The sequence below is a fragment of the Pseudomonas sp. PVC-5-1 genome (assembly GCF_057444345.1).
Map to the genome: position 1 here is coordinate 4,225,433 of NZ_CM172024.1, position 57,671 is coordinate 4,283,103.

Here is a 57,671-nt window from a genome sequence, read left to right on the forward strand (position 1 = left end):
ACCAGGCCTACCTCGACTGGCACCCGACTGCAGTTCCCAACCTGCACCTGATTGGCGGCAAGATGGCGCAGCCATGGGTGAGCATGGGCGACATCATCTGGGACAGCGACATCAACCCGGAAGGCGTGGCAGCCACCTACAAGACCGACCTGGGCGGGGCCGAAGTGTTCGCCAGCGCCGGTCAGTACACCCTCAAGGACAACGTCGATGGCGACGGCGTGCAATACAAGCATGACGCACAGGTCTATCACGGCCAGTTGGGCGCCAAATTCGCCCCGGCAGACGTGCTCAAGCTGACCGTAGGTGCCAGTATCTATGGCTACGACAACGACAAGGAAGCCACCATCCTGCAGTCGTTCGGCAACACCACCAACGAGTTCAACCTCGTGGAAGGCTTCGGCCAGCTGGACTTCACCGGCTTTGCCATCCCGCTCTCTGCTTACGGTCAGTATGTGAAAAACACCGAAAGCACCGATGGCGAAGACCAGGCCTGGTTGGCGGGCCTGAAAACCAAGGTCGGCGCCTGGAGCCTGGACTACAACTACCGCGACGTGCAGCGTAACGCCGTGGTCAGCCTGTTCACCGACTCTGACTTCGGCAACGGCTTTACCGGTTCGCGCGGGCACAAGTTCAAGGTCGGATATGAAATCGACAAGAACTTCTCCCTGGGCGCTGCCTACCTGATGGCCAAGACCGACCTGTCGCAGTTGCCCAACAGCGATGCCGATGTAGATACCCTGCAGGTAGACCTGGAAGCCAAGTTCTAAGCGAAACCCTGCACTGCTTCACCTGAAGCGGGAAATGCCGACCCCATCCGGCGTTTCCCGCTTTTTTTTGCCTGGCAGAAATGCGCCGGCCTCTTCGCGGGCTCGCCCGCTCCCACAGAATCACCACAGCTCTTGAAAACTGTGCAGTACCTGTGGGAGCGGGCAAGCCCGCGAAGAGGCCGTACAGGCGCCAGATACATCAGCGCTTGCGCAGGATCACGCTACCAATCGAATACCCCGCACCAAACGAGCTCAACACGCCCAGCGAGCCCTTGGCCAGGTCGTCCTGGTACAGGTGGAAGGCAATCACCGACCCCGCCGAACTGGTGTTGGCATAGCGATCGAGAATCACCGGTGCATCCTCTTCGGCCACTTCACGCCCCAGCAGCTTCTTGACGATCAGCTGGTTCATGCTGAGGTTGGCCTGGTGCAGCCAGAAGCGTTTCACATCGCTTGGTTGCAGCCCGTTTTCCTGCAGGTGCTCACCGATCAGCTCGGCCACCTTCGGGCACACCTCGCGGAACACCTTGCGGCCTTCCTGGATGAACAGCTTGTCCGCCGCGCCCTCGCCCTCTTCCGCCGCGCGGTTGAGGAAGCCGAAGTTGTTACGGATGTTGTTGGAAAACTCGGTCCACAGCTTGCTGCTGACGATGTCGAACTGGTGCGCCGAGGTGGCCTTGTCGGCACGCTCGAGCAGCACCGCAGTGGCAGCATCACCAAAGATGAAGTGGCTGTCGCGGTCACGGAAGTTCAGGTGGCCGGTGCACACCTCCGGGTTGACCATCAGCACCGCGCGCGCCTGGCCCAGGGCCACGCTGTTGGCGGCGGTCTGGATGCCGAAAGTGGCCGACGAGCAGGCCACGTTCATGTCGAAGGCAAAGCCCTGGATGCCCAGCGCCTGCTGCACTTCGATGGCAATGGCCGGGTACGGGCGCTGCAGGTTGGAGCAGGCGACGATCACCCCGTCGACATCGGCCGCCGTGCGACCGGCGCGCTCCAGGGCCTGGCGGGCGGCGGCCACGGCCATTTCGCAGAGCACCGAAGGTTCGTCGTTGGAGCGCTCGGGCAGACGCGGTTTCATGCGCTGCGGGTCGAGAATGCCGGCCTTGTCCATGACGAAGCGGCTCTTGATGCCCGAGGCCTTTTCGATGAACGCCGCATCGGACAGCGGCGCCGCCTCGACTTCACCGCGCTCGATGGCGGCGGCGTTGTCCTGGTTGAACTGCTGCGACCAGGTGTTGAAGGACGCCACCAGTTCTTCGTTGGAAATGCTCTGGGCCGGGGTGTACAGGCCGGTGCCGCTGATCACGACGTTATGCACGGTCGTTCCTCTGGTCAAAGGCCATCGCCACGGGGCGCTGGCTGGGAAACATGACAGGTTAATGGCACTTTAGTGCCAATTTAAAGGCGAGGGCTGCGCCCTCGTTCGCGGGCACGCCCGCTCCCACAGGGGTTGCGCCGCTCCCGAGGATACCGCTTTACCTGTGGGAGCGGGTTTACCCGCGAAGGGGCCACCAGGCGGCCCCAAATTGCATCAATATTGCCACAACTGTGGAAGTTTAGCCTTCCACCTGGCTCCATTGCTTGCTCAATCGCTTGTCGGAAATCGGCACCTTGGTCCCCAATTGCTGGGCAAACAGCGAAACCCGATATTCCTCCAGCCACCAGCGGTACACCGTCAGTTGCTCATCACGCTTGCCTTCCTGGGCATGCTTGTCGGCACGTGCCTTGTACTGCGCCCACAGGTTGGCCAGCTCACCGCTCCACACCCGGTCCTTCTGCACCTGCGAACCCAGCTTCTCCAGGCGCAGTTCCACCGCCTTGAGGTAACGCGGCAGCTCCTTGAACCAGGCCCCGGGGGTTTCACGCACGAAGCCTGGGTACACCAGGTTGCCGAGCTGTTGCTTGATGTCGTTAAGCGCCACTGCCTGGCTCAGGTCGATCTTGCCCTTGAAGCGCTTCTGCAGCCCATGCCACAGCTTCAGCACTTCCAGGGTCTGCCGTGCCAGGCGCTCGGCATGCTCGGCCCAGCTGCCGCGCTTGCGCTCGGCCAGGCCAGCCAGGGCCGCACCATCACGTGGCAGCGGCTGTTCGCCTTCAAGGATGCAGCTGTCCAGGCTGGCCAGCAGAATGTCCTCGACCAGCGCCTCGACCCGGCCCATTTCACGGTACAGCAGGCCCAGCTCGGTCAGCCCCGGCAGCTTGCCGCGCAGGTACTTGGCCGGCTCGGCCAACTGCTGCAGCAACAGGCGCTGCAAGGCGCGGCGGTGCTGGAATTCGGCTTCGGCCTGGGTCGAGAAACGCCCTTCGCGCACGGTGCCGCCCTCTTCCACCAACGCCGGGTACACGGTCATCGACAGGCCGGCAATCTTCTGCTGCGCGGTCTGCTTAACCTCGCTGAAAGCCTTGGCCTGTACCGGCTGCTCGCTCTTGGCGTCACGCGGCACGGCCAACGCTGCCTGACTGGCTGCAGCAAAGCGTGCGGTCAGCTCGGCCAGGTCGCGGCCTTCACCCAGAAACTTGCCCTGGCCATCGACCACCTCGATGTTCATGCGCAGGTGGCCTTCGACCAGGTTGACCGACTCGTCCCATGCCTCGTCGGGCACACGGGCGCCGGTCATGCGCAGCAGTTCCTGGCCCAGGGCCTGCGGCAATGCGCCCTGGCCGAAGGTCATGCGCGCCAGCGAGGCCTTGACGAAGTCCGGCACCGGCACAAAGTTCTTGCGCAGCGCCTTGGGCAGGTTGCGCACCAGCGCCACGCACTTGGCTTCCAGCAGGCCGGGCACAAGCCATTCCAGGCGCTCGCCCGGCAAGCTCGGCAGCAGCGGCGCCGGTACCCGCACGGTCACGCCATCGCGGGGGTGCCCGGGCTCGAAGTGGTAACTCAGCGGCAGGCGCAGCTCGCCCACCTGCAGGCTGTCGGGGTACTGCGCGGCGGTGACTTCGCTGGCCTCGCGGGCCAGCACGTCTTCCTCGCGCATGATCAGCAGGTTGGCGTCCTTCTGGCTACCCATGCGGTACCAACTGTCGAAGGTCGCCGTCTGGTGGATTTCCGCCGGCAGACGCGCTTCGTAGAAGGCGTACAGCGTCTCTTCGTCGGCCAGGATGTCACGGCGGCGGGCCTTGGCCTCCAGCTCGTCGAGCTCTTCCAGCAGGCGCTTGTTGGCCGCCAGGCACTTGGCCCGCGACTGGATTTCGCCACCCACCAGGCCTTCGCGGATGAACAGTTCGCGCGAGGTGACCGGGTCGATCGGGCCGAAATGCACCGGCCGACGGCCGACCAGGATCAGGCCGTACAGAGTGATCTGCTCGTAGGCCACCACCTGCCCGCGCTTCTTCTCCCAATGCGGTTCGAAGTGGTTCTTCTTGACCAGGTGGCCGGCCAACGGCTCGATCCAGTCCGGCTCGATCCTGGCCACCATGCGTGCGTACAGCTTGGTGGTTTCGACCAGTTCGGCCGCCATCACCCACTGCGGGCGCTTGCGCCCCAGGCCCGACGACGGGTGCACCCAGAAGCGCCGCTGGCGGGCGCCCTGGTAGTCGCCCTCTTCGGTCTTCTGGCCGATCTGGCTGAGCAGGCCACTGAGAATGGCCTTGTGCATTTTCGGGTAGTCGGACGGGTCCTTGTTCACTGTCAGCTGCAGGTCACGGCAGATCAGTGCCAGCTGGCGATGGGCATCGCGCCATTCGCGCAGGCGCAGGTAGTTCAGGAAGTTCTTGCGGCACCAGTTGCGCAGCGGGTTGGCGGTCAACGCCTGGCGCTGTTCCTCGAAGCCACGCCACAGGTTGACCAGCGCGGCGAAGTCGGAATCCACGTCCTTCCATTGCGCGTGCGCCTGGTCGGCGGCCTGCTGGCGCTCCGGCGGGCGTTCGCGCGGGTCTTGCACCGACAGCGCACTGGTGACGATCAGCACTTCCTGCAGGCTGCCCAGGCGGGCGCCTTCGAGCAGCATGCGCCCCAGCCGCGGGTCGATCGGCAGGCGCGCCAGTTGGCGACCGATCGGGGTCAGCTGGTTTTCGCGGTTGACCGCCGACAGCTCCTGCAGCAGGTTGAAACCATCGCTGATGGCCTTGCCATCCGGCGGCTCGATGAACGGGAAGGCGTCGATTGCGCCCAGGCGCAGGTGCAGCATCTGCAGGATCACTGCCGCCAGGTTGGTGCGCAGGATCTCCGGGTCGGTGAACGCCGGCCGGCTGTTGAAATCCTCTTCGCTGTACAGGCGCACGCAGATACCCGGCTCGACCCGGCCACAGCGCCCTTTGCGCTGGTTGGCACTGGCCTGCGACACGGCCTCGATGGGCAGGCGCTGCACCTTGGCGCGGTAGCTGTAGCGGCTGATGCGCGCGGTACCGGTGTCGATCACGTAGCGGATGCCCGGCACGGTCAGCGAGGTTTCCGCAACGTTGGTGGCCAGCACCACACGGCGCCCGGTGTGTGGCTGGAAGATGCGCTGCTGCTCGGCCGGCGACAGGCGCGCGTACAACGGCAGGATCTCGGTGTGGCGCAGTTGCGCCTTGCGCAAGATCTCGGCGGCATCACGGATCTCGCGCTCGCCCGGCAGGAAGATCAGCACATCGCCGGGGCCCTTGCCCTCACTCCGCTCGTGGTGCGCCAACTCATCCAGCGTGGCGAGGATGGCCTGGTCGACGGTGAGGTCGTCCTCGATCTGGTTGCCCTCCTCGTCCTGCTCGCTGGTCAGCGGGCGGTACCAGGTTTCCACCGGGAAGGTACGCCCGGACACCTCGATGATCGGCGCGCCGTCGAAGTGTTTGGAGAAGCGCTCCAGGTCGATGGTCGCCGAGGTGATGATCAGCTTCAGGTCCGGGCGGCGGTGCAGCAGGGTCTTCAGGTAGCCGAGCAGGAAGTCGATGTTCAGGCTGCGCTCGTGGGCCTCGTCGACGATGATCGTGTCGTAGCGCTCGAGGAAACGGTCGTGCTGGGTTTCGGCCAGCAGAATGCCGTCGGTCATCAGCTTGACCAGGGTGTTGGCGTCGCTCTGGTCTTCGAAACGCACCTGGTAGCCGACCAGCCCGCCCAGCGGCGTGCCCAGCTCTTCGGCGACCCGCGCGGCAACGCTGCGGGCGGCGATCCGGCGTGGCTGGGTGTGGGCGATCAGGCCATGGCTGCCACGGCCCAGTTCGAGACAGATCTTCGGCAACTGGGTGGTCTTGCCCGAGCCGGTTTCGCCGGCGATAACCAGCACCTGGTGCTCGGCCAGGGCCTTCTTGATTTCGTCACGCTTGGCAGCGATTGGCAGGCTGTCGTCGTAGCGCACGGTCGGCACGCTCTGCTGGCGCGCGGTGACCTGGGCGCAGGACGCCTGGACCTTTTCCACCCACTGCGCCAGCTTCGCCTCGTCGGGGCGCTTGCGCAGTTCGTGCAATTGCCGGCGCAGGCGATGGCGGTCGGCGATCATGGCGTGGTCGAGGTTTTGCAGCAGTTTGTCGATGGCGTGGTCAGTCATGGGGCTTTTTAGTGATGCAGGTGGGCCTGCTTTTTCATGATCGGCATTCGAAGGATGCGCGATTGTCGCAGATTTGGGCCTGTTTTGCTGTCCAGGCTGGCGCTGCCCCTGTAGGAGCGGCCTTGTGTCGCGATGGGCTGCGGCAGCAGCCCCAGGCTCTTCGCTCCAGCACAAATTGCCGGGGCTGCTGCCGCAGCCCATCGCGACACAAGGCCGCTCCTACAGGGATCGCACGGCGGCTGAAAGTTTAGCAAGGGCTTATGTAAAGGTTGCCATTCACTGCTTTAATCAACCTTAAGCCGCATGTGAGTATCAAAGGCATGACTCCCGTCCAGCCTATCGCCCCACCGTCGTCCCGCCCTTCGCAAGCGAAGGCCCGGCGCCGTGCCGGTGAGAATCCGCTGGTCCACATCATCCTCGCCTTCTGGGCCCTGTGGCACTGCCGTCACGCACGCCCACCGGATTTCTCGCTCACGCCTTTGTGACCAAACCCGGCCGTCGTCTGGCCGTTTGACTCAGCCGGGCCGCCTGCATGCGCGGCGGCCTGTGCGCCCCGTGAGCGAATCCATCATGCACTTTGCACCTGTAGAGCAGGCCAGCCGTTTTCTGGCCGACAACCCCGATATCGAACTGTTCGAACTGTTCATCCTCGACGCCAATGGCGTGCCGCGCGGCAAGCTGCTGCACCGCGACGAACTGCTGGCCGTGTACCAGACCGGCCGGCCGCTGCCCAGCACCATTCTCGGCCTGACCCTGAACGGCGACGACGTGGAAAACTCCGGCCTGGTGTGGGACGTGGGCGATATCGACTGCCGCGCCTACCCGCTTGAAGGCAGCCTGGTGCGCCTGCCCTGGCGCCGGGTGCCGACCGCCGCGGTGCAGGTGAGCATGCACCCGAACGAGGGCCTGCCGGCCAGCATCGCCGACCCGCGCCATGTGCTGCTGCGTACCATCGAGGCGTTGCAGGCCGACGGCTACCACCCGGTGATGGCCTGCGAGCTGGAGTTCTACCTGCTGGACCAGCAACCTGATGCCCAGGGCCGCCCGCAACCGGCACTGGACAATGACGGCGGCCGCCCACGCACCACCCAGGTGTATGGCCTGCGCGAACTGGAGCAGATCGAGCCGTTCCTTGCCGACCTCTACGCCGCCTGCAAGGCCCAGGGCATCCCGGCGCGCACGGCGATTTCGGAATACGCCCCCGGCCAGGTGGAAATCACCCTCGAGCACGGCGACGCTCTGCAGGCGATGGACCAGGCCGTGCGCTACAAGCGCCTGGTCAAAGGCATTGCCCATGCCCATGGCATGCAGGCCTGCTTCATGGCCAAGCCGTTCGCGCAACTGGCCGGCACCGGCATGCACATGCACCTGAGCCTGGCCGACAGCGCCGGCAACAACCTGTTCGCCAGTGAAGACAAAGCCGGTACCCCGCTGCTGCGCCAGGCCGTGGCAGGCATGCTGCGACACCTGCGCGACTCGCTGCTGCTGTTCTGCCCCAACGCCAACTCGTTCCGCCGCTTCCAGGCCAACAGCTATGCCCCGCTGGCGCCAACCTGGGGCGTCGACAACCGCACCGTGAGCCTGCGCATACCGGGCGGTCCGGCCAACAGCCGGCACGTGGAGCACCGCATCTGCGGCGCCGATGCCAACCCCTACCTGGCCGCTGCGGCGATCCTTGCCGCCAGCCACTGGGGCATTCGCCAACAGCTGGACCCGGGGGCACCGGTGGAAGGCAATGGCTATGCCCAGGCCACCGAACACCTGCCCACCGACTGGCTGACTGCCCTCGACGCCCTGCAGCATTCGAGCTGGGCTCGCGAAGCACTGGGCGAGGACTTCCTTGGCGTATACCTGAAGGTCAAGCGCGCCGAGTACCGCCAGTTCATGGCCGAAGTCAGTGAGCAGGACTGGCGCTGGTACCTGCACCAGGCCTGATCCCCGGATAACAAGGAACACCCATGAATGCAGCATTGAACAAAGGGCCGGCGCAACGCGCGCCGTCCTACTACAGCGCCACCCTCAACGACCACACCGAGTACCCGCAGCTCAAGGGCACGGTACAGGTGGATGTGGCGATCATCGGCGGCGGCTTCACCGGCGTGGCCACGGCGGTGGAGCTGGCCGAGCGTGGCCTAAAGGTGGCCATCGTCGAAACCAACCGCATCGGCTGGGGTGCCAGCGGGCGCAACGGCGGCCAGGTCACCGGCAGCCTGTCGGGCGACGAAGCCATGCGCTCGCAGATGCGCAACCGCCTGGGTGCCGAGGTCGATGACTTCATCTGGCACTTGCGTTGGCGCGGCCACCAGGTGATCGAGCAGCGCGTGGCACGCTACAACATCGACTGCGACCTCAAGCGCGGCCACCTGCACGCGGCCATGAAGCCCTCGCACATGGACGAGCTGCGCGCATTCGAAGCCGAGGCCCGGCGGCGCGGCATGGGCGAGCAGGTACAACTGCTGGACCGCGATGGCATGGCCGAGCACCTGCAAAGCCCGCTGTACCTGGGCGCGCTGAAAAACCTGCGCAACCTGCACCTGCACCCGCTCAACCTGTGCCTGGGCGAGGCCCGTGCTGCCCATGGCCTGGGGGCGCTGATTTTCGAAAACTCCGAAGTGCTGGACATCGTCCACGGCCCGCGCCCGGCGGTGGTCACTGCCCACGGGCGGGTCGAGGCGCGCCAGGTGATGCTGGCCGGCGATGTGTACCACAAACTGGAAAAGCGCCAGCTCAAGGGCAAGATCTTCCCGGCCATGGGCGGCATCGTCACCACCGCACCGCTGGGGGATCTGGCCGAACAGATCAACCCGCAGGACCTGGCGGTATACGACTGCCGCTTCGTGCTCGATTACTACCGCCTGACCGCCGACAAGCGCCTGCTGTTCGGCGGTGGCGCCAACTATTCCGGCCGTGATTCACGGGATATCGAAGGCGAACTGCGCCCGTGCATCGAGCGCACCTTCCCGGCGTTGAAAGGCGTGCCGATCGAGTTCCAGTGGAGCTGCGCCATGGGCATCGTGGTCAACCGCATCCCGCAGCTGGGCAAGCTGTCGGACAACGTTTGGTATTGCCAGGGTTATTCGGGGCACGGCATTGCCACCAGCCACATCATGGGCGAGATCATGGCCGAGGCGTTGACCGGGACGCTGGAGAAATTCGACACCTTCGCCCAGTGCAAGCATGTGCGGGTGCCGATGGGGGATTTGCTGGGCAATCCGCTGCTGGCGGCGGGGATGTGGTACTACCAGATGCTGGAGAAACTGCGCTGAAGCATTCGCGGGCACGCCCGCTCCCACAAGGACAGCGCAGCCTTCTGGCTCGGCGCTATACCTGTGGGAGCGGGCGTGCCCGCGAAGAAGCCAGTGAGGTCGATCAGGCGATCTTCTTCAAGCCTTGTTTCTTCAGCTCTTCATCGCGCAGTTCGCGACGCAGGATCTTGCCCACGTTGGTGGTCGGCAGCGCGTCGCGGAACTCGATCTGGCGCGGGACCTTGTAGCCGGTGACGTTGGCGCGCATGTGCTCCATCACCTGTTCCTTGGTCAGGGTCATGCCCGGCTTGACCACGATGAACACCTTGATCACTTCACCGGACTTCTCGTCCGGCACGCCGATGGCCGCGCACTGCAGCACGCCCGGCAGGGCCGCCAGCACATCTTCCAGCTCGTTGGGGTAAACGTTGAAGCCCGAGACCAGGATCATGTCCTTCTTGCGGTCGACGATGCGCATGTAACCATCCGGCTGGATCACGGCGATGTCGCCGGTCTTCAGCCAGCCATCGCTGTCGAGGATCTCGGCAGTGGCCTCCTCACGCTGCCAGTAGCCCTTCATCACCTGCGGGCCCTTGACGCACAACTCGCCCACCTCGCCCAGCGGCAGCTCGTTGCCGTTGTCGTCGATGACCTTGCACAGGGTGGACGGCACCGGAATACCGATGGTGCCGACCTGGTTGGCCTCAGCCGGGTTCACCGCAGCCACCGGGCTGGTCTCGGTCATGCCATAGCCTTCGCAGATGGCGCAGCCGGTCACGGCCTTCCAGCGCTCGGCCACGCTCAGTTGCAGGGCCATGCCACCAGAAAGGGTGATCTTCAGCGCCGAGAAGTCCAGGGCACGGAACGCCTCGTTGTTGCACAAGGCAACGAACAGGGTGTTGAGGCCGACGAAGCCGCTGAACTTCCACTTGCCCAGTTCCTTGACCATGGCTGGCAGGTCACGCGGGTTGCTGATCAGCACGTTGTGGTTGCCGATCAGCATCATTGCCATGCAATGGAAGGTAAAGGCGTAGATGTGGTACAGCGGCAGCGGGGTGATGAGGATTTCGCAGCCTTCGTGCAGGTTGGAGCCCATCAGCGCCCGGCACTGCAGCATGTTGGCCACCAGGTTGCGATGGGTAAGCATCGCGCCCTTGGCCACGCCGGTGGTACCACCGGTGTACTGCAGCACCGCCACGTCGTTGGCCTGCGGGTTGGCCTCGGTCACCGGCTGGCCCTTGCCCTGCGCCAGAGCGTCGTTGAAGCGTACGGAACGCGGCAGGTTGTAGGCCGGCACCATCTTCTTCACGTACTTGATCACGCTGTTGATCAGCAGGCGCTTGAGCGGCGGCAGCAGGTCGGCCACTTCGGTGACGATGACGTGCCTGACCTGGGTCTTGGGCACTACCTTCTCGGCCAGGTGGGCCATGTTGGCCAGGCACACCAAGGCCTTGGCGCCGGAGTCGTTGAACTGGTGTTCCATTTCCCGTGCGGTGTACAGCGGGTTGGTGTTGACCACGATCAGCCCGGCACGCATGGCACCGAATACCGCCACCGGGTATTGCAGTACGTTGGGCAGCTGCACGGCAATGCGGTCACCCGGCTTGAGGTCGGTATGCTGCTGCAACCAGGCGGCAAACGCTCCCGACAGCGCATACAGCTCGCCATAAGTGATAGTCTTGCCCAGGTTGCTAAAGGCCGGTTTGTCGGCAAAGCGTTGGCAGGATTGCTTGAGTACCGCCTGGATATTGGGGAATTCGTCAGGATTGATTTCCGCCGTAATCCCGGCTGGGTACTTATCCTTCCAAAAATTTTCGATCATGGAAGCCCACTCCTTCAGCAACAGCGAAGTTCGATTCACGCGTCGATGCGCTTATTATTGATATGGGATGACGGCTCGTTGCAAACCGGATCATCTGAAAGCGGGCCGAGAGTAACAGCTTTGCCTGGGGTCGCCTAGAGGCCAAAACAGGCCTCACGGTCACAAAAATGACTCAATGAACAATACAGGTCATTTTTAGAGTAATTATCCAAAATGTCGCATATCGGGCTATAAATAGCCTGTTAGAGCGGTTTCACGGCATTCGCGGGCTTGCCCGCTCCCACAGGGACCTCACAGTTCTCGAATGCTGTGCAGTACCTGTGGGAGCGGGCAAGCCCGCGAAGAAGCCAACCCGGCATCAAGCTATGTCGCGCAGCTCCCGCCGCAGGATCTTGCCCACCGGCGTCATCGGCAACGACTCGCGCAGCACGATGTGCTTGGGCACCTTGTAGCCGGTGAAGTTGGCCTTGCAGTAGGCCTTCAGCTCATCCACGCTCAGCCCGCCCTCGCGCGGCACAACGAACAGCTTCACCGCCTCGCCGGAGCGCTCGTCCGGTACGCCGATGGCCGCGCAGTTGGCGACCTTGGGATGGCCCATCACCACATCCTCGATCTCGTTGGGGTACACGTTGAAACCCGAGACGATGATCATGTCCTTCTTGCGGTCGACGATGCGGGTGAAGCCGTCCGGGTCGATCACCGCGATGTCGCCGGTCTTGAACCAGCCCTCCGCATCCAGGGCCTGGGCCGTGGCCTCGGGCTGCTGCCAGTAGCCTTTCATCACCTGCGGGCCCTTGATGCACAGCTCGCCCCGCTCGCCCAGCGGCAGCTCGTTGCCGTCATCGTCGATCACCTTGAAGGCGGTGCCCGCCACCGGGATGCCCACCGTACCCAGACGCGCCAGCTGGCCATAGGGGTTGGTGCTGGCCACCGGCGAGGTTTCGGTCAGGCCGTAGCCTTCGACGATGCGGCAACCGGTAAGCGCCTCCCAGCGCTCTGCGGTGGCCTTCACCAGTGCGGTGCCGCCGGAGTTGGTGACCTTCAGCGCCGAAAAGTCGAGCTGGCGGAAGCCCGGGTGGTCCATCAGTGCGACGAACAGCGTGTTCAGGCCCAGCAAGGCGGAGAAACGCCATTTGCCCAGCTCCTTGATGAAGCCGGAAATATCCCGCGGGTTGGTGATCAGCACGTTGTGGTTGCCGGTGACCATCATGCACATGCAGTTCGCGGTAAAGGCATAGATGTGGTACAGCGGCAGCGGCGCGATCATCACCTCCTGGCCATCCTTGATCAGCTTCTGCCCGTCCGGCCCGTGCTGCGAGAAGCAGGCCAGCACCTGCAGCATGTTGGCCACCAGGTTGCCGTGGGTGAGCATGGCGCCCTTGGCCAGGCCGGTGGTGCCACCGGTGTATTGCAGCACGGCAGTGTCGTCCAGGCTGAGCGGCACCGGCTTGTGAGGCAGCTCGCGGCCCTGGCGCAGCACCTGCTTGAACGACACCGCCTGGGGCAGCTGGTAGGCCGGCACCATCTTCTTGACCTTGTCGACCACGGTGTTGACCAGCCAGCCCTTGGCGGTGGGCAGCAGGTCGCCCATCCTCGCCTCGATCAGGTACTCGATGCCGGTATCGGGCAATACCTCCTGCACGCGCTTGCCGAACATGTTCAGGTACACCAGCGCACGCGCGCCGCTGTCCTTGAACTGATGGCGCATCTCGCGCTCTGTGTACAGCGGGTTGGTGTTGACCACGATCAGGCCAGCGCGCAGGGCACCGAACACAGCGATGGGGTATTGCAGCACATTGGGCATCTGCACCGCGATGCGGTCGCCCGGCTTGAGGTCGGTGTGCTGCTGCAGCCAGGCGGCGAAGGCCGCCGAATGGCGTTCCAGGTCCGCGTAGGTCAGGGTTACGCCCAAATTGCTGAAGGCCGGGCGGTCGGCGAAGCGTTTGCAGGAGCGCTCGAACACCTCGACGACCGAGGTGTAGGCATTGATGTCGATGGTGGAAGGCACGCCCGCCGGGCGCTTGTCATTCCAGAAGTCGGCTTGCATTTATTATTGTTCCTCTGCCTGGACCTGCTGTGAGTCCTGTAATCCTTTCACCTGCCCGCCCGAAAGCGAAAAGGCGTTGATCCGACGTTAGCAGGTAAGCCCAAGGTGGCATATACGCCAAGTGCCGCCATTAACATTGTGAATCTTATTTGTGCCCTTCCTGCAATCCGGTCGGTTGTGCATACACTGTTCGGGTACCTGTGCGCACAAGGACCCGCCATGCCTCACGACGCCTTCTGGTTACCCGCCAGCGAGCACTGCAGCCTGTATGTGCACCAATGGTTGCCGGCCACACCGGTAAAAGCCGTGGTGCTGCTGGCCCACGGCATGGCCGAGCACGCCGGGCGCTACCAGCACCTGGGCCATGCCTTGAGCGAGGCCGGTTTCGCCCTGTTCGCCCCCGACCAGCGCGGCCATGGACGCACGGCCGAGCTGGGCAGCCTCGGCCTGTTCGCCCGCCATCATGGCTGGAATGCCGTGGTCAACGACATCGGGCTGCTGGCCCAGCACATCGGTCAGCAATTCCCGTGCACACCGCTGTTCCTGTTCGGCCACAGCATGGGCAGCTACATCGCCCAGGCCTACCTGCTGCACCACAGTGGCAGCCTGCATGGGGCGATCCTCAGTGGCTCCAACTACCAGCCGGCAGCGCTCTACCGTGTGGCGCGCCTGATTGCCCGGCTGGAGGCCTGGCGCCAAGGGCCGCTGGGAAAGAGCGCGCTCATAGAATGGTTGTCGTTCGGCTCGTTCAACAAGGCCTTCAAGCCCAACCGCACGGCGTTCGACTGGCTCAGCCGCGACCCGGCGCAGGTCGACCTGTACGTCAACGACCCGCTGTGCGGCTTTCGCTGCAGCAACCAGTTGTGGCTCGACCTGCTGCAAGGCTTGGCGCAGATCAGCCAGCCGAGTAACCTCGCGCAGATCGATCCGAACCTGCCGCTGCTGGTGATCGGTGGTGAATGTGATCCGGTCAGTGCCGGCAAGCGTCTCACCCATCTGGCCGACGCCCTGCGCGCGACCGGCAATCGACATGTACAGCTGCGCGTCTATCCTGAGGCGCGGCACGAAGTACTCAACGAAACCAACCGTAACGAGGTCACCGCCGATATTCTCGTCTGGCTTGAACAGGCGCTGGCTCTTGGCCGCCCTGTGCGCAGTGAATGATAGCCGCCCTCGCCTACCGCTTAAGGAAGCCCCGATGTCCCAGGTCACCAACACGCCTTACGAAGCCCTCGAAGTCGGCCAGAAGGCCGAGTACAAGAAGTCCGTCGAAGAACGCGACATCCAGTTGTTCGCCGCGATGTCCGGTGACCACAACCCGGTACACCTGGACGCCGAGTTCGCTGCCAAGAGCATGTTCCGCGAGCGCATTGCCCACGGCATGTTCAGCGGCGCGCTGATCAGTGCTGCAGTGGCCTGCACCCTGCCTGGCCCTGGCACCATCTACCTGGGCCAGCAGATGAGCTTCCAGAAGCCGGTGAAGATTGGCGATACCCTGACCGTACGCCTGGAAATCCTGGAGAAGCTGCCCAAGTTCAAGGTACGTATCGCCACCAATGTCTACAACCAGAACGATGAGCTGGTGGTTCAGGGCGAGGCCGAGATCCTGGCACCGCGCAAGCAGCAGACCGTCGAGCTGGTGTCGCCGCCGAATTTTGTGGCTAGCTGAAAAGTGATGTAGGCAGTACCGGCCTCTTCGCGGGCACGCCCGCTCCCACAGGGATTGCATAGCCTTCAACCCAGTGGAAAACCTGTGGGAGCGGGCGTGCCCGCGAAGAGGCCAGTCCAGCCAACATCATTCGATAGCTTGCAACCGCCGCTCGATATGCCTGCGCTCCGGCTCCTGCCGGGTCAACGCCAGCGCCTGCCGCCAGGCCGCCCGGGCCTCTTCTACATGCCCCAGCTGGTAATGCAGCTCACCCCGCGTCGCATGCGCCAGGTGATAGTCCAGCAACTCTCCCCGCGCCAGAATCCCTTCGACCTCCCGCAGGCCAACCTCCGGCCCATCCCGCTTCGCCAGCGCCACGGCCCTGTTCAGTTCAACCACAGCTGACGGCCAATGCCGCTGCAGCACGTCATACAGCCCGACGATCTCCGCCCAGTCGGTCGCTTCGGCTGTCGCCGCTTCGGCATGCACCGCGGCAATCGCCGCCTGCACGGTATAAGCACCGAACGCCCGGCTTTGCAGGGCCTGGCGCACCAGTTCGCAACCTTCGGCAATGCGTTGCCGGTCCCACAGGCTACGATCCTGCTGCTCGAGCAATACCAGATTGCCCCGGCCATCGGTACGCGCCCGCTGCCGGGATGCCTGCAGCAACATCAAGGCCAGCAGGCCGACCGCCTCCGGGTCGGGCAGCAACTGCACCAGCAGCCGCGCCAGGCGTATGGCTTCATCGCTCAGCTCCTGCTGCAACAGCGCCTCGCCCGACGACGCCGAATAGCCCTCGTTGAACACCAGGTAGATCACCCGCAGCACACTCTCCAGGCGCTCGGGCAGTTCGTTCAGCTCCGGCACCTGATAAGGGATGCCGGCATCGCGGATCTTGGCCTTGGCGCGCACGATACGCTGGGCGATGGTGGCCGGGCTCTGCAGGAAAGCACGGGCGATCTGCTCGGTGGTCAGGTCGCAGACTTCACGCAGGGTCAGCGGCACCTGGGCATCGGCGGACAAGGCCGGGTGGCAGCAGGTGAAGATCAGCCGCAAGCGGTCGTCGGCCAGCAGCTCTTCTTCGCTGGGGTCCTGCGCCTGGCCGTCGAGCAGCATGCTCAGGTCCGCCTGGGAACGGTCGAACCGGGCGCGCCGACGCAGCACATCGATGGCCTTGAAGCGGCCAGTGGACACCAGCCACGCCCGCGGGTTATCGGGAATACCGTCGCGCTGCCAGCGTTCGACTGCGATGAAGAAGGCATCGTGCATGGCCTCCTCGGCCAGGTCGAAATCACCCAACAGGCGGATCAGCGTCGCCAGGATGCGCCGTGACTCGTTTCGGTAGACCGCCTCGACCTCGGCGCGCACCTGCGCCAGTGCCGTCATCAGTCGGGCATCCGCTGGGTCACTACCTCCACCAGGCGGTCCAGGCTTTCTCCCCAGCCCTGGTGGAAGCCCATTTCCTCATGGGCGCGGCAGTCGGCGGCATTCCAGTGCCAGGCGCGGGCGGTGTAGCGGGTTTTGCCTTGCTCCTCGTCAAAGCTGATCACGGCAGTCATGAACGCCTTGTCCGAAGGCACCCAGCCTGGGCCGAAGGCATCGGTGAACACCAGCCGTCGCGGAGCAGCAATCTCCAGGAATACGCCCTGGTTCGGGTAATCGCTGCCATCCGGCGCCCGCATCACGGTGCGGAACAGGCCACCGATCCACAACTGCATCTCACATTCCGGGGTGGTCATGCCGTGCGGCCCCCACCATTGCATCAGCCACTGAGGGTCGGTCCAGGCGCGGAACACCTTGGACGGCGGTGCGTCGATCAGGCGACTGATGGACAGCTCGTGCTGCACTTGCGCGGGGTGTGCCAGGCTCATGCTGGGAAGTCTCCATTGCTGTCAGGGTTGCAGTTCGCGCACCGGTCGCACCTCGACACTGCCGACCCGCGCGGCGGGGATGCCCTTGGCGATGTTCAGCGCCTCGTTCAGGTCGCGGGCTTCCACCAGGTAGAAGCCCGCCAACTGCTCCTTGGTCTCGGCGAACGGGCCGTCGGTCAGGCTCATGTGCCCGTTGCGCATGCGCACTGTGGTGGCAGTCTGCACCGGCTTCAGCGCCTCGGCCGCCAGCATTCGCCCGGAGCCTTGGATGGATTCGGCATACGCCATGCATTCGGCGTCTTCCGGGCTGTCGGGCAGGCTGTGCAACAGCCCCTCGTCACAATAGACCAGGCACAGGTATTTCATGGTCGCCTCCAGGGCATTGGCAAAGTGCGTTTGGCGATAACGGTTCAGGGTTTGAGATCGAACAGCGCCTTCTGGGTTTGCATGTCGAACGGCGCCGACCAGTGCTCGTGGATTACCTGCCACTGGCCACCTTGACGACGATAGCCCACGGTGGCGCGCATGAAGCCGCACTGGCTTTCGTTGTCCGCGGGGCCGCAGCGGTTAAGCCAGTGGGCCAGGGCTAGGTCGCCAGCGGCATGCACGGTGAGTTCGGCGTATTCGAAAACCATGGGGCCGGGGCACATGCCCATGCACATTTCCCAGTGCGCCTGGTAGGTTGCCTTGCCCTTGAACTGCAGGGCCTGGATGGCATCGAAGGCGACGATGTCGTCGGCATAGGGAGCGATGATGTTGGGGATGTCGCGATCGCGCACGGCCTGCATCCAGCGCTCGATCAATTGGCGTATCTCGGTTTCGGCTGCGGTGCTCATCGGGGGTTCCTCCGACAGGTCATGGGTGATTGGGCACGGGGGGCAACGTGCTCTCACCTATTGGTCGAACGGGAACTGGAGGAATCGACAGGCAACGGAAACTATTCTGCATGAGTAATTGCAGAATACCCGCGAGTAACGAAAGCAGGCTTGGTCAGGCCATTGCGGCTTGTTCGAAGACCTCGTCGGCCCACTGGTTGAGGCTTTTGCCGGCGGCACGGGCAGCAACACTCGCGGCAGCATGAACTTCGGGCCGGATACGCAGCATTACTTTGCCCGAGGCAGGCTTTTCCGGCGCAATGCCCTGCTCTGCACAATCGGCCAGGTAATCTTCCAGCGCATCGCGAAACGCCTCATGCAGCTCGGGCACCGAGCTTGCGTGAAAACTGATGATGTCACGCATACCAAGCACACGGCCGACGAAGATATCGTCACGCGCGTCGTACTCGATACGGGCGGCGTAGCCTTTGTAGCGCATGCAACTCATATCCTGACTCCTGCCCGCGAGAGGAATTCACGGGCTTCTTCAATCTGATACCGCTTGGCTTCCTTGCCTGGATGAGGCCGATGGCATCTCCAGCATTGGCCACCCAGCACCAGCTTGACCCTGGAGCCTTGCCGCTCCAGCACCTCACCGCCCAGATGGAGTACCAATGCCTCGATCTCGGAGAAAGCCAACGACGCCGTGGTCGGCGTTCGGAAAATTGCGTCGAGGACTTTGCGGTATCGAGTGTTCATCGAAAAATGCTATCAAATTAAGATAGCACTTTTTCCTCGATATTCATTCAGGATTTTTCTGTTGCTCGAACTGCAGGACGGTTGATGGCCCCGTCACCAGCAAGCCGGCGAAAGGGCCATCAACACCAGGCAAGAGCCCGATCAACCCTGCTGGCACCCCTCACCCATGGCCCGGTACTGGATGGTGTGCACCTGGCCCTGGTGGTCTTCGTAGGTCATGGTCGCAGGTACCACTTCGCAGACGTTGGGGATGGTCGACAGGTTGATCACCCGCTTGATGTCCAGGTTCATGGAGTAGTCGTACTGCTGGGCGACGGGCTCGCTGGAGACGGGTCTGGCCTCATCGGCGAGGGCGAACGAGGACATACCGACCAATGCAAGAATCAGTAATGGTTTCATGTGAGTTTGCCTTTTGAGCATTCAAGCTGATCGATTGACTTCTATTGCCGTGCCCGGCGCGGAGAAGTTGCCATCTGCGGTGAAGATGGCACGAAGTACCGATCCCGCTTCGTACTGCCAGTGGGGATGGCTAAAAGTCTACTCCCGGCCTGGAATAGTTGAACCCCGAACTCGGACATTCACCCTTGCCAGATATGCAACAATCTGCGAAAAGTTCACCGCAAAACATCGGGCCAGAGCCTCTGGCCACCTTTCAGGGCAGGGCGCGCAATTTCTGAAAATTTGTACTGTTCGAAACTTTCGGCCCCTGAACGCCGGCTGCTGGACCACTTTTACCGCCAGCACGGCTCACGCATGCGTGCTGCGGGCGATGCTGAGCTGTGGGTGGCGCGGGGCCCCGGCATCATCGCAGGCTTGAGCCTGAGCACGGTGGGCGATGGCTTGTGGCTGACCGGGTTGTTCGTCGACCCGCAGCGGCGCAGCCAGGGCGTGGCCGGGCGGTTGGTCGAGGCGGCGCTGGCGCAGGCTGGCGGGCCCACCTGGCTGTTCTGCCACCCGGACCTTGCGCCCTTCTACCAGCGCCTGGGCTTCGACATGGCTCTGCAACTGCCGGAAACCCTGGCTGGCCGCCTGCAGCGCTACCAGCGCAGCAAACGCCTGGTGGCACTGCAACGGGGTCAGTCGTCGCTGGCGTCGAGCCCGGGGAACAGCACCTCGGTGTAGCCGAACCGGGAAAAGTCCTGGATGCGTGACGGGTAAAGCCGGCCGATCAGGTGGTCGCATTCATGCTGCACCACCCGCGCATGGAAGCCGTCGGCAAAACGGTTGATCGGGTTGCCCTGGGGGTCGATACCTTCATAGCAGATGTGCTTGAAACGCGGTACCACACCGCGCAGGCCGGGCACCGACAGGCAGCCTTCCCAACCGTCCTCGATCTCGCTGGATGTGGGCGTGATGACAGGGTTGAGCAGGATAGTCTGCGGCACCGGTTCGGCATCCGGGTAACGCTCGCTGCGCTCGAAGCCGAAGATCACCAGCTGCAGGTCGATACCGATCTGTGGCGCGGCCAGGCCCACACCGCCCACATGGCGCATGGTTTCGAACATGTCGTCGATCAGTTGCTGCAGTTCGGCGCTGCCGAGCATGTGCTCGGGCACTGGCGGGGCGATGCGCAGCAGGCGTTCGTCGCCCATCTTGAGAATGTCACGGATCATCTGGGGTTCGGCTCTGAAGATTGGTGCTCGCTCGGAACGGGGTGCTCATGGCCCAGCACGGTAATGGTTTCGCGGGGTTTGTGCTCATCGACGTCCTTTTCGCCAGGGTTCTTGCCCTCGCTCGACATGTGCTCGATCACTGCGTTCATCTCCGCGCCCAGCAGCAAAACGGCAGCGGAGATATAGAAATACAGCAATAGCACGATGATTGCACCGATACTGCCGTACATCGCGTTGTAGTCGGCAAAGGTCTTCACGTAGTAGGCAAAGCCCAGCGACGCCAAGATCCACACCACCACCGCCAGCACCGAACCCGGGGTGATGAAGCGGAACTGCTGCTTGACATCGGGCATCACGTAGTAGATCAGCGCCACCGCCACCATCATCAGGATGATGATCGCCGGCCAGCGCAGGATGGTCCACACCGTGACGATCACCTCCTGCATGCCTACCTGGGCGGCAATCCACTCCATCACCTGCGGGCCCAGCACCATCAGCGCCGCTGCCACCAGCAACATGCCGGCAATGCCCACGGTATAGATGATCGACAACGGAATGCGCTTCCACACCGGGCGGCCCTCGGGCACATCGTAGGCGGCGTTCATCGCGCTCATCATCAGGCGCACACCGGCCGATGCGGTCCACAAGGCAATCACGATACCTACTGACAGCAGCCCGCCCTTGGACTGCTGCAACTGGTCGATCACCGGGTTGACCTGCTCCAGCGCCTGGGGTGGCAGCACCAGTTCCGATTGCAGGCGCAGCCAGGAGAAGAAGTCCGGCAGGTGCAGGAAACCGATCAGGGCGATCAGGAACAGCAGGAACGGGAACAACGAGAACAGCATCTGGTAGGCCAATGCGGAAGCGTAGGTCGACATCTCGTCGTCGAGGAATTCCTTGACGGTGCGTACCAGCACGCGGTGCAGGGGCAGGCCGCGCAGGTCGGGGAAAATCATAGCGTCTCCTTTCGCCGCTTGATTCGTGGGTACCACGGGTAAGTCTAATAGACCATGCCGCTGCTGTGCTGATCCCGGCCATGCTGCAAGAATTTGCTTACGCCAGTAGCGGCCTATTCGCGGGCACGCCCGCTCCCACAGGTACCGCACAGTGCTTGAAATCTGTTCAGTACCTGTGGGAGCGGGTTTACCCGCGAAAAGGCCGGGACAGGCCAGTCACATCAAGGCTTTTTCACCGCGTCCTTCACATTGCCCTTGATCTGTTGCCCCTCGCCCTTGAGCTCCTGCGCTTCACCCTCGGCCCGCAGCCGCTCGTTGTCGGTCACTTTGCCGACACCCTGCTTGACGTTGCCGATCGCTTCGTTGGCCAAGCCTTTCGCTTTGTCTTTGGTACCGCTCATGGCAAAACTCCTGCAATTGGGGGCACGTGGACCGTGCCGACAGTCGGTGGACCCGACGCCTTCGCCAAGCGTTCCAACAGTTTTTTCGCCTTCGAACCGAGCGGCAAGGCGGTTGGCAAACCTTGCCCCGCTACCCGCCACCCCTCACAATGCAGGCCTTCATAGCGTCAACCCGCAGGAACCTGCATGAAACTCGACAAACCCGCCGCCATCGCCCGGCGTAACGAAGCACTGGCCCGCCCGGTGCTGACCAGCAGCAACACCCTGTTCGCCATCCTCGACCGCAAGCGCAACCTGTGGTGGTTCGAGGTGCCGGTGGCGCTGCTGCGCAAGGGCCAGCCCGACTGGGTCAACCTGCTGCTGCACACCCCGGAAAGCGACGAGCTGCAGCACCTGAAGGTGCCGACCAACTTCCTGCGCGCTCACCAGGAACAGATGGAAGTGCGCAACCCCGGCAAGCGCCGCTCGACCATCAGCCTGGCCCTCAGCGCCGACCGCGACTCGCTGCTGCGCGACACCCGACCGGGTGGCGAGCAGCTGGACTTCCGTAGCTTCGTGCAGGCCTGATCAGGCCTTTTCGATGCGATCGTCATGGATGACGATGCGGCCCTGCTTGAACAACCCGCCAATGGCCTTCTTGAAGTTGCCCTTGCTGACGTTGAACAGCTTGCTGATCAGCGCCGGGTCGCTCTTGTCGCACACCCCCAGCACCCCACCTTCGGCCTCCAGGCGCGCCATGATCTGCTCCTGCAGGCTGTCGGCCAGGGCAGCACCCACCGGTTGCAGGCTCAAGGCGATCTTGCCGTCCGCGCGCACTTCCTTGATGAAGCCCTTCTCGTGCATGCCCGAGCGCAGGAACTTGAACACCTCGTTCTTGTGGATCAGGCCCCAGTGGCGGTTGTTGATGATCGCCTTGAAGCCCATCGGTGTCTCGCCGGCCACCAGCAGCTCGACCGGCTGGCCCACCTGGTAGTCCGCCGGGGTACGGTCCAGGTAGCGGTCCAGGCGTGAGGTGGCGGTGATGCGGCGGGTGCGCTTGTCGAGATACACGTGTACCACGCAGTAGTCGCCGATTTTCAGCGGCCGCGCCTCTTCCGAGTACGGCATCAGCAGGTCCTTGGACAGGCCCCAGTCGAGGAAGATGCCGGCACCGTTGATATCCTTGACCTTGAGGCTGGCGAACTCGCCAACCTGCACCTTGGGCTTCTCGGTGGTGGCGATCAACTGGTCTTCGCTGTCCAGGTAGATGAACACGTTCAGCCAGTCATCCACTTCGGTTTCGGCGTTTTTCGGGATGTAGCGCCCGGGCAGCAGGATCTCGCCGTCGGCGCCGCCGTCCAGGTACAGGCCGAAGTCCACGTGTTTCACGATTTGCAAACTGTTGTAACGCCCAAGCAGAGCCATTTCCGATGTTCCTCAAGACAAGGCGGCTATTCTACACCTGAAGCCAGCGCGCCGCCCGACCGCTGATGCAGTGGAACCGTCAGCGTCCCTCTTGCGTCTACCGACCGGCAAGCACCCGCAAGGAGCAGCCCATGCCGCTACGCCTGTCCAAAGCCCTGCTCGTCGCCATCGGCTGCGCCCTGGCCCTGGCCGCCTGCAGCCGTATCGACCTGGCCTACCGCAACCTCGACCGCCTGGTGCCGTGGTCGCTGGGCGACTACCTGGCCATGAACAGCGAGCAGAAGGCCATGCTTGACGACCGCCTGCGGGAGCACCTGGCCTGGCATTGCAAGACCCAGCTGCCTGGTTACCTCGACTGGCTGGACCGGGTACGCGGCATGGTCGCTGACGACCAGGTGACCGACCAGGCCCTGCAGCAGCGTACCCGCGAAGCCCGCGAGGCGATTGGCCGGGTAGCCGAGGAAATCACCCCTTCGGCCACCGAGCTGCTGCGCGGCATGAGCGATGCCCAGGTGGCGGAGATGCGCGAGGCGTTCCGCGAGGACATCAGCGAACGGCAGAAGAAGTATGTGGATACGCCGCTGGACAAGCAGATCGCCCGCCGTACCGAACGCATGGAGAAACGCCTGACGCCGTGGTTTGGCGAGCTGACCGCGGTACAGAAGCAGCGCGTGCAGGCCTGGTCCCAGGCGCTGGGCGACCAGAACCGCGAATGGATCGCCAACCGCGCGCACTGGCAGCAGCAATTGCTGCTGGCGATGAACCAGCGCAACGACGCCAGCTTCGAGCCGCGCCTGGCAACGCTGTTGCAGCGCAAGGAGAGTTTGTGGACGCCGGAGTACCGGGCGGCGTATCAGAATACCGAGCAGCAGGCGCGCAGCTTGCTGGTGGACCTGGTGCACCAGAGTACCCCGCAGCAGCGGCGGCACCTGCAGGAGCGGTTGGGCAAGGTGCGCACCGATTTCAGTGAATTGAAGTGTTTGAAGGGGTAATTGGGAAAAGCAGGCCCGGCCTCTTCGCGGGCTTGCCCGCTCCCACAGGAACCCACTGCCCTCGAGAGCTGTGATGTACCTGTGGGAGCGGGCAAGCCCGCGAAGAGGCCGGGCCTGCTAAAGCACAGTCACCGCCCCTTGCGCCTATACGGAAACACATCGATCACCTTCCCGTCACGAATCGCCGCCTGCAGCCCCTTCCAGTAATCCGCGTCGTACAACTCCCCATGCAGGCGGCTGAACAAGCGCCGCTGGCCGATATCGGCAAACAGGAACGGCGGAAACTCCTCGGGGAACACGTCATGCGGCCCGATCGAGTACCACGGCTCGCCCGACATCTCGTCCTCCGGGTAACGCGGCGGCGGGATATGGCGGAAGTTCACCTCGGTCAGGAAGCTGATCTCGTCATAGTCATAGAACACCACCCGGCCATGGCGGGTTACGCCAAAGTTCTTCAGCAGCATGTCGCCAGGGAAGATATTCGCCGCCGCCAGCTGCTTGATGGCCAGGCCGTAATCCTCCAGGGCCTCCAGCACCTGGCCCTCGCTGGCGTGTTCCAGGTACAGGTTCAGCGGCATCATGCGCCGCTCGGTCCAGCAGTGGCGGATCAGCACCGTGTCACCCTCGAGCGCCACGGTCGATGGCGCCACCTCCAGCAGTTCGGCCAGGCATTCCGGCTCGAACTTGCTGCGCGGGAATCGAAAATCGGCGAACTCCTGGGTATCGGCCATGCGCCCGACGCGGTCGACGCTTTTCACCAGCCGGTACTTGTCTATCACCGTGGCACGGTCGACCGTCTTCGACGGTGAAAAACGGTCCTTGATGATCTTGAACACGGTGTTGAAGCCCGGCAGGGTGAACACGCTCATGACCATGCCGCGCACCCCGGGCGCCATGACGAAGCGGTCGTCGCTGCTGGCCAGGTGGTTGATCAGCGCCCGGTAGAACTCCGACTTGCCATGCTTGTAGAAACCGATGGAGGTATACAGCTCGGCAATGTGCTTGCCCGGCAAGATGCGTTTGAGGAAGTTGACGAACTCCGCCGGCACCGGCACATCGACCATGAAGTACGAGCGGGTGAAGGAAAAGATGATCGACACCTCGGCCTCGTCGGTGATCAGCGCATCGGCCTCGATACCGTGCCCTTCGCGGTGCAGCAGCGGGATTACCAGCGGCCATTGCTCATCGCTGTTGAACAGACGGCCGACCAGGTATGCACCCTTGTTGCGGTAAAGCACCGGCACAAACAGCTCCAACGCCAAGGTCGGATCCTTGCATACCCAGTCCGGCAGGCAGTCGCGCAACTGATCCTCCAGGCGCACCAGGTCGCCCTCCAGGTCGCCGTACGGCACATCGAACGGGTAATCGCTGAACACCGCCCGCAGCAGGCCCTTGAGCCCACCGTCAGGCCGATAGGTACGGGTTTGCGCGGCGCGCTCACGGCTGCGCATGGACGGTCGGGTGGTGTGGATGAACATGCAGCCGTCGCTGATCAGGTCGTGGCTGAACAGGCTGCAGAACAGCGAGTTGTACCAGGTCTCGGACAGCTCGTCGTCCAGCCTTGGGTCGATCAGGTGGATATAGGCGTTCTTCACCAACGGCCATTGCTCCACATCCAGCAGCACGTCCTCGGCAAAGCTCTGGCGCAGCCAGCCGTTGACCTCGGCGACCTTCTCTTCATAGAGATTGATACGGGCGGCGGCGGCACGCTGGATATCCTGCCAGCGCGCCTGCTCGAAGCGCTGGCGGGCACCGAGGGTGATGCGCTGGAAGTGGTCGCGGTAGTCGTCGAAGCCGGCAAGGATCGTCCGGGCGATTTCGACAGCGGGCCAGGGCTGGGGCATGCGAGGACCTCGGTGCGGTGTTGAGTTACAGAGCTTAGTCGCCTCTTGGTTTTTGCGGAGCCTGTGCCGGCCTCTTCGCGGGCTCGCCCGCTCCCACAGGATTACCACAGGGCCGAGCATTGCAGAGAACCTGTGGGAGCGGGCGTGCCCGCGGAGAGGCCGGCACAGGTTTACACCGCAAGAAAGCACAAGAATCCCCTGCCCCCCTGGCGTACACTCGCGCCCCTGCCCTGCCTCCGGAGACCGTTGTGAGCCCCATCGCCCTAGCCCGCCTGCTGACCCTTGCCGCCGTCTGGGGGGCGAGCTTCCTGTTCATGCGCATCATCGCCCCCGAGCTGGGCACGGTGCCGACGGCGTTCTTCCGTGTGTCCATCGCCTGCCTGGGCCTGGTTGCACTGCTCGCCGCCGCCCGCGTGCGCTGGGACTTCCAGGGCAAGCTCGGCGCCTGCCTGGTGCTGGGCATGATCAATTCCGGTATCCCCGCCACGTTCTACTCCGTGGCCGCCCAGGTGCTGCCCGCCGGCTACTCGGCAATCTTCAACGCCACCACACCGCTGATGGGTGTGCTGGTCGGCGTGCTGTTCTTCCGCGAACCGATGACCCTGGCCAAGCTCTGCGGCATCTTCCTCGGCCTGTTCGGCGTCGGCATCCTCAGCGGTGCCGGCCCGGTGGCCCTGGACCTGGCCCTGCTGCAAGGCGCCCTCGCCTGCCTGGCGGCCACCACCTGCTACGGCTTTGCCGGCTTCCTCGCCCGCCGCTGGGTCAGCGGCCTGGACAGCCGCCTGTCGGCACTGGGCAGCATGCTCGGCGCCACCCTGATGCTGAGCCCGCTGTTCACCTGGAGCGCGCTGAGCCAGCCACCCGCCAGTTGGGGCGGCTGGCAGGTGTGGCTGTCGCTGCTCGGCCTGGGCCTGCTGTGCACAGCGTTCGCCTACATCCTGTACTTCCGCCTGCTGGAGGAGATCGGCCCGGTCAAGGCCAGTACCGTGACCTTCCTGATCCCGGTATTCGGCGTATTGTGGGGGGCATGGCTGCTGGACGAGCCGCTGTCGATGGCGCACCTGTACGGTGGCCTGCTGATTGGCGTGGCATTGTGGCTGGTGCTGCGTCCGGCGCGCAGCTGAAGCGGGGTACACGATGAACGACGCGTACAAGAAGGTCCTGTTCCGCCTGGAGCAGGACGAAAACGGCTACCCGCCCGCCTCGGTCGAGGGCCTGTGGGCCAAGGCCGTGGAAGGCGGCTATGCCGTCGACAACATTCCCTTCCATGTCTACGGCATCGCCCCGGGCGACGTGATCGGCACCCGTGAGGAAGCCGGCGAAACCTGGTTCGCCGAACTACGCCGCAGCAGCGGCAGCTCGGTGTTCCGGGTGATCGTCAAGCCCCCGGAAACCCTGGACCAGGTATGCGCGGCCTTGCACGACTTCGGCTGCAACTGCGAAACCGAGCAGGCGGTGAAGATGCTGGCGGTCGAGGTCCCGCCGCAGCGCTCGCTCGACACCTTGCTCTACTACCTGCTCACCCAGCGCGAAGCCGGCCTGCTGGACTTCGAGGAAGGCGTACTGCGCCACGCCATCCCCGAAGAGTTCCGCTAGGGCCTACGCCTCGGCCAGGCGCGCGGCGGGCTTGCGGAACACGAACAGCAGGCCCACCACGATCAGCCCCATGCCCAGCAGGCTGAGCGGCGCCAGGCGGTTACCGAAGATCAGCAGGTCCATCACCGCGGTCACTGCCGGCACCAGGTAGAACAGGCTGGTGACATTGACCAGGTTACCCTTGGCGATCAGCCGGTAAAGCAGCAGGGTCGCCAGCAGCGAAACCACCAGCCCCATCCACAGCAGCGCGCCGACGAAACCGCCAGTCCACTCCACATGCAGCGGCTGCAGCGGCGCGAACAGCGCGCACATGGCAAAGCCGGCCAGGTACTGCAGCGGCAGTGTGCCCATGGGGTTGTCGGTGATGCGCTTCTGCAGGATCGAGCCGAAGGTCATGCTGGCCAGCGCCAGCAAGGCGAACAACATCCCCGCCAGCGATACCCCGCCCAGGTTGATGCCCTGGTAGACCACCATGATCAACCCGCCAAGCCCCAACCCGAGGCCGAACAAGCGGCTCCAGGAGCGCTGGCGCTCCATCAGCACCACGGTCAGGATCGGTTGTACCCCCATCACCGTGGCCATGATGCCGGGGGTGACATGGGTATCGAGCGCCAGCAGGTAGAAGATCTGGTAGGCGCCGAGCAGCACACAGCCGGTGCCCAGGGCCCGCAGGATGGCCCCGCGACTACGCGGCCAGCGCAGCCCCAGCAACGGGCCGATCAGCAGCAGCCCGGCCAGGGCCAGCGCCGAGCGCAACAGCAGGAAGGCAAACGGGCTGGCATGCGCCAGGCCGAGCTTGGAGACGATCGCCCCGCTGCTCCACAGCAGGACGAACAGGCTGGTAGTGGCCGCCGAGGCCACGGATGCTTTGCTAAAGACAGACATGTATTGCCACCTGATTCAAGGCGAATAAGCCAGACGGACGGCGTGCGCTTCAGCGTGGGAAGTCGCCGACCGTGTTCAGTAGGTTGCGTGTGCGAAGGGATGCGGCCAGAAGCCGATCAGCCCAGCACGACCACGCAAGGAGGCGGAGCTACGCCGCCTACGACGCCACTGACAGGTGGTGGTGGATAGTGACTGATCATCGCCGGCTGCTGGCAGCCACGCACGACCATGCCCGCGACTGGCGCGATGGCAAAGCTTGTGGTGGATGGGTTGGCTGGCATGAACAGGTCTTCGGGGAGAGAACAATGGGCTGGACTATAGCCCGGTGTTTCCTGGCTGGCAACTACCCCGCCGGCCACAATCCCGTGTAGGAGCGGCCTTGTGTCGCGAGGGGGCGCGAAGCGGCCCCAGTTCTTTGCATCCACGCCGATATTGCCGGGGCCGCTTTGCGGCCCATCGCCGGCAAGCCGGGCTCCCACAAGTACGGCGCAGAACTCAAGATTTTCGCGGTCCCTGTGGGAGCCTGGCTTGCCGGCGATGGGCTGCGCAGCAGCCCCAGTGACGTTAACTGGCTGGTAAGGGGTCGCGTGTATATTGGTTAATTTCTCACCACCCCGATTCGTCTGAATGCGAAACGCAGCCCGCATTCACCCGTTTCGAGGACCACCGATGAACGTATCCGCCTGGCTCTACCGGCCAGCCCAGATCACCTGCCTGCTGCTGGTCAGCGCCTACGCCCACGCCGCCAAGCCCGGCGACGTGTTCAAAGACTGCAAGGACTGCCCCGAGATGGTCGTGCTGCCCGCCGGCAGCTACGTGATGGGGGCCCCCGACGATGAAGTCGGCCGTCAGCCCGACGAGGGCCCGCTGCACACCGTGACCTTCACCAAGCCCTTCGCCATGAGCCGCTACCAGGTCACCGCCGGCGAACTGGACGCCTATATCAAGGCCACCGGCACCGTCATCAAGAGCGGCGACGACCGCCCCGGCCGCTGGTGCGAAGCCAGCAAGCCCAGCTACAAGCAAGGCCCCCGTCAGCCGGCGGTATGTATCGACTACGACGAAGTGCAGGCCTACACCCGATGGCTGGCGAAAACCACCGGCAAGCCGTACCGCATGGTCAGCGAAGCCGAACGCGAATATGCCGCCCGTGCTGGCTCCAGCGGCCCGTTCCCCTTCCCCTTCGACGAACCTGGCAAATACGAGATCAGCAAGCACGCCAACACCTATGGCCCCAAGGACGGCTACGCCTTCACCGCCCCGGTGGGCAGCTACCCGCCCAATGCCTTCGGCATGTACGACATGCACGGCAACGTCTACGAATGGGTCGCCGACTGCTACCACGACAGCTACGAAGGCGCCCCCACCGACGGCAGCGCCTGGATCCAGGACCCCAAGTGCATCCGCGCGCACATGCGCGGCAACGACTGGGGCGAGCCGCCGATCTTCTCCCGCTCGGCCAACCGCAACGACCGCCTCAAGACCACCCGCGGTGACTTCCTCGGCTTTCGCGTAGCACGCGAACTGTGAAGTTGTGACGCGGTTAACGCAGCATCGCCCAAAAAAATCGCCAATAAGAATCGTTCCGGTTTTTCACAGGTGCTGCGTCATATAGCTGACATAGAAAAAAACCCTCTGCCAACGAGACCGCAATAGATGTCCAAGTCCCTCCCCGGCCCGCTCAATCCGCTTGCCAAAGCATTACTGATCCGTCATTCCCTTCGTCCCCAGCGCGCGCTCACACGCATCGGCCTGGGCCTGGCGATATCCGCTGCGATGGTTGCCCAGGTGCAGGCACAGGAGTGGACCCTGGATATTCCTGCGCAGTCGATGAACTCGGCGTTGCAGGCACTGGCCAGGCAGACCGATACCCAATTGCTGTACAGCCCGGAAGATATCGGTGGCCTGCGCTCCTCCGCACTCAAAGGGCGCCACGACCTCGCTTCGTCCCTGCGCATCCTGCTGGGCGGCAGCGGGCTGCGTTATCAGATCGACGGCAACACCGTGACGGTAACAGCGGGTTCAGCCGCAAAGGACGGCCAGGTCGAGCTTTCGGCGACCAACGTCAATAGCGTGGGCCTGGGGGCCACTACCGAAGGCACGGGTTCCTACACCACCGGCGTGACCAGCACGGCCACCCGCATGAACCTGTCGATACGCGAAACACCGCAAAGCATCAGCGTCATCACCCGCCAGCAAATGGACGACCAGCACCTGGCGACCATTACCGACGTGCTGAAGCAGAACCCGGGCATCACCATGTCCCAGGACGGTGGCGAGCGCTTTCACATCTATTCACGCGGCTCGGAAATCAGCACCTACCAGCTCGATGGCGTGAACACCACGCAAGACTACCTGACGCGCAACATGCCCAACACCCTGATGGACATGGCCATGTTCGACCGCATCGAGATCGTCCGCGGCGCCACTGGCCTGATGACCGGTGCGGGCGAGCCCAACGGTGTGGTCAACATGGTACGCAAGCGCCCCACGCGTGAATTCCAGTCGTATGTGCAGGCCGGTGTGGGCTCGTGGGACTACTATCGCACCGAGGCCGACGTGTCCGGCCCACTGATCGAAAGCGGCAAGCTGCGTGGCCGCCTGGTGGCCGCCAAGCAGAGCAACCAGAGCTACATGGACTGGTACAGCCAGGACCGTGACCTGGTCTACGGCGTGCTCGAAGCAGACCTTACCGATACCACCACCGTGCGCTTCGGCATGGACTACCAGACCTACGACGCCAATGGCGCGCCAGGTGTGCCGCTGTTCTTCAGCAATGGCCAGCCCACCAACTTCTCCCGCTCGACCAGTTCCGGGCCGCGCTGGATGTATGAAGACTACACCACCAAGAACTACTCCTTCGGCCTGGACCAGGAGCTTGGCAATGGTTGGCAGTTGAAGATGGCCGGCAACTACATGGATGTCGATCGCGACTCGCTGTCGGCGTTCTACCGCACCGGTGCGGGCGTATCTACCCTCGATCAAGCCACCGGCAACGCCAAGTCCGACCTGCTGCAAGTCGATGCCCACCAGGTTCAGCGGGGCATGAACATCACGCTGCAGGGGCCTTTCGAGCTGTTTGGCCAGACCCACGAACTGGTTACCGGCTTCGACTACATGGATTACGAGAACAACCACTTCACCGGGAAAGCTGGGGAAGCCACATTCAACTTCTACACCTGGGGCAACCGCATACCGCAACCTGGCAACTATTCGCCACTGCTGGACTATGACCTGACCATCCGCCAGACCGGCTACTTCATTGCCACCCGGCTCAACTTCACCGACGACCTGCACATGATTCTCGGTGCCCGTACCACCAACTACCGTTCGGACTCGAACCAGGTGGTATTGACCACTGGCACTGGCAACCCCACGCAACTTAAGGAGCACGGAGAGGTAACACCGTACGCCGGCCTGATCTATGACCTGACCGATGAGCAATCGGTGTACGCCAGCTACACCGATATCTTCAAGCCCCAGACCAGCCGCGACCGTACCGGCAAGGTGCTGGACCCTGTGATCGGGCAGAACTATGAAATGGGCTGGAAAGGTGAGTTCTACGATGGTCGCCTGAACGCCAACGCGGCGATCTACCTCATCAAGCGCGACAACCTTGCAGAGGAAGACACCGGCTTCAGCGTACCGGGCGTGCCTAACTCCACCGCTTACCGCGCGGTCAGCGGCGCCGAAACCAAGGGCATTGATCTTGAACTGTCCGGCGAAGTGGCTCGCGGGCTTGAAGTTCATACCGGTTACAGCCACTCCCGCACGGAAGATGCCAATGGCGCTCGGCTGACGTCTCAACTGCCGCTGGATACATTCCGCCTGTGGACTACCTACCGCCTGCCCGGCGAATGGGAGCGCCTGACTGTTGGTGGTGGGGTCAACTGGAACTCCCAGCAATCCCTGGCCACCCGCTACAACACGCGCATCACCCAGGAAGACTACGCCGTGGCCAGCCTGATGGCCCGCTACAAGATCAGCGAGCACCTGGCCGCCACGCTGAACGTAGACAACCTGTTCGACAAGAAATACTACGCAGGCCTGGCCGGCAACTATGGCCACTATGGCGCGCCGAGGAACGCGACGCTGAACCTGCGCTACGATTTCTGATCAGCAGAACGAAAAAAGGCGACCCTGGAGGTCGCCTTTTTCATGCCTGCATGGTCTTCGCTTCGGTACGCGGTCCGTTGTAGGAGCGGCCTTGTGTCGCGAAAGGGCTGCAAGGCAGCCCCGGCAATTCCTGCATCACTGCTGAGCCCCTGGGGCCGCGTTGCGGCCCTTTCGCGACACAAGGCCGCTCCTGCAAAGAGTGAGCAGGTTTACTGGCTGATCGTATCTGCCAGCAACAGCCTGGCAATCACCCCCTCAAGGACATCCACCTGCTCAAGGATGTCATAGTGCCCGGCATCAACAGCAATGTCCTGGCAGCTACCCGAGATGCCACCCGCGTGCGCGCCCTCCCCCGCCCACCAGCAACTTGCCGCTGCCTCGGTAGACGGTAGCTGGCGCAATTGACGCGAAAGCGCCTTGAGTTTCATGGCCACGACAAAGGTCTGCGCCAGATCAGCGTTGCCGATTTCGGCATAGGCCGACTGTACAGCCTGTGCGGCCCGTGCCGTTTCGATCACGCGCTCCAGGGCATCCTGAGTACTGCCGACCGGCACGACCGGCAGCACCAGTGCATCGGCCGAAACCCCGAGAATCACCGCCAGGAAGCCACGCAGGTCAGCGCTCCAGTCACTTTCCTGCACGGCTTGCCTGGCCGAGGGCACGAAGCTGTCCACCAAGGCCAGCACCGCAACCCGCTGCCCCTGGCTTTCCAACTCCTTGGCCACCAACACCGCCAGGGTGCCGCCCAGCGACCAACCTGCCAGCTGATAAGGGCCTTCGGGTTGCTTCTGGCGAATGTACTGTGCGTAATCGATAGCCATCGCTTCCAGCGAATCATCCACCCAGGCGTGATCCAGCAGCATCCGGCATTGCAGGCCATAAACCGTGCAACGGCCTTCCAGCCGGCGCGCCAATGGCTCGTAATCGAACACCGTGCCAAACCCGGCATGCAGGCAGAACAGCGGTGCACTCGCGCTCACTCGACTGTTCAGCAACAACAGCGGGTCCAGGCTGGCATCGTCGGGGGCATAACCCGACAACTCGGCGATGGTCGGCCGGGCAATCACATCACGCAGTTTCAGTTCGATCGGCAAATCCTCACGGGCACGGACCTTGGACAGCATCTTCAGCACGCGCAGCGAGTCACCACCCAGTTCGAAGAAGTTGTCATCAACACCGACCTGCTCGACTTCCAGCACTTCCTGCCAGATCGCTGCCAGCGCCTGCTCGATTGCATTACGCGGGGCAACCCATGCCCGGCCTGTGGCAAACTCGGGTGCCGGCAAGCCATTGCGGTCGATCTTGCCATTGGGGGTGAGCGGCAGCGCCGGCATCAGTACAAGCTGTGCCGGCACCATGTGATCCGGCAGGTCGGCGCGCAGGGCATCACGTAATTGCTCGGCGCGGGTATCGGCATTGTCCGTCACCACGTAACCGATCAGTTGCTTGCCCGTGCTGATGTCACGCGCCACCACCACGGCATCGCGCACGCCAACCAGGTTGCGCAGGCGTGCCTCGATTTCTCCCGGTTCGATGCGGAATCCGCGAATCTTCAGCTGGTTGTCCAGGCGCCCAAGGAAGTCGATGACGCCATCGGCGCGGCGACGCACCCGGTCACCGGTGCGGTACAGGCGGCCACCCGGGGCAAACGGGTCGGCCACGAAGCGCTCGGCCGTGAGTGCGGCCCGCTGGTGATAGCCACGCGCCACGCCCTCTCCGCCGATGTAAAGCTCACCGGCCACACCATCGGGCAGCGGGTTGAGGTGCGGGTCCAGTACGTGCAGCGTGCGTTCGCCCACACGGTCGCCGATCGGCGCGTACACAGCCTCACAGGTTCGTTGCACCGGCACTTTCCACAGCAGAGGCGTAACCACGGTTTCCGTCGGCCCATAGCCGTTGGTCAACCAGCGTGGACGCAGCGTGCGCTTGACGTGCTCGAACAGGGCGTCCGGTACCGCATCACCGCCAAAGCAGTACACCCGCACCGCTGGCGCGGGCTGCTGCTGGCTATCGGCGAATTCGGCCAACTGTTGCAGGTAGGCCGGCGGGAAGCAGGCGATATCGATACGCTGGGCATGCAAGGTCTGCCAGGTTTCTTCTGCCGTCCATAGCCGGTTGTCACGCACCACCAGGCAACCACCCGAGGACAACGTCGACAGCCAGCGCTCCTGGGCCCCGTCGAAGGCGAACGACATGAACAGCAGCTCGCGGGTCTGCAGGTCCATCTCGTACAGCCCGGCGATGGCCTGGCAGTGCATGCGAATCTGGCCGTGGCTCACCGCCACACCTTTGGGCTTGCCGGTAGAACCAGACGTGTAGATCAGATAAGCCAGGTTATCCGCACACGCGCGCTGTTCAGGTGCAGTAGCAGGCAGATGGTCCAGCGCTTGCTGGTCGAGCTCGACGCACCGCGCTACCTGGGTAAAGCACTGGCGCAAGCCACTGCTGGTGACCAGCAGGTGCATTGCCGAGTCCTCGACGATCCACTGCAGACGCTCTTGTGGGTAGTCGATATCCAGTGGCACATAAGCTGCGCCGGTCTTCATCACCGCCAGGAAGGCCACGATCACCTCCACCGACCGCTCCAGGGCAATACCCACGCAGCTTTCCGGGCGCACGCCCTGCGCGATCAGGTGGTGGGCAAGGCGGTTGGCGCGCGCGTCCAGCTGGCCATAGGTCAACTGTTGGCCGCCGCAGACTACCGCCAGGGCCTCGCCACGCTCACGGGCATGCCCGGCGACAAGCTCGGCGAGCAGCGGCTGCTCGCGCCCAGGTGCCGCAAGCTGGTTGCGCAGGTCGGCGTGCCTGGCCTGCGCCGGCGTCAGCATGCCCAGGCTGCCCAGCGTGGCCTGGGGATTGTCCAGCATGGCGCTCAGCAGGCTTTCGAAACTGCCGCGCAGGCACTCGACAGCGGCTTCGGTAAAGCGGTTGCGCAGGTACAGGAACTCAACCGAAAAGGTTTCGCCCAATTGCACGGCCAGGTCCATGGCATAGTTGGTGACGTCGCGGTTACGTACTTCGCCAAAGCGCAACGTTCCGCCGCCGCCCTCGCGCAGGCGGTCGTCAACCGGGTAGTTCTCGAACACCACAATGCTGTCGAACAGCGCTTGCCCTGGCCGCCCGGCCCAGCGTTGCACATCGGCCAGCGCTGCATGCTCGTGGTCGCGCAGCTCCAGGTTGTAGTGCTGCAGCTGGTGCAGCCAGTCGCTGACAATGTGCTGGGGTTGCGGCGCCTGCACCACCGGTAGCGTGTTGATGAACAGCCCCAGCATCTCGCCTGCACCGGCCAGGCTGCTGGGGCGCCCGGCCACTGTGGCGCCGAAGCACACGCTGGCCTGGCCGGTGTAGCGTTGCAGCAGCAACAGCCAGGTGGCCTGGACCAGGGTATTGGGCGTAACCCTCAGGCGCCGGGCCTGGTCACGCAGGTGTTGCGTGCGCTGCGCATCCCAATGCAGGTACAGCGCATGGTGCCCGACAAGCTTGCCGTCCGCTTGCGGTGCAACACTGTCGGCCAACAGCGTCGGCCCCTCCAGGGCACGCAGCTTCTCGCTCCAGAACTGCTCCAGCTTGCCCATCGGCTGCTCGGCGAGCCAACGGATGTAGTCACCGAAGCGCCCCCCCGCATGGCTGGCGGGCCGGCCGTGATAAACCTGCAACACCTCGCCCAGCAACCGTGAATTGCTCCAGCCATCCATGAGGATGTGGTGGCGCGACCAGATCAGGTGCAGGCGTTGCTCATCCACTCGAACCAGTGTCAGGCGCATCAGGGGGGCACACGCCAGGTCGAAGCCTTCGGCGGCCTCTTCGGCTGCCAGCGCCTGCAAGGCGTCGCTGGTCACCTCACGCCCACGCCAGTCGAGCACGCGCAGCGGCAGGCTGGCCTGACGCTGAACCACCTGCAAGGGCTCCGCCCACCGGGCCGATGACAGGAAGACCGTGCGCAGGATGTCGTGGCTGGCGATCACCTGGTTCCAGGCCGCGACGAAGCGGTCTATGTCCAGGCCGTGCACATCGACCGCAGTCTGGTTGATGTACAGCGCGGCGTCGCTCTCCTGCAGGGTATGGAACAGCATGCCCTGTTGCATCGGCGACAGCGGGTAGATATCGGCAATCTGAGCAGCAGGTACCGGCAGGTCGTCCAGTTGCGCCTGGTTCAGACGGGCCAAGGGGAAGTCCGATGGCGTGAGGCCTTGGGTGTCATCCTGGCAGCAATGGTTGATCAAGGCCTTGAGTTCTTCTGCATAGGCATCGGCCAGTTGCTGGATGGTCGAGGTATCGAAGACTTCACGGCTGAACGTCCAGCCCAGTGTCAGCTCGCCGCCGTACACCTGGCCATTGAGCGCCAGCAGGCTGCTCAATGGCGCATCCTCATCCTGGTTCAGCCCGGCATTCTCGCTGGCCGGTCTGAACAGGCTCGCCTGCTGGTCGAAGCTGCCATCGAACTGCCCCAGGTAGTTGAAGATGATCGCCCCCTGGGCCAGCGCCGCCAACGTCTGCCGAGCTTCACCAGCCCCCAGGTAACGCAGCACACCATAGCCAAGACCCTTGTGGGGCACCGCGCGCAGTTGCTCCTTGATGGTCTTGATCGAACTGGCCAGCTCGGGCTGAGGGCTGAGGTTGACCGGGTACATGCTGGTGAACCAACCCACCGTGCGGCTCAGGTCGATACCGTCGAACAGTTCCTCGCGGCCATGGCCTTCCAGGCGCACCAGTACCTGCGGCTGCGCGGTCCAACGGCTGACCACACGGGCCAATGCCGTCAACAACAGGTCGTTGATCTGCGTGCGATAGGCTGCCGGTGCCTGCTGCAACAGCTTGCGGGTCCAGAGCGGGTCCAGGCGAGTGCTGACCGACGTTGCATGCTTCTGCAGGTTTTCGCCCTGGGGATGATTGCAAGGCAAAGCATCGCTGGCGCCTTGCAGTTGATCACGCCAGTAGTGCAGTTCATGTTGCAGTGCCTGGCTGCTGGCATAGGCCTGCAGCTGTTCGGCCCAGACCTTGAACGCGCTGGTCTTGGCCGGCAACTTCAACGGCTGGCCGAGGGCAAGCGCCTGGTAGGCCTGTTGCAGGTCTTCCAGCAGGATCCGCCATGACACGCCATCGACCACCAGATGATGAATGACCAGCAGCAGCCGCTGGCTGCCGTCTGCCAGCGTTGCCAGCACGGCGCGCAACAATGGCCCTTGAGCCAGATTCAGGCTGCGCTGGGCCTGATCGGCCAAGCGTTCCAGCGCCTCGGCATCAACGCATTCGCGTACCCACAGCAGCTCGGTCGATACCGGCGCGCCGATCGTGGCCTGCCAGCGCCCGGCACTCTGCCAGGCATTGAGCCGCAGCAGGTCGTGATGGGCATGCAGGTTGCCCAGCGCCATGCTCAACAGCTGCGCATCCAGTGCCTCACCGGGCTCGAGCAACACCGACTGGTTCCAGTGGTCACGTGCTACAAGCGCTTGCTCGAAGAACCAGTGCTGCACCGGAACAAGTGGCAGAGGCCCGGTGACCACGCCCTGCTCCAGCGCTTGTGCTTCGCTGCGCCGGGCAACCGAGGCCAGCCCCTGCACGGTCTGATGCTGCAGCAACTCCTTGGGCGTGAACTGGATATCCACCTGGCGCGCACGGCTGACCACCTGCAACGAGATGATCGAATCGCCGCCCAGTTCGAAGAAGTTATCGGTCAGGCCGACCTTCTCCAGCTTCAGCACATCCGCCCAGATCGCCGCGATCTGCTGTTCCAGATCGCTCCGCGGCGCAACGTACTCGCCCTGCAACTGGCTGGCATCCGGCTGCGGCAGGGCCTTGCGGTCCAGCTTGCCGTTCGGCGTCACCGGCAGCTTGCCGAGCAGCAGCAGGTGCGCCGGCACCATGTAATCCGGCAAGCCGGCCTTGAGCGCCTCGCGCAGGCTGTCGCGCAATGCGCCTTCGTCTTGCGTGCTGTCGGCGGGCACCACATAGCCCACCAGCTGCTTGCCGCTTGGCCCGTCCTGGGCCAGCACCACGGCTTCCTGCACACTCGGCAGCTCCAATAGACGCGCCTCGATCTCGCCCAGCTCGATGCGCAGGCCGCGGATCTTCACCTGGTGGTCGATGCGCCCGGCGTAGTCGATCACCCCATCGGCGCGGTAGCGCGCCAGGTCGCCGGTGCGGTACAGGCGCCCGCCATTGTCGCTGAACGGGTCCGGCACGAAGCGTTCGGCGGTCAGCGCCGGGCGTTGGTGGTAACCACGGGCCAGGCCGACACCACCGAGGTACAGCTCGCCGGCACTGCCGCGCACCGCCGGTTGCAGGCTGCCTTCGAGGATGTGGGTCTTGAGGTTGTCGATCGGCTGGCCGATCGGCACGCTGATGCTTTCGTCCGGCTGGCAGGTCCAGTGGGTCACGTCGATCGCCGCCTCGGTCGGGCCGTACAGGTTGTACAGGCCCGCCGCCGGCAGGCGTTGCAGGGTTTGGCGGGCCAGTTCGGCCGGCAACGCTTCACCGCTGCACACCACGCGCTTGAGGCTGACGCAGCTTTCGACCGCTTCGTGGGTCATGAACGCCTGCAGCATCGACGGCACGAAGTGCAGCGTGCTGATGCCGTGGTGGTTGATGGTTTCGACCAGCAGCTGCGGGTCGCGGTGCGCGCCGGGCTGGGCCATGACCAGGCGTGCGCCGGTCATCAGCGGCCAGAAGAACTCCCACACCGACACGTCGAAGCTGAACGGGGTTTTCTGCAGCACGCTGTCGCTGGCGTCCAGCCCGTAGGCCTTCTGCATCCAGCACAGGCGGTTGACCAGCGCCTGATGGCTGTTGCCAGCACCTTTCGGGCGACCGGTGGAGCCGGAGGTGTAGATCACGTAGGCGAGGTTCAGCGGGGCCACGTCGATGTTCGGGTTGGCATCGCTGTAGCCGTCGAAATTCTCGGTGTCCAGGTCCAGGCTGCGCAGGCCGGCCGGGATCGGCAGGGCTTCATGCAGGTGCGACTGGGTCAGCAGCAAGGCGATGCCGCTGTCCTCGAACATGTAGCTCAGACGGTCCTGGGGATATTCCGGGTCCAGCGGCACATAAGCGCCGCCGGCCTTCACGATGCCGAGCAAACCGATGACCATCTCCAGGCTGCGCTCCATGGCGATGCCCACCAGCACATCCGGTCCCACGCCCTGCTCGCGCAGCTTGTGCGCCAGCTGGTTGCTACGGCGGTTGAGCTCGGCATAGCTCAGGGTCTGCTCGCCAAAGGCCAGCGCCGGGGCATCCGGGGTGGCGAACACCTGGGCTTCGACCAGCTGGTGGATGCTGGCTTCGCCTGGGTAATCGGTTTGCGTGGCATTCCAGCCATGCACGATCTGCTGCCGCTCCCCGTCATCCAGCAATGGCAGCTCAGCCACTCGCTGGCCTGGGTTGCCGACGATGCCCTGTAGCAGGTTCAGCCAGTGCCGCGCCATCTGCTGTATGGTCGAGGCATCGAACAGGTCGGTTGCAAAGGTCAGCGTGGCGCTGATGCCCAACTCATGTTCGAAGCTGTCCAGCGTGAGGTCGAACTGCGCCGCGTGCACGTTCCATTGCAGGCTCTCGACCTCCAGGCCGGGCAAGCTGCGGCGCTCGCCCTTGCCCCGGGTCTGGTGGTTGTACATCACCTGGAACAACGGGCTGTGGCTCAGGCTGCGTTCAGGCTGCAAGGCATCGACCAGCTGTTCGAATGGCAGGTCCTGATGCACCTGCGCGCCCAAGGCTCGTTGCCGCACTTGCGCCAACAGCTCGGTGAAGGTCAGCTGCGTATCGAACTCGGCACGCATCACCTGGGTATTGACGAAAAAGCCGATCAGCCGCTCGGTCTCTACGCGGTTACGGTTGGCGATGGGCACGCCCACGCGCACATCGGCCTGCCCGGAGTAGCGGTGCAACAATACCTGGAAACTCGCCAGCAGCAGCATGAAGGGTGTCGCCCCCTGGTGCTGCGCCAGCTGTTTGAGTGACTGGCTCAACGCTTCGCCCAGGTCAACGTCGATCCGCTCACCGCGGTAGCTTTGCAGCGCCGGGCGTGGCCTGTCGGTGGTCAGTTCCAGCACCGGGTGGTCGTCGCCCAGCTGCGCCATCCAGTACGCCAGCTGACGCTCACGCTCGCCAGCGTCCATCCAGGCACGCTGCCAGATCGCATAATCGGCGTACTGGATCGGCAGTTCGGCCAGCGCCACCTCCCGACCTTGGCTATAGCCCTCATAAAGCTGCACCAACTCATCGATGAGCAAGGGCATCGACCAGCCATCGGCGACGATATGGTGCAAGGTGAGCACCAGCACGTGCTCGTCCTGCGCCAGTTCCAGCAGTTTTACCCGCAGCAGCGGCCCATGGACCAGATCGAACGGCTGCTGGACCTCAAGCGCGACCTGCGCCCGCAGAACCTGCTCCTCCACGGCCCCCAAGGCCTGGCAGGCCAGCTGGAAAGGCTGGTTCGGGTGGATGACCTGCATCAGCTGGCCATCTTCCTCGGCAATGGTCGTGCGCAGGGCTTCATGACGCTGGATCAGCGTCGCGAAGCTGCGCTGCAGGGCTGCCAGGTCGAGCTGCCCCCTGAACCGCAGCGCGGTCGGAATGTTGTAGGCCGAGCCGGTGGGCTCCAGCTGCCAGAGAAACCACTGGCGTTGCTGGGCATAGGACAGCACAGGGCGTTCGACATCGTGCCTGGCCACCGGGATGGGCAGTTGTGCGAGCGTGACGCCCTTGGACGCCAGCTTTTCGAGAAACAGCTTCTGCTGCGCCAGGGGCAGACGGATAAAGCGATAAACCAGGTCTGCGTTTCTGTTGTCCGTGTGCATCTCAAACCGCCTCGAGCTCTGCCATGAAGTCCTGGAGCTCATCCAGGTCTCCGTCGTTTCGGGTACCGAGACTACCGACCTCTTGTGCAAAGGCCTGCAGGTTCTCTGTCTGGAACAACAACGCGAGTGGCAGGTTCGTACCCAGTTCGATCTGCAGTCGTGCTACCGCCTGGGTTGCCAGCAAGGAGTGGCCCCCCAGCTCGAAGAAGTTGTCGGTAAGAGATACGTTTTCCAGGCCAAGAACTTCAGCCCATACCGCTGCGATCCGCCGCTCCAGCTCCGTTTCCGGCGCCACATGGGCCGCCCGGCGCGGGTTGCCGTCAGGCTGTGGCAAGGCCTTGCGGTCCAGCTTGCCGTTCGGTGTCAGTGGCAGGCGTTCCAACAGCAACAGGTGCGCGGGCACCATGTAGTCCGGCAGGCTGGCCTTCAGTCTGGCGCGCAGGGTGTCAAGCAACGCCGCCCGGGCTTCCTCGCTGGCAACCGACGCTGCATCGGCTGGCACCACGTAGCCCAGCAGTTGCTTGCCGCCCGGCGCATCCAGTGCCAGTACCACGGCTTCGCGGACTGCGTCCTGTTGTTGCAGGCGCGCCTCGATCTCGCCGAGTTCGATACGGAAGCCGCGAATCTTCACCTGATGGTCGATACGCCCGGCATATTCGATGACCCCGTCGGCGTCATAGCGCGCCAGGTCGCCGGTGCGATACAGCCGGCCACCCTGCCCACCGAACGGGTCGGGGATGAAGCGTTCGGCGGTAAGCCCAGGGCGCGCCAGGTAACCACGCGCCAGGCCCGCACCCGCCATGTATAGCTCCCCCACCACCCCTACCGGCAGCGGCGTTCCGGCCTCGCTCAACAGGTACACGGCACTGTTGGAAAGCGGCCGGCCGATATTGGCCTGGCCACCTTGGGTGCGCAGGGTGAAGGTCGAGTAGGTGGTGTCCTCCGAAGGCCCGTACAGGTCGTACACCTTGAGCACATGGCCAGTGCCGTACAGCGCGTCGACCAGCCCCTGCTTGAGGGCCTCCCCCGCCAGGTTGATGATGCGTACACCGGACGGCAGCTGGCCGGTTTCATGCAGCACCTTGATGGCCGATGGCACCGTGTTGACCAGGCGTACCTGGTCTTTGGCCGGCAGGTGCGGCAGCTCCAGGGCATTGGCCGCCAGTACCGCATAACCACCCGAGCCCAGGGTCACGAACAGCTCCCAGACCGACAGGTCGAAACAGATCGATGTGGACGCCAACACGCCGCACAGGTCCTGCTGGCTGTACACCGACTGCGCCCAGCCGATCATTGCCACGGCATTGCGATGCTCGATCTGGACGCCCTTGGGTTTGCCGGTGGAGCCTGAGGTGTAGATGCAGTACGCCAGGTTGTCCGGCGTGCTCACGCACACCGGGTCGGCCGCTTCGTAGCCGTCGAGCAGCAATTGGTCCACCAGCAGCGTGCGCGCCTGGAAGCTGGCCGGCACACGCTCCAGCAGGTGCGACTGCGACAGCAGCAGGATCGACTGGCTGTCTTCGAGCATGTACACCAGGCGGTCCTGCGGGTAGCCAGGGTCGAGCGGCACGTAGGCGCCGCCCGCCTTGAGAATGGCCATCAGCGCGACCACCATGTCCAGGCCACGCTCCATGGCGACACCTACCAGCACCTCCGGGCCCACGCCAGCCTCGCGCAGTTTGTGGGCCAGTTGGTTGGCCCGTACATTGAGCGCGGCATACGTGAGCGTCTGCTCGCCGTGGATAAGTGCCACTGCACCTGGCGCAGAAACCACCTGCGCCTCGAACAGCTGATGGATACAGCGGTCGGCCGGGTAACTGGCCGCCGTGCGGTTCCATTCCTGCACGATACGCTGATGCTGCGCGGTATCGAGCAGCGCCAGGTCGCCGAGTGCAGCACACGGGTCACTCACCAGGGCGTCAAGCAGCGTACCGAAGTGATGGGCCAACTGCTCGATCGCCTCGCTGCTCCAGTGCGCACGGTCATGCCGGTACTGGATAGCCAGGCTGTCGCCAAGGCTCACCAGCACGGTCAGCGGATAGTTGGTCTGCTCGCGCACCTGCACTGGGCCAAACTGCAAGCCACTCGGTGCACCCTGCCGAAGGGCCTCGGACACCGGGTAACTTTCGAACACCACCAGGCTGTCGAACAGGGCTTCACCGCCAAGCCCGGCCCAGCGCTGCACATCGTACAGCGGCGTATGTTCGTATTCACGCATGGCCAGGTTGCTGGCCTGCACCTGCCCGATCCATTGCGCGACGCTCTGTTCGCCTTGCGGTGTACCAACCACCGGCAGGGTGTTGATGAACAAGCCAATCTGCGCCTCCACGCCCGCCAGCTCCGCTGGCCGGCCGGCGACCGTGGCCCCGAAGCAGACCGACGACTGCCCGGTATAGCGCTGCAACAGCAACAGCCAGGTAGCCTGTACCAAGGTGTTGACGGTGACACGCTGGGCACGGGCAAAGGCTTCAACCCGCTCGGTACGCCCTGCATCGAATGCCTGGTGATGAACGTGATGGCCATGGCCATCAGGCTCACCTTTGCGCACGGCCTGGGCCAGGCGCGTCGGCTCGTTGAAGCTGGCCATCTGGCCCTGCCAGAACCGCTCTGCCGCCGCCCCATCCTGGCGCTGCAACCAGGCGATGTAGTCACGGTAGCTGCCCGCCGCTGCCACCACAGGTTTACCGGCATGACGCTGCAACACCTCACCCAGCAACTGCGAGGTGCTCCAGCCATCCATCAGGATGTGATGGCAGGTGAAGATCAGGTGGTGACGTGCCTGCGCCGTACGCACCAGCACCAGGCGCAACAAGGGTGCCTCGACCAGGTCGAAGCCACGCTGCCGGTCGGCATCCGCCAGGCTGTCCAGCGCCCGCGCCAGCTCATCCTCGGCACGCCAGTCATATTCGCTGAACGGCAGTGTCACCTGCTTGCGCACGACCTGCACCGCCTGGCCCAGGTCCCCCTGCCAGATGAAGCTGCTGCGCAGGATGTCGTGGGCCTGCAAGGCAGCATCCCAGGCCTGCCGGAAGGCTTGTACATCCAGGCCATCCACATCCACGCGCATCTGGTTGATGTAGTTGCCGCTGCCTTGCTCGTAGATGCTGTGGAACAGCATGCCCTGCTGCATCGGCGACAGCGGGTAGACGTCGGCGATCTGCGCCACGGCAACCGGCAGCTGGTCGAGCTGCGCCTGGGTCAGGTCGGCCAACGGGAAGTCGGACGGGGTCAGGCCGCGATGTCCACCCTCACAGCAATGCTCGATTATTTCAGCCAAGGCCTGCTGGTAAGCCTGGGCCAGCAGCTCGATGGTTTCGCGGCGATGAATGTCCTGGCTGAAGGTCCACTCCAGGCGTAGCTCGCCGCCATATACCTGACCGTTGACGGTCAACAGGCTGGCCAACGGTGCTTCGGCATCCTGCCTGGCGCCATCGTTCTCCTTGGCGGGGGTGAACAGACCTGCTTCGCCATCGAAGCTGCCGTCGAACTGCCCGAGGTAGTTGAAGACGATCTGGCCTTCAGGCAATGCTGCAAGGGCCTCGCGGCTCGCGGCATCACCGAGGTAGCGCAGCACGCCATAGCCCAGGCCTTTGTCAGGCACGGCGCGCAGCTGTTCCTTGATGGTCTTGATCGAACTTGCCAGGTCTGCCTGCGGGCTCAGCTTTACCGGGTACAGGCTGGTGAACCAGCCCACCGTACGCGTCAGGTCGATACCCGCGAACAGGTCTTCACGGCCATGCCCTTCCAGGCGCACCAGCACTTCGGGCTGGCCGCTCCAGCGGCCAACTGCTTGCGCCAGGGCCGTCAGCAGCAGGTCCATGATCTGCGTGCGATAAGCCACCGAGCAATCCTGCAACAGCCGTCGGGTGCTTGCCACGTCGAGGCGCGTGCTGACCGAAGCCGCATGCTTCAGTTGCCGGCTGCCTTGCGGGTTGTCGCAGGGCAGCATTTCGCTGGCCCCTTGCAACTGCCCCTGCCAGTAGCCCAGTTGCTGCTGCAATGCGGGCGCGGCGGCATAGGTTTGCAAACGCTCGGCCCAGGCTTTGTACGAAGTGGTCTTGGCCGGAAGCTGCAGTGGCTGCCCGGCAGCCAGGGTCTGGTAGGCCTGCTGCAGGTCTTCCAGCAGCACACGCCACGACACACCGTCTACCGCCAGGTGATGGATGACCAAAAGCAGTCGCTGGCTACCGTCAGGCAGCGCAGCGAGCATGGCACGCATCAACGGCCCGTGCTCGAGGTCAAGGCTGCGCTGGGCTTCAGTGGCGGCTTGCTGCAACTGCTCGACGCTGGCGAAATCGCGATGCCACAGCAACTGGGAGTAGCCCGCATCAGCAAATTCAGCCTGCCAGCCCACCCCATGGCCGAACACGCGCAAACGCAGGGCATCGTGATGTTCGAGCAATGCCTGCAATGCCGCATCGAGCGTCGCCGGGGCCAGCGTTTCGCCGGGCGTGAGCAGCACCGACTGGTTCCAGTGATGGCGCACGACAACGGGCTGCTCGAAGAACCAGTGCTGGATCGGCGTGAGCGGCGTCACGCCCGTTACCGCACCCTGATCGATCGATACACTGCCGCCGCGGTTGGCGAGCCGGGCCAATGCCTGCACCGTCTGGGCCTCGAACAGGTCCTTGGGCGTGAACTGGATATCCACCTGGCGCGCACGGCTGACCACCTGCAACGAGATGATCGAATCGCCGCCCAGTTCGAAGAAGTTATCGGTCAGGCCGACCTTCTCCAGCTTCAGCACATCCGCCCAGATCGCCGCGATCTGCTGTTCCAGATCGCTCCGCGGCGCAACGTACTCGCCCTGCAACTGGCTGGCATCCGGCTGCGGCAGGGCCTTGCGGTCCAGCTTGCCGTTCGGCGTCACCGGCAGCTTGCCGAGCAGCAGCAGGTGCGCCGGCACCATGTAATCCGGCAAGCCGGCCTTGAGCGCCTCGCGCAGGCTGTCGCGCAATGCGCCTTCGTCTTGCGTGCTGTCGGCGGGCACCACATAGCCCACCAGCTGCTTGCCGCTTGGCCCGTCCTGGGCCAGCACCACGGCTTCCTGCACACTCGGCAGCTCCAATAGACGCGCCTCGATCTCGCCCAGCTCGATGCGCAGGCCGCGGATCTTCACCTGGTGGTCGATGCGCCCGGCGTAGTCGATCACCCCATCGGCGCGGTAGCGCGCCAGGTCGCCGGTGCGGTACAGGCGCCCGCCATTGTCGCTGAACGGGTCCGGCACGAAGCGTTCGGCGGTCAGCGCCGGGCGTTGGTGGTAACCACGGGCCAGGCCGACACCACCGAGGTACAGCTCGCCGGCACTGCCGCGCACCGCCGGTTGCAGGCTGCCTTCGAGGATGTGGGTCTTGAGGTTGTCGATCGGCTGGCCGATCGGCACGCTGATGCTTTCGTCCGGCTGGCAGGTCCAGTGGGTCACGTCGATCGCCGCCTCGGTCGGGCCGTACAGGTTGTACAGGCCCGCCGCCGGCAGGCGTTGCAGGGTTTGGCGGGCCAGTTCGGCCGGCAACGCTTCACCGCTGCACACCACGCGCTTGAGGCTGACGCAGCTTTCGACCGCTTCGTGGGTCATGAACGCCTGCAGCATCGACGGCACGAAGTGCAGCGTGCTGATGCCGTGGTGGTTGATGGTTTCGACCAGCAGCTGCGGGTCGCGGTGCGCGCCGGGCTGGGCCATGACCAGGCGTGCGCCGGTCATCAGCGGCCAGAAGAACTCCCACACCGACACGTCGAAGCTGAACGGGGTTTTCTGCAGCACGCTGTCGCTGGCGTCCAGCCCGTAGGCCTTCTGCATCCAGCACAGGCGGTTGACCAGCGCCTGATGGCTGTTGCCAGCACCTTTCGGGCGACCGGTGGAGCCGGAGGTGTAGATCACGTAGGCGAGGTTCAGCGGGGCCACGTCGATGTTCGGGTTGGCATCGCTGTAGCCGTCGAAATTCTCGGTGTCCAGGTCCAGGCTGCGCAGGCCGGCCGGGATCGGCAGGGCTTCATGCAGGTGCGACTGGGTCAGCAGCAAGGCGATGCCGCTGTCCTCGAACATGTAGCTCAGACGGTCCTGGGGATATTCCGGGTCCAGCGGCACATAAGCGCCGCCGGCCTTCACGATGCCGAGCAAACCGATGACCATCTCCAGGCTGCGCTCCATGGCGATGCCCACCAGCACATCCGGTCCCACGCCCTGCTCGCGCAGCTTGTGCGCCAGCTGGTTGCTACGGCGGTTGAGCTCGGCATAGCTCAGGGTCTGCTCGCCAAAGGCCAGCGCCGGGGCATCCGGGGTGGCGAACACCTGGGCTTCGATCAGCTGGTGAATGCTGCGCTCGTCCGGGTAGGTCGCCTGGGTTTCGTTCCAGCCTTCGACCATCTGTCGCTGTTCTGGCAGCCCCAGCATTGGCAGCTCGCCAATCACCGCGTCAGCATTCTCCACCAGCGCCTGCAGCAGGTTGGCAAAGTAGCCAGCCAGGCGGCCAATGCTTTCGTCGCTCCACAGCGCACGATCATGGCTGTACTGCATCGACAGCGTGGTGCCCAGTTCCACCACCAGGGTCAGCGGGTAGTTGGTCTGCTCCTGCACGGCCACGTCGCCGAAGCGCAGGCCACCGGGCGCGCCCTGTTGCAGCGCCTCGGCCACCGGGTAGTTCTCGAACACCAGGATGCTGTCGAACAAGGCGTCACCGCCCTGCCCCGCCCAGCGCTGCACATCGTACAGCGGGGTGTGCTCGAACTCGCGCACGGCCAGGTTGCCGGCCTGCACCTGGCCGATCCACTCGGCCACGGTCTGCTCGGCACGCGGGGTGCCGATCACCGGCAAGGTGTTGATGAACAGGCCGATCTGCTCCTCCACCCCCGGCAGGTCTGCCGGGCGGCCGGCGACAGTGGCGCCGAAGCACACGCTGGCCTGGCCGGTGCAGCGTTGCAACAACAGCAGCCAGGCTGATTGCACTAAGGTGTTGACCGTGACCCGGTTGGCCCGGGCGAAGGCTTCGATGCGCGTAGTCTGCTCAGTGTCGAAGGCCAGGCGGTGGTCGCCATGACCGCTACCGCTTGTGCCTGCACTGCCGGCGATGGCCTGGGCCAGGCGGGTCGGCTCGTCCAGGGCGGCAAGCTGGGCTTTCCAGAAGGCTTCGGCAACGGCCGCATCCTGGCCCTGCAGCCAGGCGATGTAGTCGCGGTAGTGCGTGGCCTGGGCCTGCGGCGCCAGGCCGGCATAGCGCTGGAGCACTTCGCCCAACAGGCGCGAGGTGCTCCAGCCGTCCATCAGGATGTGGTGGTTGGTGTAGATCAGGTGGTGGCGGGTATCGCCCGTGCGTACCAGTACCAGGCGCAGCAGCGGCGCGGCAGCAAGGTCGAAACCGCGCTGGCGTTCACCCTCGGCCAGGGCCTGCAATGCCTGCTCCAACGCCGGCTGGCCACGCCAGTCATGCTCGCTGCATGGCAGTTCGACGGCCTTGCGAACCACCTGTACGGCTTGCTCCAGTTCGCCTTGCAGGATGAAACCGCTGCGCAGGATGTCGTGGGCATCGAGCGTGGCCTGCCAGGCCTGGCGGAACCGCTGCACATCCAGCCCCTCCACATCCACGCGCAGCTGGTTGATGTAGTTGCCGGCCTGCTGGTCGTAAAGGGTGTGGAACAACATGCCCTGCTGCATGGGGGACAGCGGGTACACATCGGCGATCTGCCCGGCCTCCAGCGGCAGGCTGTCCAGTTGCGCCTGGGTCAGCGCGGCCAGCGGGAAGTCCGACGGCGTCATGCCCTGGTGCCGCGCATCGCAGCAGTGCTCGACCAGCTCTGCCAAGGCCTGCCCGTAGGCCTGGGCCAGCTTCTCGATGGTGGCCGGGTGATGAACGTCGGCGCTGTAGGTCCACTCCAGGAACAGCTCGCCGCCGTACACCTGGCCGGTGATGCTCAACCAGTTGCCCAGCTGCGCGCCGGCACATTGGGTACGGCCTGCGCTTTCCCCGCTCGGGGTGAACAGGGCGCCGGCCTCGGCATCGAAGCTGGCATCGAACTGGCCCAGGTAGTTGAAGGTGACACGAGCCTGGGCGGCACGCTCGAGCTGGTCACGCACTTCAGCATCGCCGAAGTAACGCAGCAGGCCGTAGCCGAGGCCTTTGTCCGGCACGCCGCGCAGTTGCTCCTTGATTGCCTTGATCGACTGGCCAAGCTCCTGGCCGGGTGTGAGGCGCACCGGGAACAGGCTGGTGAACCAGCCCACGGTGCGGCTGAGGTCGAGGTCTTCGAACAGGTCTTCGCGGCCATGGCCCTCCAGCAGTACCTGCACGTTGTCCTGTGCGCTCCACTGGCACAGGGTGCGCGCCAGCGCGGTCAGCAGCAGGTCGTTGATCTGCGTACGGTAGGCCGCCGGGGCCTGTTTCAGCAGCTTGGCGGTGCGCTCGGCATCCAGCCGTGTGGCGGCGGTACGGGCATGGGTGTTGGCCAGGCTGCCCTGCGGGTTGTCACGCGGTAGTTCGGCGTGGTCGCCGGCCAGCGCCTGCAGCCAGTAGTCGTGCTGTGCTTGCAATGCGGGGCTGCCGGCATGGCTGGCCAGGCGCTCGGCCCAGGCCTTCACCGAGGTGGTCTTGGCGGGCAGGCTCACGGCCTGGCCGTTCAGCAATTGCCGGTAGGCCGCTTGCAGGTCTTCCAGCAACACCCGCCACGATACGCCGTCGACCACCAGGTGATGGACCACCAGCAGCAGGCGCTGCAGCCCATCGGCGAAGTCGAACAGTTCGGCACGCAGCAGTGGCCCGTGCTCCAGGTTCAGGCTGGCCTGCACCTCGTTGCCGGCGGCGTCCAGTTCACTCAGTGCTGCCAGGATGCGCTGGCGCAGCAGTGGTGCATTGTCCAGCGGCTGGAAGCGCGCCTGCCACTGGCTTTCGCCACGGCTGAAGCGCAGGCGCAGGGCATCATGCTGCTCGACCACGGCGCGCAGGGCTGCCTCCAGGTGTTGCACCTGCACCGGGCTGGCCGGCTTGAGCAGCACCGACTGGTTCCAATGCGCCGGCTGGGCGATCTCCATCTCGAAGAAACGCGCCTGGGCCGGCAGCAATGCCAACTCGCCGCTGGTGGCGGTGTCCATGGCTGCGGCCGCAACCGCTTGCTTGGCCTCGATGCGCTTGGCTACCTGGGCCAGCTGGGCGATGGTTTGTTGTTCGAACAGCTGCTTGGGGGTGATCCGGATGCCCTGGCGTTTGGCCCGGGCGATGATCTGCAGGCTGAGGATCGAGTCGCCGCCCAGTTCGAAGAAGTTGTCGGTGCTGCCGACCTGCTCCAGCTTGAGCACATCGGCCCACACTGCAGCCAGCTTCTCCTCGATATCGCCTTGCGGCGCCACATAGCCACGGCTGACCGCGCCCGGTGCCGGCAAGGCGCGCTTGTCGAGCTTGCCGTTGGCGGTCAGCGGCAGGCGCTCCAGCAGCAGTATGTGCGCCGGCACCATGTAGTCCGGCAGGCGTGCCTGCAATTGCGCCTGCAGTTGCTGCACGGTCACGCCTGCGTCGGCCACCCCGTAGGCCACCAGCTGCAAGCGCTCGGCATCGCCCTCCAATGGCAAGGCCAGTACCACGGCCTCGTTGACACCTGGCAGGCCGGCCAGCACCCGGCCGACTTCACCTGGCTCCACGCGATAGCCGCGAATCTTCACCTGGTCGTCGGCACGGCCGATGAACTCGACCAGGCCATCGGCAGTCAGCCGCGCGCGGTCGCCGGTGCGGTACAGGCGGGCACCACCCTCGGTCGGCACGAAGCGTTCGGCGGTCAATGCGGGCTGGCCCAGGTAGCCCTGGGCGACACCCTGCCCGCCTAGGTAAAGCTCACCGGGCACCTGCGCCGCCAACGGGTTGAGGTAGCCATCCAGCACCTGGGCGCAGGCGTTGCCCAGCGGGCGCCCGACCGGCACCGTGCGGCAACCTGGCAGCGGCAGCCCCGGCTCGAAGGTGAGCACGCCGACAGTGGTTTCGGTCGGGCCGTAGTGGTTGATGACCCGGCAGGCCGGGCGCAGTTCGCGGATTTTTTCCAACAGGCCCCAGCTGCATGCCTCACCGCCCAGGATCAATGCCTCGGCGGGCAGCACATCGGCGGCGCGGGCCGCTTGCAGCAAACCTTGCAGGTGGCTCGGCACCAGCTTGAGCACGCCAACCTGGTGCTGCGCCATGTAGCTGGCGAAGCCATCCGGGTCGAACGCCAGTTCCTGTGGCAACAAGTGCAGCAGGCGGCCCGAGGCCAAGGCACCGAACAGCACGGTGTGGCCCAGGTCGGCCGCGGTGGTGGACACCATCGCCATGCTCGCCGCGGCCGGCAGTTGCAGGCGCTCCAGCACCGCCTGGGTGTAGCTGGCCAGCGCCCCGTGGCTGACCACCACGCCTTTCGGCTGGCCGGTCGAGCCCGAGGTGTAGATCAGATAGGCCGGTTGCTCGGCGGCAATGGTCACCTCGACCGGGCTGTCACTGCAGGTTGCCCAGGCGGTGTGATCGCAGGCAATCCGCTGCACGCCGTCCAGGCCGGCGAAGCGCTGGTCGCCCGGCTCATGCAGCAGTATGGCGGCGCCACTGTCGGCAATCAGTTGTTGCAGGCGCTCCTGCGGTTGCTGGGTGTCCAGCGGCAGGTAGGCGGCGCCGGTCTTGAGCACCGCGAGCAAGGCGCCGACCCACTCGATGGAGCGCGGCAGGCACAGGGCGACGATGCTGCCGGCACCGACGCCGTGCTGGCGCAGGTAGTCGGCCAGGCGGTTGGACGCCGCCTCCAGCCCGGCCTGGGTCATGAACCGGTCACCGGCACGCACACCGCCGTGGGCCTGGCCTTGCGCCATTGCCTGGCGCCACAAAGCGAGGAAGTTGCCGTGCGGGTAGGCCTGCGTGGCCGCCGGCAGCAGCGTCGCCACTTGCGGGCTGTCGACGATCGCCTGCTGCGGGTCGCGGATCAGCGCATCCAGCACCTGGCGCAGCGAAGCGGCCATGCGTTCGATGGTGGCCTGCTCGAACAGGTCGGTGGCGTAGGTGAAATAGCCTTCGATGCCGTCGGCCTTGTCCGAGAAGTCGAACGCCAGGTCGAAGCGGGCATCGCCGCCGTCACGGGCAAAGCCTTCCACCTCCAGCGCGCCCAGGCGCTTGCGCCCTGCATCGCTGGCGGCCACGTGCTGGTTGATCTTGAACTGGAACAGCGGGTTGTGGGCCAGGTTGCGCTCGGGCAGCAAGGCATCGACCAGGTGCTCGAACGGCAGCTCCTGGTGCGACTGGGCGCCGCCGATCACGTCTTTGACCTGCTCCAGCAGTGCGGCGAAGGTGGCCCGCTCGTCCACCTGCACGCGCAGCACCTGGGTGTTGATGAAGAAGCCGATCAGGCCTTCCAGCTCCTTGCGGTTGCGCCCGGCGTTCGGGGCGCCGATGCGGATGTCGGCCTGGCCGCTGTAGCGCGACAGCACCACCGCCATGGCCGCCAGTACCAGCACGAACAACGTGTGGCCACCCTTGCGCGCCTGGCTGCGCAGGGCCTCGGCCTGTTCGGCGCCGATGTCCACACGCACCACCGCGCCACGCTGGCTGGGCGTGGCCGGGCGCTCGAAGTCCAGCGGCAGGCTCAGCACCGGCTGCTCGCCGCCCAACTGGGCCTGCCAGTAGGCCAGTTGGCGCTGCGCTTCACCGGCCTCGAGCCAGGCGCGCTGCCAGATGGCGTAGTCGGCGTACTGGATCGGCAACACCGGCAACTCGGCCTGCCGGCCTTCGGCCAGGGCGCTGTACAGCTGGATGAATTCCTGCACCAGCACATCGCTGGACCAGCCGTCGGAGATGATGTGGTGCATGCTCAGCGCCAGCACGTGGTGATCGGCGGCCACGCGCAGCAGGGTCACCCGCAGCAGCGGGCCGCTCAGCAGGTCGAAGGGCTGCTTGAGGGCGGCGTCCACGGCCACGCTCAGCGCTGTCTCATCGGCGGCACCGTCGAGCATCAGCAATTCCAGCGCCAGCGGGCAGTGCTCGAGGATTTCCTGGTAGAACTCGCCCTCCTCCGAGGCAAAGCGCGTGCGCAGCGATTCGTGGCGTTGCACCAGCGCATCCAGCGCCTGCTGCAGCACTGCCTGGTCCAGCGCGCCCTTCAGGCGTACCGCCATCGGTACGTTGTAGGCCGGGCTGTCAGGCTCCAGTTGCCAGAGAAACAGCAGGCGTTGCTGGGCGTACGACAGCGGAATACGCGCCAGGCCCTGGCGCGCGGGCACGATGGGCAGCAGGCGGAAGCTCTGGCCGGTGGCCTGCATCTTTTCCAGGATCTGCTGGCGTTGCTCCACAGGGAGGCCAACGAAACGTTGGGCGATACGTTGTGCGGCAGTGAGTTCCATGTCAGGCCTCTGTGAATGCATTCATCATGTGTTCGATATCGCTCAGGCCATCGTCGGAGAGCGACAGGCCCTGCTCGTCCAGTGCCTGGGCGAACGCGCGTAGTTCGGGGTGGCTGAAGATCAGCCGCAGGGGTATGTCCAGCCCCAGCTCGACGTTGATCCGCGACACTGCCTGGGCCGCCAGCAAGGAGTGGCCACCCAGTTCGAAGAAGTTGTCGCTCAGGCCGACCCGGGCAACGTTAAGCAACTGCGCCCAGATGTTCGCGAGCTGCTGCTGCCGCTCGGTCTGCGGCGCCTGGTAGTCATGCTGTGGCTGGTTCGGGTCGGGCAGCGGCAGCGCCTTGCGGTCGAGTTTGCCGCTGGGGGTCAGCGGCATGCTCGGCAGGGTCACCAGGTAGGCCGGGATCATGTAGTCCGGCAGGCTGGCCTTCAGGTACTGCTTCAGGGCCTGGCGCAGATCGCCGCGGTAGCCTTCGGCCGGCACCGCATAGGCGCATAGCTGCTTGCCACCGGGCAGGTCGATGGCCAGCACGGTGGCTTCGCGAACGTCCGGGTGCGCCCGCAGGTACTGCTCGATCTCGCCCAGCTCGATACGGAAGCCGCGCACCTTCACCTGGTGGTCGACCCGGCCGCGATAGGCCAACTGGCCGTTTTCGTCGTAGCAGCCGAGGTCGCCGGTGCGGTACAGGCGGCCACCGCCAACCGGGTCGAACGGGTCGGGGATGAAACGCTCGGCGGTGAGTGACGGCCGCTGGTGATAACCGCGCGCCAGGCAACCTGCCCCGCCGATGAACAGCTCGCCGGGCACGCCCACCGGCGTCGGCGCCAGGCCATCGTCCAGAGCATGCAGGGTACGCCCCGGCAAGGCACGGCCGATCGGTACGCCGCCCAGGCTGATCTGCTCCACGGTCATCTGCGAACAATCGTAGGTGGTGGCGACCACGGTGGCTTCGGTCGGGCCGTAGGTGTTCAGCAGGCGCACTGCTGGCGGGCCATCGGCCAGCCAGGCGCGCAGGGCATCTTCCGGTACCGCCTCTCCCCCCACGTGAATCTGCTTCAGCCGGCCATAGGCCTCGGGGGCGCGGCGCTCCAGCGCCAGCAGGCGCCAGTAGGCCGCCGGCAGGTCGGCCACGGTCACGCCGTGACGGTTGATCTCGTCCAGCAGGGTGGCGGTGTCCCACAGCCGCAGGTCGCGCAGCACCACACAGGCGCCCTGGGCCAGCGGCGGGAAGAACTGCTCGATGAAGCCATCGAAGCTGATGGTGGCGAACTGCAGCACGCGATCGTCCGGGGTGAGGCGCGAATAGTCGCCGGCCACCTGGCAGAACAGCGACAGGGCCTGGTGGTCGATGGCCACGCCCTTGGGCATGCCGGTGGAGCCGGAGGTGTAGATGACGTAGGCGAGGTTGTGCGGTGCCACCAGGTTGGCCAGCGGTTCGGCGGGCCAGGCTTGCAGCCACTCGGTGCCCGGCTCCAGTACCACGCAGGGCAGTTGCTTGCCCAGTTGCAGGCGCTCACGCGAGGGCGCGTCGGCCAGCAGCAGGCCGATATTGCTGTCCTCGACCATGTAGGCCAGGCGTTCTCGCGGGTAGTCCGGGTCCAGTGGCACATAGGCGCCACCCGCCTTGTGAATGGCGATCAGCGCCAGGGCCATGCCCAGGCCGCGCTCGACAGCCACGCCAACCAGGCAGTCCGGCCCCACACCCAGCGCCCGAAGGCGGTGAGCCAGCTGGTTGCTGCTGCGGTCCAGTTCGGCGTAGGTCATCTGCTGGTCGTCGAAGATCAGCGCCAGCGCATCCGGCCGCTCGTGGGCCTGTCGCGCCAGCAGCTGGTGCGCACACAAGCCGCTGCCAGCCTGGGGCGCCGGGTTCCAGCCGTGGGTCAGCTGCTGGCGTTCGCTACTGCCAAGGAAGTCCAGCTCGGCAATGCAGCATTGTGGTTCGGCGCAGATGGCTTCCAGCAGTGCTTGCCAATGCCCGGCCATGCGCTCGATACGCGCGGCATCGAACAGGTCGGTGCAATAGTTGAACGAGGCCGTCACGCCATCGGAGCGCTCCAGGGTGTTGAGCGATATGTCGTACTGCGCGCCCGGCTCCAGCAGGTCCACTTCCTTGACCTGCAGGCCGTGCAGGGCATCGCTGGACACCTGCTCGCCGAGGTCGCGCAGGTGGTTGTACAGCACCTGGAAGATCGGGTTCACACCCTGGTCACGCTCCGGATACAGCGCCTCGGCTACTTCGAGGAACGGCACATCCTTGTTGGCCTGGGCCTGCAGGGTGGTCTCCTTGATCGCCGCCAGCAGCTGCGAGAACGGCTGGCTGCCATCGACACGGATACGAGCCACGACCACGTTGATGAAGAAGCCGATCAGCCCCTCAAGCTCCAGGCGGTTGCGGTTGGTGACCGGCACGCCAATGTTGAGCGTGCCCTTGCGGCTGTAGCGCGACAGCACGATGGCATAGGCCGCCAGGAACACATGGAACAATGTGGCGTTGGATGCCACCGCCAGTGCCCGCAGGCGCTCGGTGAGGGCTTGTGGCAGGCGCACGTCGAAGCGGCTGCCCTGGTAGCTTTTGACCTGCGGGCGAATGCGGTCGGCAGGCAGTTCCAGCACTTCGAAGTCGTCTTCCAGGCGGGCCTTCCAGTAGTCGATCTGCGCCTGCATCTGCCCCTCGGCCAGCCACTTGCGCTGCCAGGCGGCGAAGTCGGCGTACTGCACCGGCAGCGGCTCGACGGCTTGCGCCTGGCCCGTGGCGGCGGCGTTGTAGGCAGCGGCGAACTCGCGCACCAGCAGGCTCATCGACCAGCCATCGGAGACGATATGGTGCAAGGTCAGCGACAGCAGGTGCTCCTGCGCATGCACCCTGAACAAGCGTGCGCGCAGCAGCGGGCCGTGCTCCAGGTCGAACGGGACGAAGGCTTCGGCTTCCAGCTTGCGCATCTGCGCGGCGTGGTCCTGGCCGCTGAGGTCTTCGAAACCGATCGCTACCGTGGCAGCCGGCAGGATGCGCTGCCAAGGCAGGCCGTCGGCCTCGACGAACACCGTGCGCAACGATTCGTGGCGGGTTACCAAGGCATCCAGCGCAGCCTGCACGGCGCAGTGGTCGAGGTGGCCCTGCATGCGCACGGCCATCGGCGTGTTGTAGGCCAGGCTTTCGGGGTTGAGCTTCCAGAACAGCCACTGGCGGTTTTGCGAGCGGGACACCGGCAGTGGTTGCTGGCGATCGAGGATCTCGATGTCCAGGCCTGCGCCCTGCTCGCCTTCGGCCACTGCCTGGGCAAAGGCCTGCAGGTCGACGGTGTCGAACAAGCTGCGCAGCGGAATATCCACGCCTAATTGCTTGCGTATCCGCGATACCGCCTGGGTGGCCAGCAGCGAATGGCCGCCAAGGGCAAAGAAGTTGTCGCCCAGGCCTACCTGCGGTACTTGCAGGACTTGCGCCCAGATCTGTGCCAATTGCGTTTGCAGCGGGGTCTGCGGCGCCTGATAGGCCACCTGGGTGGCGGCGGGTTCCGGCAGTGCCTTGACATCGACCTTGCCGTTGACCGTGACCGGCAGGTGCTCCAGCACCATCAGGTGGGTCGGCACCATGTGTTCGGGCAGCAGGCGCTTGAGGCTGGAGCGGATCGTTTCCTGCCAGGCCAGGCTATCGGCCGGCATCTGGCTGGGCACCAGCCAGGCAGCCAGTTGCAGTTGCGGCCCCTGGCCATGCACGCGCACCAGGGCATTGGCGACACCGCCCAGGGCACGCAGCTGGTTTTCGATTTCGGCCAGTTCCACGCGATAGCCACGGACCTTGACCTGGCCATCCATGCGCCCGGCGAACTGCAGGTCGCTGCCTTGGCGAACCCAGTCACCGCTGCGGTACAGGCGCTGGCCGTGGCCGCTCGGGTCGGGAACGAAGCGCTCGGCGGTGAGTGCCGGGCGGTTCAGGTAGCCGCGGGCCAGGCCGGCGCCACCGATGTACAGCTCGCCCTTGGCTTTGGCCGGCAGGGGTTGCAGGCAGCGGTCGAGCACCGCGACGCAAGTATTGGCCAGTGGCTGGCCGAGGCTGGCCTGCCCGTTCAGTTCGGCGACCAGCACACCGACGGTGGTCTCGGTCGGGCCGTAGTGGTTGAACACCTTGAGCGCCGGGGCCAGGTTGCGGACCTTGCCCAGCAGGCTCGGGCTGATGGCCTCGCCGCCGAGCACCAGGCACTGTGCCGGCAGCGCCGAGCGGCCGGCCACCAACATGGCCTCCAGGTGCGACGGTACGATCTTCAGCGCGTCTACCTGGTGCTCGGCCAGGTAGGCGGCGAAGCCTTCGG

General features: G+C 64.7%; 33 protein-coding genes (2 of these 33 running past the window's edge). 12 read left to right on the top strand and 21 right to left on the bottom strand.

Annotated features, from left to right (window positions below; genetic code table 11):
- A protein-coding gene (locus AC2T3R_RS19420; RefSeq protein ID WP_015271304.1) for a putative porin crosses the window boundary here: on the top strand, window positions 1-767 show its 3' portion. The gene continues 478 nt to the left of window position 1, outside the view; only the last 767 of its 1,245 coding nucleotides appear in the window; its start codon lies off the left edge, out of view; its stop codon occupies window positions 765-767.
- 199 nt (window positions 768-966) lie between these two features.
- On the opposite strand, the gene AC2T3R_RS19425 is transcribed toward AC2T3R_RS19420, so the two are convergent.
- Together AC2T3R_RS19425 and hrpA are read right to left on the bottom strand one after the other, a co-directional pair.
- A complete protein-coding gene (locus AC2T3R_RS19425) occupies window positions 967-2,088 on the bottom strand; it encodes a beta-ketoacyl-ACP synthase III (RefSeq protein ID WP_123083774.1) in 1,122 nt (373 codons plus the stop codon).
- Between the two features lie 238 nt (window positions 2,089-2,326).
- Entirely contained in the window at window positions 2,327-6,232 is a 3,906-nt protein-coding gene (gene hrpA, locus AC2T3R_RS19430) for an ATP-dependent RNA helicase HrpA (protein ID WP_047933722.1), read from the bottom strand.
- 570 nt (window positions 6,233-6,802) lie between these two features.
- Between hrpA and AC2T3R_RS19435 the strand changes: the two genes are divergently transcribed.
- Both AC2T3R_RS19435 and AC2T3R_RS19440 read left to right on the top strand, forming a co-directional pair.
- The gene (locus AC2T3R_RS19435; protein ID WP_410953344.1) at window positions 6,803-8,167 is read left to right on the top strand and encodes a glutamine synthetase family protein; all 1,365 of its coding nucleotides are present in this window, start codon (window positions 6,803-6,805) and stop codon (window positions 8,165-8,167) included.
- Between the two features lie 23 nt (window positions 8,168-8,190).
- A complete protein-coding gene (locus tag AC2T3R_RS19440; protein WP_486744130.1) occupies window positions 8,191-9,498 on the top strand; it encodes an NAD(P)/FAD-dependent oxidoreductase in 1,308 nt (435 codons plus the stop codon).
- Between the two features lie 103 nt (window positions 9,499-9,601).
- Here AC2T3R_RS19440 and fadD1 read toward each other — a convergent pair whose 3' ends face one another.
- Complete coding sequence (fadD1, locus tag AC2T3R_RS19445; protein WP_486744131.1) at window positions 9,602-11,299, bottom strand: long-chain-fatty-acid--CoA ligase FadD1; 1,698 nt, start codon at window positions 11,297-11,299, stop codon at window positions 9,602-9,604.
- A gap of 358 nt (window positions 11,300-11,657) precedes the next feature.
- Window positions 11,658-13,346 (bottom strand): long-chain-fatty-acid--CoA ligase FadD2, encoded by a 1,689-nt coding sequence (fadD2, locus tag AC2T3R_RS19450; RefSeq protein ID WP_054573790.1) that lies wholly within the window; start codon window positions 13,344-13,346, stop codon window positions 11,658-11,660.
- 219 nt (window positions 13,347-13,565) lie between these two features.
- Between fadD2 and AC2T3R_RS19455 the strand changes: the two genes are divergently transcribed.
- Together AC2T3R_RS19455 and AC2T3R_RS19460 are read left to right on the top strand one after the other, a co-directional pair.
- Window positions 13,566-14,510, top strand: coding sequence for an alpha/beta hydrolase (locus tag AC2T3R_RS19455; protein ID WP_054573789.1), 945 nt, complete (start codon window positions 13,566-13,568; stop codon window positions 14,508-14,510).
- Window positions 14,511-14,544: 34 nt separating this feature from the next.
- Window positions 14,545-15,015 carry a MaoC family dehydratase gene (locus tag AC2T3R_RS19460; RefSeq protein ID WP_012273633.1) on the top strand — a complete coding sequence of 157 codons (471 nt, stop codon included), beginning with the start codon at window positions 14,545-14,547 and terminating at the stop codon, window positions 15,013-15,015.
- 126 nt (window positions 15,016-15,141) lie between these two features.
- On the opposite strand, the gene AC2T3R_RS19465 is transcribed toward AC2T3R_RS19460, so the two are convergent.
- The 7 genes from AC2T3R_RS19465 to AC2T3R_RS19495 all read right to left on the bottom strand — a co-directional run bounded on the left by AC2T3R_RS19465 (window position 15,142) and on the right by AC2T3R_RS19495 (window position 18,838).
- Window positions 15,142-16,380: an RNA polymerase sigma factor gene (locus tag AC2T3R_RS19465; RefSeq protein ID WP_061304444.1), complete on the bottom strand. Its 1,239-nt coding sequence runs from the start codon at window positions 16,378-16,380 to the stop codon at window positions 15,142-15,144.
- Window positions 16,380-16,865 (bottom strand): SRPBCC family protein, encoded by a 486-nt coding sequence (locus tag AC2T3R_RS19470; RefSeq protein WP_013973720.1) that lies wholly within the window; start codon window positions 16,863-16,865, stop codon window positions 16,380-16,382. The genes AC2T3R_RS19465 and AC2T3R_RS19470 overlap by 1 nt, the downstream gene beginning before the upstream one ends.
- Window positions 16,866-16,886: 21 nt before the next feature.
- Window positions 16,887-17,231 (bottom strand): YciI family protein, encoded by a 345-nt coding sequence (locus AC2T3R_RS19475; RefSeq protein ID WP_013973721.1) that lies wholly within the window; start codon window positions 17,229-17,231, stop codon window positions 16,887-16,889.
- Between the two features lie 44 nt (window positions 17,232-17,275).
- Window positions 17,276-17,701: a YybH family protein gene (locus AC2T3R_RS19480; RefSeq protein WP_013973722.1), complete on the bottom strand. Its 426-nt coding sequence runs from the start codon at window positions 17,699-17,701 to the stop codon at window positions 17,276-17,278.
- A 154-nt stretch (window positions 17,702-17,855) separates the two neighbouring features.
- Window positions 17,856-18,188 carry a type II toxin-antitoxin system HicB family antitoxin gene (locus tag AC2T3R_RS19485; protein WP_015271315.1) on the bottom strand — a complete coding sequence of 111 codons (333 nt, stop codon included), beginning with the start codon at window positions 18,186-18,188 and terminating at the stop codon, window positions 17,856-17,858.
- Complete coding sequence (locus tag AC2T3R_RS19490) at window positions 18,185-18,439, bottom strand: type II toxin-antitoxin system HicA family toxin (RefSeq protein WP_085721171.1); 255 nt, start codon at window positions 18,437-18,439, stop codon at window positions 18,185-18,187. Before AC2T3R_RS19490 ends, AC2T3R_RS19485 begins: the two co-directional genes overlap by 4 nt.
- A 141-nt stretch (window positions 18,440-18,580) precedes the next feature.
- The gene (locus AC2T3R_RS19495) at window positions 18,581-18,838 is read right to left on the bottom strand and encodes a DUF2790 domain-containing protein (RefSeq protein WP_004375752.1); all 258 of its coding nucleotides are present in this window, start codon (window positions 18,836-18,838) and stop codon (window positions 18,581-18,583) included.
- A 354-nt stretch (window positions 18,839-19,192) separates the two neighbouring features.
- On the opposite strand from AC2T3R_RS19495, the gene AC2T3R_RS19500 reads away from it, so the two are divergent.
- Window positions 19,193-19,561: a GNAT family N-acetyltransferase gene (locus AC2T3R_RS19500; RefSeq protein WP_410953335.1), complete on the top strand. Its 369-nt coding sequence runs from the start codon at window positions 19,193-19,195 to the stop codon at window positions 19,559-19,561.
- Here the strand turns inward: AC2T3R_RS19500 and def are convergent.
- The 3 genes from def to AC2T3R_RS19515 form a co-directional block, all read right to left on the bottom strand.
- Entirely contained in the window at window positions 19,516-20,052 is a 537-nt protein-coding gene (gene def, locus AC2T3R_RS19505) for a peptide deformylase (protein WP_013973724.1), read from the bottom strand. The genes AC2T3R_RS19500 and def overlap by 46 nt on opposite strands.
- The gene (locus AC2T3R_RS19510; protein WP_013973725.1) at window positions 20,049-21,008 is read right to left on the bottom strand and encodes a YihY/virulence factor BrkB family protein; all 960 of its coding nucleotides are present in this window, start codon (window positions 21,006-21,008) and stop codon (window positions 20,049-20,051) included. Before AC2T3R_RS19510 ends, def begins: the two co-directional genes overlap by 4 nt.
- Before the next feature lie 221 nt (window positions 21,009-21,229).
- Window positions 21,230-21,409 carry a CsbD family protein gene (locus AC2T3R_RS19515; protein ID WP_015271319.1) on the bottom strand — a complete coding sequence of 60 codons (180 nt, stop codon included), beginning with the start codon at window positions 21,407-21,409 and terminating at the stop codon, window positions 21,230-21,232.
- Window positions 21,410-21,595: 186 nt separating this feature from the next.
- Between AC2T3R_RS19515 and AC2T3R_RS19520 the strand changes: the two genes are divergently transcribed.
- On the top strand, window positions 21,596-21,976 hold the full coding sequence (locus AC2T3R_RS19520) for a hypothetical protein (RefSeq protein ID WP_486744132.1): 381 nt from the start codon (window positions 21,596-21,598) through the stop codon (window positions 21,974-21,976).
- On the opposite strand, the gene AC2T3R_RS19525 is transcribed toward AC2T3R_RS19520, so the two are convergent.
- A complete protein-coding gene (locus AC2T3R_RS19525; protein ID WP_013973728.1) occupies window positions 21,977-22,813 on the bottom strand; it encodes a CvfB family protein in 837 nt (278 codons plus the stop codon).
- A 131-nt stretch (window positions 22,814-22,944) separates the two neighbouring features.
- Between AC2T3R_RS19525 and AC2T3R_RS19530 the strand changes: the two genes are divergently transcribed.
- Entirely contained in the window at window positions 22,945-23,805 is an 861-nt protein-coding gene (locus AC2T3R_RS19530) for a DUF6279 family lipoprotein (protein WP_486744133.1), read from the top strand.
- Between the two features lie 128 nt (window positions 23,806-23,933).
- On the opposite strand, the gene aceK is transcribed toward AC2T3R_RS19530, so the two are convergent.
- On the bottom strand, window positions 23,934-25,649 hold the full coding sequence (gene aceK / locus AC2T3R_RS19535; RefSeq protein ID WP_486744134.1) for a bifunctional isocitrate dehydrogenase kinase/phosphatase: 1,716 nt from the start codon (window positions 25,647-25,649) through the stop codon (window positions 23,934-23,936).
- A 248-nt stretch (window positions 25,650-25,897) separates the two neighbouring features.
- Between aceK and AC2T3R_RS19540 the strand changes: the two genes are divergently transcribed.
- Window positions 25,898-26,773 carry a DMT family transporter gene (locus AC2T3R_RS19540; protein ID WP_486744135.1) on the top strand — a complete coding sequence of 292 codons (876 nt, stop codon included), beginning with the start codon at window positions 25,898-25,900 and terminating at the stop codon, window positions 26,771-26,773.
- 13 nt (window positions 26,774-26,786) lie between these two features.
- On the top strand, window positions 26,787-27,245 hold the full coding sequence (locus tag AC2T3R_RS19545) for a DUF4265 domain-containing protein (protein ID WP_232881374.1): 459 nt from the start codon (window positions 26,787-26,789) through the stop codon (window positions 27,243-27,245).
- Window positions 27,246-27,248: 3 nt separating this feature from the next.
- Here AC2T3R_RS19545 and AC2T3R_RS19550 read toward each other — a convergent pair whose 3' ends face one another.
- Window positions 27,249-28,130: a DMT family transporter gene (locus AC2T3R_RS19550; RefSeq protein WP_041505660.1), complete on the bottom strand. Its 882-nt coding sequence runs from the start codon at window positions 28,128-28,130 to the stop codon at window positions 27,249-27,251.
- 116 nt (window positions 28,131-28,246) lie between these two features.
- Window positions 28,247-28,411 (bottom strand): hypothetical protein, encoded by a 165-nt coding sequence (locus tag AC2T3R_RS19555; protein WP_177328635.1) that lies wholly within the window; start codon window positions 28,409-28,411, stop codon window positions 28,247-28,249.
- A 388-nt stretch (window positions 28,412-28,799) separates the two neighbouring features.
- Between AC2T3R_RS19555 and pvdO the strand changes: the two genes are divergently transcribed.
- Together pvdO and AC2T3R_RS19565 are read left to right on the top strand one after the other, a co-directional pair.
- Window positions 28,800-29,660, top strand: coding sequence for a dihydropyoverdine dehydrogenase (gene pvdO, locus AC2T3R_RS19560; protein ID WP_486744136.1), 861 nt, complete (start codon window positions 28,800-28,802; stop codon window positions 29,658-29,660).
- 126 nt (window positions 29,661-29,786) lie between these two features.
- Window positions 29,787-32,246, top strand: coding sequence for a TonB-dependent siderophore receptor (locus tag AC2T3R_RS19565; RefSeq protein ID WP_486744137.1), 2,460 nt, complete (start codon window positions 29,787-29,789; stop codon window positions 32,244-32,246).
- 209 nt (window positions 32,247-32,455) lie between these two features.
- Here AC2T3R_RS19565 and AC2T3R_RS19570 read toward each other — a convergent pair whose 3' ends face one another.
- The 3 genes in view from AC2T3R_RS19570 to AC2T3R_RS19580 are tightly spaced (at most 28 nt apart) and all read right to left on the bottom strand, a layout consistent with a single transcriptional unit that may run on beyond the window.
- Window positions 32,456-41,008 carry an amino acid adenylation domain-containing protein gene (locus tag AC2T3R_RS19570; RefSeq protein WP_486745295.1) on the bottom strand — a complete coding sequence of 2,851 codons (8,553 nt, stop codon included), beginning with the start codon at window positions 41,006-41,008 and terminating at the stop codon, window positions 32,456-32,458.
- Between the two features lie 28 nt (window positions 41,009-41,036).
- Window positions 41,037-53,363 carry a non-ribosomal peptide synthetase gene (locus AC2T3R_RS19575; protein WP_486744138.1) on the bottom strand — a complete coding sequence of 4,109 codons (12,327 nt, stop codon included), beginning with the start codon at window positions 53,361-53,363 and terminating at the stop codon, window positions 41,037-41,039.
- 1 nt (window position 53,364) lies between these two features.
- A protein-coding gene (locus AC2T3R_RS19580) for an amino acid adenylation domain-containing protein (RefSeq protein WP_486744139.1) crosses the window boundary here: on the bottom strand, window positions 53,365-57,671 show its 3' portion. The gene runs 2,158 nt beyond the window's last position; 4,307 of the gene's 6,465 nt are visible here — the last part of the coding sequence; its start codon lies beyond the right edge, outside the window; its stop codon occupies window positions 53,365-53,367.

Bases quoted from the DNA above. Each gene is read 5' to 3' on its own strand.
- AC2T3R_RS19565 (WP_486744137.1), top strand. From the start codon at position 29,787: ATGTCCAAGTCCCTCCCCGGCCCGCTCAATCCGCTTGCCAAAGCATTA.
- AC2T3R_RS19495 (WP_004375752.1), bottom strand. From the start codon at position 18,838: ATGAAACCATTACTGATTCTTGCATTGGTCGGTATGTCCTCGTTCGCC.
- AC2T3R_RS19440 (WP_486744130.1), top strand. From the start codon at position 8,191: ATGAATGCAGCATTGAACAAAGGGCCGGCGCAACGCGCGCCGTCCTAC.
- AC2T3R_RS19475 (WP_013973721.1), bottom strand. From the start codon at position 17,231: ATGAAATACCTGTGCCTGGTCTATTGTGACGAGGGGCTGTTGCACAGC.
- AC2T3R_RS19485 (WP_015271315.1), bottom strand. From the start codon at position 18,188: ATGAGTTGCATGCGCTACAAAGGCTACGCCGCCCGTATCGAGTACGAC.
- fadD1 (WP_486744131.1), bottom strand. From the start codon at position 11,299: ATGATCGAAAATTTTTGGAAGGATAAGTACCCAGCCGGGATTACGGCG.
- AC2T3R_RS19525 (WP_013973728.1), bottom strand. From the start codon at position 22,813: ATGGCTCTGCTTGGGCGTTACAACAGTTTGCAAATCGTGAAACACGTG.
- AC2T3R_RS19545 (WP_232881374.1), top strand. From the start codon at position 26,787: ATGAACGACGCGTACAAGAAGGTCCTGTTCCGCCTGGAGCAGGACGAA.
- AC2T3R_RS19515 (WP_015271319.1), bottom strand. From the start codon at position 21,409: ATGAGCGGTACCAAAGACAAAGCGAAAGGCTTGGCCAACGAAGCGATC.
- AC2T3R_RS19510 (WP_013973725.1), bottom strand. From the start codon at position 21,008: ATGATTTTCCCCGACCTGCGCGGCCTGCCCCTGCACCGCGTGCTGGTA.
- AC2T3R_RS19435 (WP_410953344.1), top strand. From the start codon at position 6,803: ATGCACTTTGCACCTGTAGAGCAGGCCAGCCGTTTTCTGGCCGACAAC.
- AC2T3R_RS19555 (WP_177328635.1), bottom strand. From the start codon at position 28,411: ATGCCAGCCAACCCATCCACCACAAGCTTTGCCATCGCGCCAGTCGCG.
- fadD2 (WP_054573790.1), bottom strand. From the start codon at position 13,346: ATGCAAGCCGACTTCTGGAATGACAAGCGCCCGGCGGGCGTGCCTTCC.
- AC2T3R_RS19490 (WP_085721171.1), bottom strand. From the start codon at position 18,439: ATGAACACTCGATACCGCAAAGTCCTCGACGCAATTTTCCGAACGCCG.
- aceK (WP_486744134.1), bottom strand. From the start codon at position 25,649: ATGCCCCAGCCCTGGCCCGCTGTCGAAATCGCCCGGACGATCCTTGCC.
- pvdO (WP_486744136.1), top strand. From the start codon at position 28,800: ATGAACGTATCCGCCTGGCTCTACCGGCCAGCCCAGATCACCTGCCTG.
- AC2T3R_RS19460 (WP_012273633.1), top strand. From the start codon at position 14,545: ATGTCCCAGGTCACCAACACGCCTTACGAAGCCCTCGAAGTCGGCCAG.
- AC2T3R_RS19530 (WP_486744133.1), top strand. From the start codon at position 22,945: ATGCCGCTACGCCTGTCCAAAGCCCTGCTCGTCGCCATCGGCTGCGCC.
- AC2T3R_RS19480 (WP_013973722.1), bottom strand. From the start codon at position 17,701: ATGAGCACCGCAGCCGAAACCGAGATACGCCAATTGATCGAGCGCTGG.
- AC2T3R_RS19455 (WP_054573789.1), top strand. From the start codon at position 13,566: ATGCCTCACGACGCCTTCTGGTTACCCGCCAGCGAGCACTGCAGCCTG.
- AC2T3R_RS19500 (WP_410953335.1), top strand. From the start codon at position 19,193: ATGCGTGCTGCGGGCGATGCTGAGCTGTGGGTGGCGCGGGGCCCCGGC.
- AC2T3R_RS19575 (WP_486744138.1), bottom strand. From the start codon at position 53,363: ATGGAACTCACTGCCGCACAACGTATCGCCCAACGTTTCGTTGGCCTC.
- hrpA (WP_047933722.1), bottom strand. From the start codon at position 6,232: ATGACTGACCACGCCATCGACAAACTGCTGCAAAACCTCGACCACGCC.
- AC2T3R_RS19550 (WP_041505660.1), bottom strand. From the start codon at position 28,130: ATGTCTGTCTTTAGCAAAGCATCCGTGGCCTCGGCGGCCACTACCAGC.
- AC2T3R_RS19470 (WP_013973720.1), bottom strand. From the start codon at position 16,865: ATGAGCCTGGCACACCCCGCGCAAGTGCAGCACGAGCTGTCCATCAGT.
- AC2T3R_RS19520 (WP_486744132.1), top strand. From the start codon at position 21,596: ATGAAACTCGACAAACCCGCCGCCATCGCCCGGCGTAACGAAGCACTG.
- AC2T3R_RS19465 (WP_061304444.1), bottom strand. From the start codon at position 16,380: ATGACGGCACTGGCGCAGGTGCGCGCCGAGGTCGAGGCGGTCTACCGA.
- def (WP_013973724.1), bottom strand. From the start codon at position 20,052: ATGATCCGTGACATTCTCAAGATGGGCGACGAACGCCTGCTGCGCATC.